The sequence below is a fragment of the Micromonospora marincola genome (assembly GCF_056150385.1).
This window is the reverse complement of sequence record NZ_JAXCFT010000019.1, coordinates 1-57671: the sequence shown is the minus strand read 5'-3', so window position 1 is coordinate 57671 and position 57671 is coordinate 1. Positions and strand designations below refer to the sequence as shown.

Sequence of the window (57671 nt, the reverse complement as noted above, 5' to 3'; positions counted from 1 at the left end):
GGAAGCGCGTGGCGGACCAGCGCCGCGGCCGGCAGGCGGACCAGCACCGGGCCGCGGGGCCGGCGCCACCGGCGGCCCCGGAAGCGGAGCCAGCGCTCGGCCGACCGGGCGCTCTCGTACGCGATGAGCGCGGTCTTCCCGCTGCCCGGCTCACCGACGAGCAGCACGTGCCCGGCGCCGCTGAACAGCCGCCCCGCGTCGACCGTCTCCTCGGGCCGGCCCAGCCGAGGCGCCGCCCGGCGGGACACGTACACCTCGGAGAGCGGGCGCACCTGCTCGCCGAAGCGGTGCGGGTGGACGATCCCGGCGTCGGTCTCCCGCTCCCACAGCGCCGTCAACGTCGACCACCAGCCCGGCCGGCGCAGGCGCCGGTGCACGGCCACGGCGGCGCCGGCAAGCGCCAGGCTGCTGCTCACCACGCTGGCGACCTTGGCCCAGAGGTCCAGGGTCATCGGCGCTCCGACGCCGGTCCGTCGGTGCCGTGCGCGGCCCCGCAGCCCTGGCAGTACGCCCCGGTCTGCCGCTCGCCGCAGTGCGACCAGGGCGCGACCCGGGGGGCCGGCGTGGGCGGGCGGCGCTCGTCGCCGTCCGCGCCCCACCGGGTGGTGGTGTGCACCGCCACCCGGGACGGCTCGGCCCGCCGCCAGTCGACGTCCACCTTGAGCCGCACCAGGCCGGCGGCGGCGTCCTGCACGTCCACGATCCGGGCGATCCGCCGTACGTCGGCGTCCTTGCCGGCGTCGTGCGCGAGCGCCACCGCCTGCCCGAGCCGCTCCTCGGCCTCGCCGACCCGGCCCGCTCGGGCCGCCGCGAGGCCACTGTGGAACGCCGCGGCGTAGTCCTGCTGCCCGGTGTAGAAGGCGACGCTCGGGTGGATCTCCGAGTTGCGCAGCGTGTCGTCGGTCCACTCCACCGTCAGCGGCACCTCCACCGTGGCCGTGTCGGTGCCGGTGTCGGTGCTGAGCCAGCCGATCCGCCGCCGGGTGCCGGCGGCGAGCGGGTCCACCTCCACGCCGAGGTGGTAGTCCCGGTGGTCGTGCGGGCTCCAGGCGCCGATCGGGTACGCGGTGGTCAGCTCGCCGGCCGGCGCACCACGCCCGGTGAGGTCGGCGATGGTCGGGTGCACCTGCTTGACGAACCGGACCCGGGCCAGCTCGGTGGTGCGGATCCGTAGCCGCGCGTTCGCCACCCGCCGGGCCATCGCCCGGGACAGGACCGCCCGGAACTCGTCGCCGAGGCCGGTGAGGTCCTCCACCGGGACCACCGGGTTCGCGCCCAACGCCTCGGCGATGCCGAGCAGTTCCGCCGCGTTCCAGTCGTGCACGCCGTCGGCCGAGCCGATCGCCCGGCAGTCGACGGTGAGGTGCCCCTCGCACTCGCCGACGGCGGCCCGCAGATCCTCCGGGCGTTCGGACTCGTTGCGCCCGTCGGTGAGCAGGATGGCGTGCCCGATCGCGTCCGGCCGGGTCGCCAGCAGTCGCCGGGCCAGCCGCAGCCAGGCGCCGATGGCGGTGCCGCCGTGCGGGGACAGGGACTGCAGCGCGTGGCGGGCGGCGGCCCGGCTGCGTTCGTCGGCGACCGCAAGCCGCTCCTCGCCGGGGAAGACCATGGTGGCGGCGCCGGTGCCGGCGACCACCGCGAAGGCGACCCCGTCGGGTAGCACGTCGATCGCGGCGACGCCCGCCTGTCGGGCGGCCCGCATCTTCGCCTGCGGCGCGCCCATCGACCCCGACGTGTCCAGCAGGATGACCTCGGCCAGCCCGTCGTGGCGTACGTCCCCGGCCGGTTCCGGGCCGCGCACGGTGGCGATCACGTCGAGCACCGCGCCGTCCGCCGGCAGATATTCCGCGTGGTGCGCGGTGACCGCGAGCGGTCGGCCGTCGGCGTGTTCCATGTGGAGCCTTCTTCCGTCTCAGGGCCGTCGGGCCGCGGTCACCACCACGTCACCGGCCGGTAGGCGTTGGCCAGGTCGACAAGCTCGATCCGGCCCTGCCGGTCGGCGGTGCGCCGGGCGCGGGATCGGCACCGGCGCTCGAAGGCGCGGCGCAGGCTGGTGTCGTCGAGCGGCTCCCCGAACAACCGGCGGCCGGCGTGCCGGGGTTCGGTCAGGTCGCAGCCGAGCGCGATCCGCAGGATGTCCGACTCGACGGTCTCGCGCTCGGCGAACGGCGGCAGCTTGTCCACGATCGTGGCCGCCTCCAGGGCGGTGGCCAGCCGGCGCCCGTCGTCCGGCGCGTCGCGCAGGATCCGCACCGCGCAGGCGACCGCGTCGGTGCAGGCGCGGGAGGACTCCGGCACGCTCAGCAGCGCGTCGGCGGCGCCCCGTCGGTCGTCCGTGGCGAGCCGGCACCGGGCCAGCCCGAAGGCCGCCGCCAGCACGCCCCGGTCGGTGTCCCACACGCCCCGGTAGTGGTCGGCGGCCTCGTCCGGGACGTCGGCGAGTTCGCAGGCGACCGCGTACGCCAGCCGGGTGGAGACCTCGCCGGGCAGCCAGCCGTACACCTGCTCGAACCAGCGCCGGGCGGTGTCGGTGTCCCGGCCGACCAGGGCGACCAGGCCGCGGTGCCACCACAGCGCCCAGTCGCGCCGGTCCTCCGGAACGTCGGCGAGCAACGCGCCCGCCTCGGCCACCCGGCCGGCGGTGAGATGGGCCCGCACCGCCCGGTAGACCACCTGCGCGGTCCGTTCGGGCGCGGTGGCCAGCAGCTCGATGAGTTCGTCGGGATCGGCGGGGCCGAGCGAGGCGAGGAAGCCGGCTGCCGGGTCGGCCCCGTCGACGAGCGGCGTCGGCAGGCCGAGAAGCACCTCCACCAGGTCCACCGCGTCGTCCGTGTGCAGGGCGAACGCGCAGGCCGACGGGCTGAACAGGGTGGACCGGCCGGGTCGGGGCTCGCCGTCGGCGGCCGAGGCGACCTGCCGGCGTACCCCCCGGACCTGTTCGCGCATCCGCGCGGCGGACCCGAACCGGTCGGCCGGGTCGGTCGCGGTGGCCCGGGCGAGCAGGCGCAGGAACGGGTCGAGCCGGGCCGGTGTGGGCAGTCGCCGCACGGCCGGGCCGGCGGGCACCCGGGACACGTCCACCGACCGGGTGACCAGGGTCAACGCGGCGAGGGTACGCCCGACGGCGTAGATGTCGGAGCGGACGCTCGGCCCGGCGGCGCCGAGCCGCTTGACCTCGGGGGCGGTGTATCCCTCGGTGCCCCAGGCCGGGCTCACCCGGTTGTCGATCCTCCGGGCGGCGCCGAAGTCGACCAGCTTGATCACGTCGGCGCCGACGCCGCCGACCCGCATGACGTTCTCCGGCTTGAGGTCGCAGTAGAGCCAGCCCTGGTCGTGCAGGTAGCCGAACGCGTCGAGGATCTGCACGCCGTAGTCGAGGGCCTGGGCCACGTCGAGCGCGGCGGGTCGCCCGCCCGGGCCCGCCGTGGCCCGCGACTCCTCCAGGGTGCCGCCGTTGACGAACTCCATCACCAGGTAACCGGTGTCGTGGTGCGCCTCCGGGCGCAGCGCGTGCGTGATGGTGACGATGCGCGGGTGGTTCAGCGCGATGAGCGCCTGTCGTTCCGCGACGAACGCCGCGACGGCCTCCCGGTCCTCCGGGTTGCGCTGTCCCTTGAGCACCCGCCAGGCGCCGTCCATGTCCTGGTCGCGGGCGAGGAAGACCCAGCCCACCCCGCCGTTGCCGAGGCACCCGGCGATCTCGTAGCGCGAGGCCCGCACGTCGCCGACGGCAAGCGGAGCGGTGAACGAGTAGCGGGTGCCGCAGTCCGGGCAGTGGCCGCTGAGCCGGGTCAGCCGGGTGCGGCAGGTGGTGCTGGCACAGATCCGGGCGTGTTCCGGCACGACCGGCTCGGCGAGCACGGCGGTCAGCGGGTCCCGGGGCCGGGCCGCCGGGAGCAGCGCCGCGACCTCCCAGGGCTGGGACGACACGGCCTGGGACGACACCTGGACCGGGCGGGGAGCGACGGGTGTCGGGACCGCGCCGGCGCCGGCGCACTCGTGCCCCCACAGCCGGCAGAACCCGTCCGCGTCCACCTCGCCGGGGCAGTGGCGTTCCGCGCATCCCTGTCGCGTCCCGGTCATCGGGCTCCTCCGTTCACGGCCTGCTGGTAGGCGCGGACCGCCCGGCTCGCGGCGGCCACGCCGAACGTCGCGGGGCGCAGCCCGGCCACCGCGTCCCGGTAGGACCGCTCCAGGTCGGGGTGTTCGGCCCGGCCCTCGTCGGCGGCCTTCTGCCGGTATGCCTCAAGCCGCCCGGTCAGCTCCCGGTGGCACCGCACGCGCAGGCTGCGCCGGACCGCGTCGACCCGCTCCAGGTCCCGGTCGAGGGCCGCGCCGAGGGCCTCGGCGTCGGTGTCGGGCCGGTGCCCCGGGTCGGCGGCGGCGAGCCGGTCGAGCAGCCCGTCGGCGGCGAGTGGGGCGAGTGGGTCGGCGACGTCGCCGAGCCCTTCGGCGGCGGCCTCCGCGGCCAGCCGGCGCAGCCGGTGCAGCGACGACCGGACCCGGCGGCCCCGCTCCGCCAGTCGGTGCGGGTCCGGCCCCGGCGCCTCCGGTGCCGGAGTCGCGACCAGCCTGCGGATCCGCTCGGCCTGGTCGGCGGCGTCCTGCACGATCCGGGCGACCCGCAACTGCTCGACCCGGACCTGGTCGCCGGTGGCGGCGGTGAACCGGACCGGGCAGGGCGCGGCGAGCAGCCGGGTCAGCGCCGCCTCGTCCGCCGGCTGCGCCGGGTCGAGCCCGGCCAGGTCCTCCTTGCGCCGGACGAGCGCCAGCGCCAGGCAGTGCAGCCGCAGCAGGTGCTCCTCGGCCGCCCGCGCGGCCGGCCGGGAGTCGGCCGGCGGAAACCGGCCGGCCACCGTGCGCTCCATCTCCTCAAGCAGGTCGCAGACGCGCCCGTGGGCGGCGTGGAAGGCGTGCAGCCGGTCCCGGACGGTCGGCATCGATCGGCCTCCTCAGTCCGTCGGGGCGGCGGCCGGGCGCGGCGGTGGCCAGGCGGTGACCGGCACGCCGGGCGAGGGCATCATCGGCGTCCGCCTGTCGGTGACCGGGTCCCGTCCCGCGTCCGGATGGTCGGCAAGCCAGTCGTCGTGTGCCCGCAGCCACTCCTGCCGGGTCTCGGGCAGGGCGAGGGCGTAGTTGACGAAAGCGGCCAGGTCCCCGTCGGTCAGCTTGAACGCGAAGGCGTGCGGCTCGTCGGTGAACCAGTTGCACTCGTCGCTCATGTTGTGGTCGCAGTATCGCTGTTCCCTGCGGGGCGGCTCGGTGACGAGCGTGGTGTCGGGGGCCATCTGGGCGAAGCCGCGCAGGATGTTCTCGTCGGTGCTGACCCCGTCGACCTGGCCCTGGCGGAGCATCACCAGGCAGTCGACGGAGTGCTCCGCCGCCACCGGCACCAGCCGCTCGCCGCCGGCCGTCCGGTAGCGGCGGATGGAGTCCAGCGAGGTGGTGTTTTGGGCGGCGCAGACCCGCCGCCCGCCCATCTCCTCCACGCCGGCGAACTCCGGCCCGTGGTCGCGGACCCGGACCAGCACCGTCTGCCCGGAGTCGAGGTAGTCGTTGGAGAAAATCACCTGATCGGCGCGCTCACAGGAGGCGGTGAGCGACGTGGCCACCAGGTCGATCTGGCCCTTGTCGAGCATCTGGAAGGCGCCCTGGCCGGGCGGCGCGACTGTGAACTCGACCCGGTCCCGGGGGTCGTCCTTCGGCCAGAGCGCCTTGACCACCCGCAGCAGCAGGTCGATGTTGAAGCCCTCGAACCGCTGGTTCGCCGAGTTCCAGTGGCTCATGGTCGCATCGGACGGGTCGACGCCGGCGACCAGTCGCTGCGGCTCCCGCTCGATGATCCGCCTCGGCCGGCTGGCGCTGGCCGGGAGGCTGCGCCGGACCGGGCAGCTCGGAATCGCCTCGCCGGAGGGCGCGAGGGTCTGCGCCCCGGGAGGGCGGGCCGCCGGCGCGGGGGTGGTCGCCGCCGGCGCGGCGCACCCGGCCAGAGTCGCCAGCAGCATGCCGGCGAGCAGCGCCCGGACCGCCACCGGACCTCCCTCGTGGGTCTTCACTGGTATTCCAGGTAACGCTGACGCAGGCCGGCGACCACACCGCCGCCGGCGAGCAGGGTGACCCAGGCGGCTGCGCCGCCGAGCGGGCGGGGCGCCGCGGGCAGCCGTTCCCGCGCGGTGTCCGCGCGGGCGCCGTCCGCGCGCAGCGCTTCCTCGAGGTTGCTCTTCGCCACTTCGAAGGACCGCCCGACCGCCCCGTCCCGCAGCACCGTGTCGACGGCGTCGCGGAACGCGTCGCGGGTCCTGCTCTGCCGGGCGGACCAGACGTCCGCCAGGGCCGCGCAGTCGATCGGCGCCGCCCGGCCCGAGGTGGGGGAGCAGAGGCCACGGGCCTCGAAGTCGGCCCGGTGCCCCGCCGGGTCGACACTGGCGCCGAGGCCCAGGTAGAGGTCGGCGCGCCCGGCGAGCAGGTCACCGAGGCGCTGCTGACTGGTGCTCTGCGCCGCGACGGCCGACTCCAGGTCGTCGAACCTGTCGTCGGCGGCCGGCCAGTGCCACCACGACGCGACGAGCATGGCCAGCACGGCCACGGCGGCGCCGGAGGCGATCAGCAGCCCGGCGTTCAACCGCCGCCGGGTCCGGCGACGCAACCAGAGCTGGGTGGCGACGAGCGCGCCGAGCAGCGCCAGCGGCATCACCACCGAGGCGGCCACCCAGGGCCGGGCGTCGGCGCGGGCGTGCAGCAGCCGGCGCGTGTCGTCGTCCCAGAGCCGCTGGGCCTCGGTGAGCAGTTCGGTGGACATGTAGTGGGATGCCTCGCGGGCGTACGCCGAGGCGAGCACCGCGCGGGCGGCGGCCGACCGTGCCGCCCCGACCGGGGCGGGACCGACGGCCGTCGCCGTCGCCGCCGGGCAGGCCGGTGACGTGTCCGGACCGGCGTCCCCGCCCGCGCTGGCGTCCCCCACCGCGGTGGCCAGGGCCGCGCAGACCACGCCCCGGTAGACGGTCAGCCGGGAGCTGATCGCGGCCAGCCGGTTCAGCCGGTCCGGCTCGTTGACGGCCTCGCCCATGGCGTCGGTGAGTTGCCGTTCGACGGTGTGCACGGCGGAGTCGTAGTCGGTGCGCAGCGCACTGCGCCGGGCCTCGTCCGGTGGCAGCAGGAAGACGGCGCTGGCGGCCACGTCGGCGTCGGCCAGCCCCTGGTAGATCTCGCGGGCGGTGGTGCTGGTGGCCATGGCGACACCGACGGCGTGTGCACCGAGATTTGTCGCCGGGGTGCTTGATCGCACGGCGACCACGGCGGTGACGAGCAGCGCCAGGCCCAGCCCGACGCCGTGCAGCACGATCAGCGCCGGGGTGCTCCGCAGCGTCTTCGTCGGCATGCTTCGCAGGGTAGGTCAACAATGCGCAGCGCCATGTCCGGTATCCGACCGGCCGGGCCTCAGGCCAGATGCACCGCCAGCTCGCGCTTCAGCACCTTGCCGCCCCCGCCGAGCGGGAAGGACGCCAGGAACTCGACCCGCCGGGGACACTTGTACGAGGCGAGGCGGTCCCTCGCCAGCGCGACCAGTTCGGCCGCCAGCTCCGGGCCGGCCGAGAAGCCGTCGCGGACCACGACCGCGGCGCACACCTCCTCGCCGAGCCGGTCGTCCGGCAACCCGACCACCGCGACCTGTCGGACCGCGGAGTGCCGGCTGAGGACCTCCTCGATCTCACGCGGGTAGACGTTGTGGCCGCCCCGCAGGATCACGTCCTTCTTCCGGTCGACGATCGTGAGATAGCCGTCCTCGTCGAACTGACCGAGGTCCCCGGTGCGCAGCCAGCCGTCGACGACGGTCCCCGCCGTCGCCTCCGGCAGGTTGAGATAGCCGGCCATGATGTTGTGTCCGCGCACCACGATCTCGCCCAACTCGCCGTCCGGCACGAAGGCGATGGAGTCGGCGCGGTCGGCGTCGGCCACCCGCACGTCGACGCCCCAGATCGGGCGGCCCACCGTGCCCGGCTTCGTCGGCCACCACTTCTGGTTGTAGGCGACGCAGGGAGACGCCTCGGTGAGCCCGTAGCCCTCGTACACCTCGCAGCCGAAGGCGGCACGGATGGCTTCGAGCGTGGCGACGTGCAGCGGCGCGCCCCCGCTGAACACGCGGTCGAGCCGATACCTGCCGGCGTCGCCCGGTCCGATGGCGGCAAGCATCGTGGTGAACATCGTCGGCACGCCCATGAACAGCGTGCACCCGTGCTTCTCGATCAGGTCCAGCGCCCGCGCCGCGTCGAACCGCCGCATCAGCACGACCGACGCACCGGCGAGCAGGCAGGTGCCCAGACCGCAGATGAGGCCGAACGAGTGGTAGAGCGGCAGGGCCCCGAGCAGGACGTCGTCCGCCGTCACGTCGAACGGGGACACCCGGGTGACCATGATGTTCATCGTCACGTTGAGGTGGGTGAGCATCGCGCCCTTGGGCCGCCCGGTGGTGCCCGACGTGTAGAGGATGATGGCGACGTCGTCCGGCCGGCGTGGCTCGTACGTGGTGAGCGGCGACGCCGCGCCCGCCAGCTCCACTTCGGTGAGCGTCGGCACCCGCGAGGCACCCGCCGCCTGCCCCGCCTCGGCGATCAGCGACTCCGCGCAGATCAGCAGCACCGAGCCGGAGTCGGTCAACGTGTACTCGACCTCCGCCGGCCGGGCCGACGTGGCCACGGGCACCACTGTCGCTCCGGCGGCCCAGATCGCGAAACACGCCACCGGCAGGTCCGGGGTGTTCTCCAGCATCACCGTGATCGCGTCGCCCGGGCGGACGCCCCGTGCCTTGAGCGTCCCGGCAGCCCGGAGCGCCCGCTGCCACAGGTCGGCGTAGGAGATCTCGTCGTCCTCGGTCACGAGCGCGGTGCGCCGGGGACCGCGGGCCGCGGATTCGGCGAGGATCGCGGCCACCGACATCATCAGCACGGCCGGGTGACCCGCACGCCCCGGGCGGCGGAACTCTCGGCCGCCGTCACTCCGTCGCCTCCGCCACCAGATGTCCCGCGTTGGCGCGGGGCAGGCCCAGCTCGTTCCAGATGTCGTCCAGGGCGTCGGCGAAGCGGAGGATCTCCGCCTCGTGGTGCGTGGCCGACGGCGTGGCCCGCAGGACGGCCTGCCCCGGCCGGACACTCGGCGCGTCGATCGGCTGCACGTAGATGCCGTGGCGGTGCAGCAGGATGCTGGAGGCCGTCCGGCAGTTGGCCTCGTCACCGACGAACACCGAGACGATGTGCGACATGGCCGACACGTAGGGAATGCGGCGCTCGTCCAGGAGCCGGTGCGTGATCGCGGCGTTGCGGTGCAGGATCTCCCGTTCCGTCTCCGACGTGGTCAGGTGACGCACCGCCGCCAGAGCGCCGGCAGCCATGGCCGGCGGCAGCGACGTGGTGAAGATGAAGTAGGGCGAGAACATGCGCACCGCCTCGATCAACGGTTCCGGGCCGGCGACATAGCCGCCGACCGTGCCGAACCCCTTGGCGAGCGTGCCCATGATGACGTCGAACTGATCCTGGATGCCCTCCTGCGCGGCGACCCCGGCGCCGCGCGGGCCGTACATGCCGACCGCGTGGACCTCGTCGAGGTAGGTCAGGGCGTGATGACGACGGGCGAGGTCGGCGATCTCGGCGAGCGGCGCGACGTCGCCGTCCATCGAGTAGATCGACTCCATCACGATCATCTTCGGCCGGTCCGGATCCACCGTGGCCAGGAGTTCGGCCAGGTGGTCGACGTCGTTGTGCCGGAAGATCCTCTTCTCGGCGCGGCTCTGCCGGATGCCGTCGATGATCGAGGCGTGGTTCTTCTCGTCCGAGAACACGACGGTGCCGGGAACGCGGCCGGCCAGGATCGCCAGGGCCCCGGTGTTGGCCGTGTAGCCGGTGCTGAACAGCAGCGCCCCGTCCTTGCGGTGCAGCGCGGCGAGTTCCGCCTCCAACTGGATGTGGTAGTGGTTCGTGCCGCTGATGTTGCGCGAGCCGCCGGAGCCCGCCCCGTTCTCGTCCACGGCGTCCTTCACCGCGGCGAGCACTGTCGGCGCCTGCCCCATGCCCAGGTAGTCGTTACTGCACCAGACGCTCACCTCGGCGCTGTCGGGAGGCAGCGTGGGCGCGTTGGCCCGCGGGAACCTGCCCGCGATCCTCGATATCTCAAGGAATTCGCGACGGCCGTGCGACAGCGCGTTCATCTCGGTGGAAATGAGCTCAAGGAGATGTGTCATGGAAATCGGGCTCCCTTACTCGGCCTCGGTGGGTAGGTATGACCAGGTGGCGACGACAGCCGCTACGTCGGACGATCACGCGCCGCGCATCTGGCGCAGGGCTTGCGCGTCCGCCTTGCCGAACTGCGTCGTCGCGAGGTCTGACACCAGTTCGATGACCGCCGGAACGTGCAGGGGAGACATCTTCTCGGCCACGAACTCGGCCAGTTCCTCGGACGTCAGGTCGCCGTGGGTGGCCCGCGGCTGCACGTACGCGCAGACGGAGTCGCGCAGGTCGGCGTCGCGGATCTTGAGGACGCTCGCCCGGGCGACGGCCGGGTGCAGCAACAGCACCCGCTCGATCTCCGCCGGGTAGATCTTGATGCCGCCGGTCTTGACGACGTGGTACAGGCGATCGACGAGGTACAGGTAGCCGGCGTCGTCGAAGTATCCGATGTCGCCGGTGTGGAACCAGCCGTCGCGCAGCGCCTTCTCCGTCCGCACCGGGTCGAGGAAGTACTCCGTCATCATCCCGGGGGTACGCACGCACACCTCACCGGGGACGTTCGCCTCCAGGTCCGCGCCCGTCTCCGGGTCGCGGATGACGACCTGGGCGGTGGGGATCGGGCGCCCGGCGCTGGCGAGGCGGGTCTTGTCCCGGTGGTCGGCGGGGGTCAGCGCGGAGATCCGGCGACTCTCCGTCGTTCCGTAGTACTGGACGAAGATGAGACCGAACCGCTCGACGGCCCGTTCGATGCGCGCCGGTGAGATCGGGGTGCCGCCGTACATGACGAGGCGGAGGCTCGAGGTGTCGACCTTGTCCAGGAGCGGGTGGTCGAGGATCTGGTAGAGATGCTGGGTGGCCCAGAACGTGCCCCCCACGCGCTCGCGCTCGATGGTTTCGAGCACCCGGCCCGCATCGAACTGCTCGTGCAGGAGCACGACCCCCTCGTGCGCCAGCACCGAGTCCACGGAGATGCCGGCGTTGCTGAGCGGAATCGTGACGAGGTAGCCCGATGGCCCCAGGTTCATGCTCTTCACCTGGTTCATCGCGCCGACGGTCTCGCGATGCCACGAGCCGTAGCTGCGGCAGATGCCCTTCGGCTTTCCGGTCGTGCCGCTGGTGTAGATGATCGTGGCGGTGTCGCCCTCGACGATCGGCCGGGGCTCCGGCAGGGCGTCGTCGTGCGCGTCGTCGGCGGACAGGTCGGCGTCGACCGGGGTGCCGTCGGTGCCGTAGGTGGCGAGCTTGAGCGGACCCTTGACGGCCTCCCGCAGCCTGCGTGCGACACCGAGACTCTCGACGTCCACGGCGAGCAGCGTGGCGCTCACCTCGTTCAGGATGTCGACCTGCTGGCTCTCGGCCAGCGACTCGGCCGCCGAGTTCGCGTTCACCGAGAGGATGTGGACCAGGCGCGCACCGAGAAGGTGGGCCGCGTAGCGGGTGTAGATGATGGTCGGGCTGTTCGACGCCGACAGGGCGGCGACCGTGTGGGTACGGTCGATGCCCAGCTCCTGCATCCGGCGGGTCGCGGCCACCGTCGCGCGCACGAACTCGCCGGCCGTGATGCTCTGGTCCCGCCACTTCAGGACGATCTCGTCAGGGCGGCCGGCCAGCGAGTCAAGGATCCGCATCACGTAGTTCGGGCATTCCGACTCGGCGGCGGTTCTGTCCATGAGTACCTTCCCTGTTCTTGTCGTCAGCGTCGCTCGTTCGGTGGTGGGCGCCAGGCATCCACGGAGGGCGAGGATGGAAATGGTCCGGTGCGTGCGCGGGTCACCCGCAGATGGTCAGCGTCACGTCGAAGACGGACAGGTTCACGTTGGTGTAGCCGCGCAGGCTGAACTTCCAGGACCCGGTCTTGCCGACCGTGTCGCCGGCGGTGCCGATCAGCGGAATGGTCTGCGCCTTCCCGGCGACCGCGTCCGCGATCGAGATCGGCACGGTGCCGAAGAACGTGCCGCCGCTTGGCAGCTGCACGGTCACCGCGAGCCACTCCCAGAGCGTGCCGTCGACGGGGTTGGTGTAGACCAACGCGGTGCCCTCGCCGGTGACGACCAGCTCGCCCGCCGCGTTGTAGACGTCGTCGTGGTAGACGACGCTGTCGCCGTCGGTGGTGCCCGGCGCGCGGCCGTCGTGCTTGGTCAGGTGCGACTGGTCGGTGAGGTCGGCGGTCACCGAACACCTGTTGGCATGTCCGGACGGGACCGCGGACGCCACGGAGCCGCCCAGGACGGCGGTGGTGGCGCCGCCGAGAGCGATCGCGGACAGCAGTGCGGTGAGCCGCTTCGGCCGTGGCTTGCGCATGAGCGTCAGTCTCCTTCGCATGGTGGCCGGCCTCCCGGGCATGCTGCCCACCGGTGCGGCCAGCCTCGGGGACGACGCTTGCCCCGGCCTTGCAGCCGCCTAAAGCGTGGCCAAGGCGGCTCGGACGCGCGACGGCCGGAGCCCGCACCGCCCCTGGCGGGGCACCTCAGGGTGCCCCGCCAGGGAGGACGTGCCCCGCGCCGCGGTCGTGGCGGTCAGCGGCAGAACGTCGCCGTCACGTCGAAGATGGACAGGTTCGGGCCGTCGTAGCCGACCAGGCTCCACTTCACGGCGCCGGTGTTGCCGACCGTGTCGCCGGCGGTGCCGATCACCGGGATGGTCTGCGGCTTCCCGGCGACCGCGTCCGCGATCGCGAACGTCGTGGTGCCGAAGTACGTGCCGCCGCTCGGCATCTGGATGGTGATGGCGAGAAACTCCCAGAGCGCGCCGCTCCGGGGGTTGGTGTAGACGAGCACGGTGCCCTCGCCGGTGAAGACGACGTCACCGGCCTTGTTGTAGACGTCGTCGTGGTAGACGACGCTGTCGCCGTCGGTGGTGCCCGGCGCGCGGCCGTCGTGCTTGGTCAACTGGGAACGGTCGGTGAGGCCGGAGGTCACCGAGCATCGCTTGCCGTGCCGGGCCGGGACCGCGGACGCCACGGAGCCGCCCAGGACGGCGGTGGTGGCGCCGCCGAGAACGATCGCGGACAGCAGTGCGGTGAGCCGCTTCGGCGATGGCTTGCGCATGAGCGTCAGTCTCCTTCGCAGGGTTGGCCGGCCCTGCGTGAGACGGAGCCGGCTCGGAGGCGGTACGACACCCGCCGTACCGATGCCGATCGTGTGTGGCGGCGCTTAAGCGCCGCTAACCCGGCCGGGCCCGGGTGCCGGAGCGCCGACGCGGCATAGGGGACTGGCGACTTAGGGGCGGACTAGGGGTGCTGGCCGGCGCCCGGGCGTCCCTACGGTGAGCGTGTCCTTACCCGAATGATGGAGGTCTGATGAGCGTCGCGGGAACCTGGCAGCTGATCATCGACAGCCCGATGGGCAAGCAGGAGGGCGAGGTCGTCCTGCACGTCGACGGCGATGACGTCACCGGCACCCTGACCAACAAGACGATGAGCCAGCAGTCCGAGATCTTCGACGGCCACGCCGACGGCGACACGGCCACCTGGAAGATGGAGATGGCGCTGGTCAAGGTCACGCTGACGTTCAACGTGACGGTGGAGGGCGACACCATGACCGGGAAGGTCACCGCCGGCCTCATCGGCGGTTTCAACCTTGAGGGCACGCGGGTCTGACGCCTGACGCGCCGCCTGCCACGCGGGTGGGCGGCGGTCAGACGTCGCGCCGACCGAAGACGACGAAGGCGGCGGCGAGCGCGGCGGACACCAACGCCGCCAGCAGGCCCAGACCGGCCCAGCCGTCGAGCGCGCCGGCGTCCGGCACCACCTTGGTCAACTGGGCGGCAGCAGTGGTCGGCCAGTAGCGGCCGAGCACGGACGACAGCGGCTCGGGCAGCGCCGGGACGAACGAGGGCACCAGCACCGTCAGGACCGCGACCGTGATCAGCCCGGCCGCTGTGCTGCGGGTCAGCACGCCGAGCGCGACGCCGAGCACCCCGACGGCGGCCATCACCAGCCCCGCCCCGATCACCGCGAGCAGCACCCCGGGCGCGCCGAGCGTCGTCGACGGGGCGCCCTGCGCGGCGATCACCGGTTGCCCCACCAGGAACGACACCAGGGCGACGATCTGGCCCAGGACCAGCGCGCCGGCGGTGAAGACGGCCACCTTCGCGGCGAGCAGGCGGCTCCGGCGCGGAACGGCCCCGAGGCTGGCCCGGATCGTGCCGCTCGCGTACTCACTGGTGATCGTCAGCACGCCCAGGATGCCGAGGACCAACTGGATCGACAGGTAGACGCGCAGGCTGGACGCGGCCGGGTCGAAGGACGCCCGGGTCTCCGCCGACGAGCGGGCGTAGTCGCGGCCGGCCGCGTAGCTGGTGAGCATCCCGAAGCCGGCGCCCATGCCCAGCGCCAGCAGCGCGCCGTAGGCCATCGAGCGCAGGCTGCGCACCTTCGTCCACTCACCGGCGAGGACTCCGGTCAGGCTCATCGCACTCCATCCTCGATCATGGCGGACGGCGGGGCGGCGTACTCCACGCTGTCCTGGGTGAGGTCGATGAACGCGTTCTCCAGGGAGGGCTGGACCGGGGTCAGCTCGGTCACCACCACCTGGTGCCGGGCGGCCAGGCGGCCGACCCCCAGGCCGTCCAGGCCGTGGACCCGGAGCGCGCCGTCCGGCTCGACGTCGACCGAGGCGCCTTCGCCGCGCAGCAGCTCGGCGAAGGTGTCCGCGCCCTCGGCCCGGACGAGCATCGAAGCGGGTACGCGGTCACGCAGGAGCGCGGTGGTCGGGGTGTCGGCGATCAGCCGCCCCCTGCCGATCACCACGAGGTGGTCGGCGATCAGCGCCATCTCGCTCATGAGATGGCTGGAGAGCAGCACCACCCGGCCTTCGTCGGCCAGCCGGCGCAGCAGCCCGCGAAGCCACACGATGCCCTCCGGGTCGAGCCCGTTGAGCGGCTCGTCGAGCATCACGCCGGCCGGGTCGCCGAGCAGGGCGGCGGCGATGCCGAGGCGCTGTTTCATGCCGAGCGACCAGCCGCCTGTCGGTCGGTGGGCCACCTCGGTCAGGCCGACCAGGTCGACCGTCTCGCGGACCCGGCGTACGCCGATCCCGTTGCTCTGGGCCAGCGCGAGCAGGTGGTGGAAGCCGTCCCGACGCGGGTTGACCGCCTGCGCGTCGAGCAGGGCGCCGAGCGTCGTCAGCGGGCGTGGCAGCTCGGCGTAGGCGCGGCCGTCGACGGTCGCGGTGCCGGAGGTGGGCCGGCCCAGCCCGAGGATCAGCCGCATGGTGGTGGTCTTGCCGGCGCCGTTGGGGCCGAGGAAGCCGGTGACCAGGCCGGGACCGACGCGGAAGGTGAGGTCCGAGATCGCGGTCGCGTGCCGGTAGCGCTTCGTCAGGTGCAGCACTTCGATCACGGAGCCATTCAACCGTGCCTCCTCGCGCGGGAACCAGCCCGGAATGTCGGTTCCGCCCCCTAAGAAAAGTCAGGGGTTCGTGGGCGTCGAACGTAGGGGGGTCGCCTCGCCGACCGTCGCGCCGAGGCTGGCGGCGAAGCCGGACAGCAACCAGTTCAGGCTGGCGGTGAAGGCGCCGTCCGCGGGCTCCTCGGCGAGCTGCGCCAGGTATGGCGCGCGGCCGGCGCGGGACAGGCCGTTCAGGTATGCGCCGGTCGAGTTGGCCCACTCGGACTCGGAGAGGCCGTCGCGTTGCCGCATGGAGTGGCCGGCCAGCTCAAGGCCCCCGAAGCCCATGGTGAACGCGTCGATGGCGATCAGGAGGGTGTGTGCCCGCTCGCGATCGAGGCCGAGCCCCGCGATGGCCGTCGTCGACTGGTCGGCGTGGCGCACCGCGTTGGGCCCCAGCGCCGGACGCTGCATGATCGCGGCGATCAGCCACGGGTGCCGGTGGCCGACCGCGCGGGTCTGCGCGGCGATGGCGTGCAGCGCCTCCAGCCAGTTCTCCGGGAGTTGGTCGAGGACCATCTCGCCGAGGATCTCGTCGACCATCAGCTCGATCAGGTCGTCCTTGCGGTCCATGAACGAATAGAGGCTCATCGGTCGGGCGTTGAGCTCGGCGGCGACCCGGCGGATCGTGATGGCGTCGAGCCCGTGCGCGTCGGCCAGGTCGATGGCGGTGCGCACGATCGTCTCCAGGGACAGCCGCCGCCGCGCGGGTCGCGGTGGGCGCGTCCAGACCGAGCCGCTTACCGGCGCGGCCTCGGCGCGGCGAGCGGTGGGCGGATCAGCGGGCTGTTGGTCAACCCCAGAATCGGACGGCTTCGGTGACATGACGTCAGCATACAGTCTATCGACTTCTGATACGGTGTATCGCATGGCGATGCGCCGTACCGGTTCCCGTGCCGGTCCGCTATCAATCGGAGTCGCAGATGACTGTTCCGGCACGATCCGACATTTCCGCGCCCGACGGCGCGGCCACCGATTCCGGCGACGGCAGCCGGATCACTCCTGAGCTGCTCAAGCTCGCCGGTGTGATCATGCTCGGCGCGATCATGGTGCAGCTTGACTCCACCATGGTGAACGTCGCGATCGACAGGCTGAGCCAGCGCTTCGACGCCACGGTCAGCACGATCCAGTGGGTGAGCACCGGCTACCTGCTGGCGATGGCCATCGTCATCCCGCTCACCGGCTGGGCGGTCGACCGGTTCGGCGCGCGGGCCACCTGGGCGTTCTCGCTCTCCTCGTTCCTCGTCGGCTCCGTGCTCTGCGGCGTCGCGTGGTCGGCCGAGAGCCTCATCGTCTTCCGGGTGATCCAGGGCCTCGGCGGCGGGATGATCCTCCCGTTGGCGCAGGCGATTCTCGCCGCCGCCGCCGGGCCGCAGCGGCTCGGCCGCATGATGAGCGCGATCGGTGTGCCGGCCATGCTCGGCCCGGTCCTCGGCCCGGTCCTCGGAGGCGTGCTCGTCGACCACCTCTCCTGGCGCTGGATCTTCTATGTGAACGTGCCGATCTGCCTGGCCGCGCTGGCGCTGTCCTGGCGGCTGATGCCGGCGGGCAGCACCGCCTCGGCCGAGCGCAAGGGGCTGGACAAGCTCGGGCTGCTGCTGCTCTCGCCGGGCTGCGCGGCGCTCGTCTACGGCCTGTCCGAGGCCGGCCAGCACGGCAGCTTCACCGCGCGGGCGGTCCTCGTCCCGCTGATCGCCGGCGTCGTGCTGCTCGCCGCCTTCGCCTGGCACTCCCTGTGGACCGCGGGGGAGCCGATCATCGACCTGCGGCTGCTCCGTTCGCGCAACTTCGCCGCCTCGTCGGGCGTGCTCCTGGTCTTCGGCATGGCCATGTTCGGGGCGATCTTCCTGCTGTCGCTGCTCTACCAGCAGGTGCACGGCGACAGCGCGGTCCGGGCCGGTCTGCTGCTGGCGCCGCAGGGTCTCGGTCTCGCCGTCGCGCTCCTGCTCGCCGGGCCGCTCACCGACAAGATCGGCCCGCGGTGGATCGCGGTGGCGGGGCTGGTGCTCGCCGCCGTGGGCACGATCCCGTTCGCCCTGGCCAAGGGGGAGGTCAACCAGTTGGTGCTGGGCGCCGCCCTGGTCGTACGTGGCGCCGGGCTGGGCGCGATCCTGGTGCCCTGCATGGCCGCCGCCTACAGCGGGCTGGCACACCACGCCTTCACCCGGGCGAGCAGCGCCCTGCGCATCTTCCAGCAGCTCGGCGGCTCCTTCGGCGTGGCCATCGTCGCCGTGATCCTCCAGCGGCGGGTCACCGACGCCTACACCGGCGCCGGTGGTCACCCGACGCTCGACCGGGTCGCCGGCGCGTACGGCTACACGTTCTGGTGGACGGTGGCCTTCACCGTGGCCGCCATCGTTCCGGCGCTGCTGCTGCCACGCATCCTGCGTACCGACGAGGAGGAGCCGGCCTCGCGGCCCGCGACGATGGCCTGAGAGCGTCTCCGGCGCCCAGCCAACCGGCTGGGCGCCGGGAGCGCGGCACGTCGAGCACATATTGATAATCTTGCATGTTGACTCGGGACCGGGTCGGCGCTACGGGAGGCATCAATGCATCGGCCGGCCGGGGATTTGATCGAGCGTGAGGATCAGTTGCGTACGCTGCGCGGGCTGTTGTCCGGCGCCATCGCGGGCAGCGGACGGACGGTCGTGCTCGGCGGCGCGTCCGGCAACGGCAAGAGCGTCCTGTTGGACCGGATGCGCCAGATGGCCGGCGAGGCGGGCGCCGACGTGGCGACCGCGATCGCGGCCCGCGTCGAGCAGTCGTTGCCGCTCGGTGTCGTCGGACAGCTCGCCGATGCCGCCGGCCTGCGCCGGAGTGACGCGCCGGAACCGAGCGTCGGCGGTCTGCTCGACGCGGCGATGTCGGGGGAATGGGAGCCCCCGGCGCCTGGCGCGTCGTGCCCGCAGGTCCCGGCGAGAATGTTGCACGGCCTGTGCATGGCGTTCCTGCGCCGCGCCGAGCAACGTCCGATCGTGCTGTGCGTCGACGACGTCCACCACGCCGACGCGCACTCCATGCAGTTCCTGTCCTACCTGAGCCGACGGGTCCGGGCCACGCGCCTGCTCGTGGTGCTGACCGAGCTTCCGCAACTGTCGCCCGTCCACCCGGCGCAGTACGTGGAACTGCTGCACGGCTCGATGCCGATCGCGCTGCCCCCGCTGACCCGGGTCGGCGTGGCTCGCCTGGCGCAGCGGTTGCCGGCGACGGTCGAGCCCGGCCTGGCCGGCCACCTGCACGCCTTCACCGGCGGAAACCCGCGCCTGGCCGCGGCCCTGGTCGAGGACATGACCCGGCGCGCCGAAGGGCCGTCCCCGGTCACCCGACCCGTCATCGGCGAGGCGTTCATCGAGGCCGTCCGGGCCTGCCTGTTCCGCAGCCAACCGCCAGCCCTGCCGATCGCCCACGCCCTCGCCGTCACCGGTGGCACGGCCCAGGCGCCGGTGCTGGCCCGACTGCTGGACCTCAGCGAGGAGATGGTCAACTGGGGGCTGCTGGCGCTGCGCCGGGCCGGCCTGCTGGCCGGCGCCACCTTCCGCGACCCCCGGGTGCGCATGGCCGTCCTGGCCGGCGTGCCCGCCCAGGAGCGGGTCGAGCTGCACCGCCGGCTCGCCGTCCTCGGGCACGCGACAGGCGAGTCACCAATCGTCGTGGCGCGGCACCTGCTCGGCGCGGACGGTGTCGAGGGCGCCTGGGTCGCGCCGACCCTGCGTGACGCCGCGAGCCAGGCGCTGGCCGAGGGGCGGGTGAAGGAGGCGGTCTCCTTCCTCGACTCGGCCGGCGCGTCGGAGCCCGACGCGCGGCGGCGGGCCGAGGCGACGCTCGCGCTGACCCGGGCCGAGTGGCAGTTCAACCCGGCCGACGCGGCCCGACGCCTGCCGGAGCTGCTCGCCGCGGTCCGCCACGGGCAACTGGTCCGGCGCCAGGCCGCCGCCCTGCTCCCGTACCTCCTCTGGCACGGCCTGATCGATGACGCCGTCGCGGTGGTCGGCGCGCTGACCTCGGCCGGGCCGCTCGACGACGAGACCGCGGTGAGCCTGGGCGCGCCGATGCTGCTGCTGACCTATCTGTTCCCCGGCCACGCGCAGCGACTCGACCGGCCGCGGCGGGAGCTCGCCGCACGCGGACTCCTGCCGGCGTCCGGCGGTCCGCTGCCCGCCGCTGCCGCGCTCACCGCGCTTGCCGCCCGTAGCACGCACGCCGAGGTGGTGGCCGCCACCGAGCAGGTCGTCCGGAACACCCGGCTGGACCACGAGGCGCTGGGACCGATCTCGGTCGTGATGCTCGCGAGCGTCCTGACCGACCGGTCCGGTGACCCGGGCGCGACAGACTATCCACTGCTGCATCCGGGCGCCGGGCGGCGTCCGCCGACGGCACAGGCTCTCCTGTCGGCCATGGCCGCCGAGGGCGCGCTGCGCCGCGGTGACCTGGCCGCCACGGTCGAGCACGCCGGCCGGGGTCTCGATCTGCTTCCCGCCGCCGGCTGGGGCATCGCCGTGGGTGGCCCGCTGTCCAACCTGGTCCTGGCGGCCACCGCGGGCGAGCGTGACGACGAGGCCACGGCACACCTGGCCGTGGCGGTGCCCGCGGCCATGTTCGACACCCCGTTCGGCCTGAAGTACCTGCATGCCCGGGGCCGTCACCACCTCCGTACCGGGTGCGTCCGCGCGGCCCTCGTCGACCTGCAGGCGTGCGGCCGGTTGACGACCGCCTGGGACATCGACCAGCCCGAGCTCGTGCCGTGGCGTACCGAGTTGGCCCGCGCGCAGCTCGCCCTCGGCCGGCCGGAGCGGTGCCGCGAACTCGCCCTGGAGCAGTTGGACAGGTTGCCGGAGCACAACGCCCGGGAGCGCGGCGCCGCGTTGTGGGCGCTCGCCACGGCGAGCGAACCGGCCGACCGCCTGCCGCTGCTGCGGCAGGCGGTCGCCCTGCTGCGGTCCGGCGCCGACGTGTCGACCGCCGGGCCTGCCGCCGGCCCGCACGGCGCGGGTGGCCCGGACGCGGCGCGTCCGCTGTGGCAGGCATCCGCGGGCGCGCCGAACCGGCGTGACGCCACGCCCCGGCCGCGCTGCGGTCCGGCGGCCGACGAGCAGCCGTCCGCGGCCGACGAGGCCAAGCCCGGGCCGGACGCCGCCGCCATGCTTGAAGGGCTCACCGAAGCCGAGCGCCGGGTGGCCACGCTTGCCGCCGACGGGCACACCAACCGGGCGATCGCCGCGCGGCTCTTCGTCACGGTCAGCACCGTGGAGCAGCACCTGACTCGCGTCTACCGCAAGCTCCGGGTGAACAGCCGCGGCGACCTGCTCCTCCGGCTCGGCCGCGAGGCGACCCGGGGGCGTCAGCGCGCCAAGCGTGGCCAGGTTAGCGCGGCTTAAGCGCCACCCCGGACGATCGACACCGGTACGGCAGGTGTCGTGCCGCCTCCGAGCCGGCGCGGTCGCGCGTTCCGGCGGCTCCGTCGGCGCGCCACGACCCGACCCGATCCCGACCCTCCGGAGGAGAAAACCATGGACGCTGCCGTCGTCATCGCCGGCGCCGGTCCGACCGGCCTGCTGCTCGCCGCCGAACTCGCGCAGGCCGGCGTGCCGGTGGTGGTGCTGGAGCGCGACCCGGAGCCCCGGCTGGCCGCGATGGGCATGGCCATCAACGCCGGCGTGGTGGACCTGCTCGCCGAGCGCGGCCTGATGGAGCGGATCGGCGCCGACGGCCTGCCCTGGCCGCGCGCGCACTTCGCCCAGCTCTGGCTGGATCCCGGCCGGCTGCCCGGTCGGCAGACGTACACCTACCTGCTGCCCCAGGCGAAGCTTGAGGAACACCTGCTCGCGCACGCTGAGAAGCTCGGCGTGGAGATCCGGCGCGGGGTGACGGTACGCGGCGTGCGGCAGGACGCCGACGGCGTGGCCGTGGACACCTCCGCCGGTGCGGTCACCGCCGCCTACCTGGTCGGGTGCGACGGCGCCGACAGCGTCGTCCGGGGCGCCGCCGGGATCACGTTCGAGGGCTCCGAGGTGGCGTTCGACGGCATCGCCGGCGACGTCGAGGTGCCAAACGGCCATCCGTTGTACCAGCAGTTGGGGGCCAACGAGTTCAACAGCGGGCTGTTCTCCGTGGCGCCAAGCGGCGTGGGCCTGCTGCGGGTGGCGACGGGTGAGTTCGGTCGCCGCCCTGCGGACCCGTCCGTGCCGCCGGACGCCGGTGAGCTGCGCGCCGCCGTGCGCCGGCTGATCGGGCAGGACATCGACGTCGGCACGCCGCGCTGGCTGGGCCGGTGGAACTGCGAGACCCGGCAGGCCGACAGGTACCGCGTCGGGCGTGTCCTCGTCGCCGGCGAGGCCGCCCACGTCCACTTCCCGCTCGGTGGCCAGGCGCTGAGCACCAACCTGGAGGACGCCGTCAACCTGGGCTGGAAGCTGGCCGCGGAGCTGGCCGGCTGGGCGCCGGACGGACTGCTCGACAGCTACCACGACGAGCGGCACCCGGCCGGGGCGCGGACCTGCCTGACCACGGCCGCGCAGCTGGCGCTGCTCTACCCGGCCGACCGGGTCGCGCCGCTACGGGCGGTGATGAACGAGCTGATCGAGTTCGACGTGGTGAACGAATACCTGGTGCGGACCGCCGGCGGCCTCAACGTGCGCCACCCCGCCACCGGCTGCGACCACCCGCTCGTCGGTCTCCGGGTGCCAGGCGTGCCGCTGCCGGCCGGGCGCGGCCTGGCCCTGCGGTTCGACCCGTCCGTCCGGCTCGACGTCGACGGCTGGGCCGACCGGGTCGACCTGGTCACCGCCGAGCCGTCCGCCGAGATCCCGGCGGTGGCGCTGCTGGCCCGCCCGGACGGCCGGATCGCCTGGGCCACCGACGGGGCCGACCCGGACGGGCTCGCCGCCGCGCTCGCCACCTGGTTCGGCGCGCCCGCCAGCTCCTGACCCACCACATCGCCAGAAGCGGGGCTCCGGCCGTCACGGCCGGAGCCCCGCTTACTCGCGGTACGGGACGGCCCTCAGCGGGCGGCGCGCAGCCGGGCCGCGCGGACCAGGATGCGCAGGGGCAGCGTGGGGCGTCCGCGCATGCGCTGGATGGACAGCGCCGTCCACGCCATGCTCTCAAGCGTGTGCTTCGGCGCGCCGTGCACGTCGTCGTGGGTGAGCACCCGGAAATCGCGGACGTTGTCCCGCAGCATCAGCAGGTCGTCGCGGGGGATTATCTCGTCACGGGTGCTGGCGACGGCGGCGACCGGGATGCGGAGCGCGGCCAGTTGATCCGCGCTGATCGCCCAGTCGCCCAACCGGTCGAGGGTGGTTCCGGTGAGGTGGCTCAGGGTGTCGGTGGTGACCCGGGGCAGCCGGGCCTGCCACGCCGGGTCGGTGAAGAACGCCCGGATCGGCGCGCCCGCGGTGACGATGCCCCGCAGCCGCTCGTCCCGCACGGCGCAGCGCAGCGCGAGATGGCCGCTGAAGCTGAGCGTGATCGCGTACGTCTGTCGTACGTCCGCCCGGTCGCCGACCGCGTCCAGGAGGCTGGACAGGAAGAGGTGGGCGTCGGCGTCGTAGGGCACGGTGTTGCCGCCGATGCCCGGGATGTCGGCGACCACGGCGGCCAGGCCGAGCCGGCGGAAGACGCCCAGGCGTGGCGCCCACTGCTCCTTCACGGTCAGGTGGCCGCCCATGATCACGACGAGTGGGCGTGGCCGGGTCGAGGACAGGCCGGACTGCCAGCACCGCACCGGGTGGCCCTGGTGCGTGAAGTCGAGCGGGTGCAGGTCCCGCCCGTCCCGCCACCGTTCGAAGGTGTCAGTCGCCCGCTCCGCCGCGCGGGCCCGGGCGGGCCGGTCGGGGTACGGGAAACGGGCCATGATGTGGTGTCGGCTCGCCGGCAGCCACTGGCCGCGCCGTTCGAGGGCCGCCGCCGCCTCCGACCACTGCGCCACCCACGAGCCCGGGCCGTCGCCGTCGTCCTCGATGGCGGCCAGCTTCTCGGTGAGCCGGTCGATGCCCTGACCGCGCGCATGGGCGACGATGTACCGCTTGAGCTCGTCCAGGTCATTCATGGTCGGCCGGAAACTCCTCAAGGGCCTGCTTGAGATCGGCCAGGATGTCGGCCGCCTCGGCGCCGTCGATGGCCCGGTGGTCGAAGGTCAGGGAGAGCCGCATGACCGGGGCGACGACGATCTCGCCGTGGCGTACCACCGGGCGGTCGACGCTGCGGCCCAGGCCGATGGTCAGGGTGGCGCCGCCGACCGAGTGGAAGCCGTCGACCGGGCGGTGCCCGAGCGAGGTCACCGCGAACGTGCCCATGCGCCCGGGGCGTTGCCGCAGCGGCCGGACGGCCAGCCGGTAGAGCAGGGCGCCGAGCGGCATCGGGACCCGGTGCAGCCGGCGGATGGCCGCGAACTCCGGCATGGTGTCGGGGTCGCCGTCGCGGAACCGTTCGACCTGCCGCTGGATGCCGGCGAGGCTGGTCCGTTCGAGATCCGGCAGCACGGCCGAGAGCACGACCCGGTGGCCCGACATCGTCTTGTCGAAGGTGAACTTGCCGCCGACCGTCTGGTAGCGGGCCATCCGCCGACCGCGGAGCGCGACGTTGGCGTCGGGGTGCGCGGCGAGCACCCGGGCCGCGGACCACAACACGTACGTGACGATGGAGTGTTTCGCCGTGCGCCGGTGGGCCAGCACCGCGCTCATGTCGATCTCGGTGTCCAGGAACACCGGTGCGATCTCGCGGATCTGGTCGAGGAAGTAGAGGGTGTGCCGGCGTGGCCGGGGCAGGCCGGTCATTGGTGCGCCGCCGGGACCACCAGCTCGTCGAGCAGGTGCGCGGCCAGCTCGGCCGGGGTCGGGCTGTCGTAGATGAGCGACGGGCTCAACGCCACCCCGGCCTCGTGGATCCGGGCGGTGAGCTCCATCGCCGTGATCGACGACAGCCCCATGTCGAGCAGGTTGTCGTCCGGGCCGATGGCCTCCACCTCGTCGAGCCCGAGCGCGCCGGCGACCTGCCCGCGGATGTAGTCGATCAGCAGTCCGAGCCGTTCCTCCGGGTCGGTGGCCGCGAGCCGGTCCGCGAGCGGAACCTCGTCCGCCCGGTCGGTGGGCGCGGCGTTGCCGGGCGGGACGGCGTCGGTGAGCACGACCGTGGCGGGCGCCGAAGCGGCCCAGCTCAGGCTGCCGGCGACGGCCCGGTCCGGGAGCGGGCGGGGCCCCGGCTGCACCGCGAGCCCCCGTTCGCCGCCGGCCACCCGGTCGAGGGCGGTGAGTTCGCAGTATCGGGTGGTGCCGGCGTCGTCCGGCGGGGCGAACAGGACGAACGCCGACAGCCCGAGCCCGCGGGTCAACTCGTCGAGGTGCCCGACCGCCGCGGCGCCGCCGGGCTCCGCGAGGTGCACCACGGCGTCGACCGGCTCATCGGCCAGCAGGTCGGCCACCGCCGACCGGTCGGCGAGGTCGCAGGCCACGACGCTCACCTTGGCCCCGAGCGCGGTCAGTTCGGCGCGGTCGTCGGCGTGCCCGGCGTTCACCAGGACCAGCTTCGGCGCGCCGTTGGCGGCGAGCCACCGGGCCGCGTGTCCGCCGAGTGCGGTGTCCGCCCCGGTCAGCAGCACGGTGCCGGCAGGCGTCCAACCGGCCCGCGCGGGGGAGGCGGCGGCCACGAGCCGCCGGACCGACAGCCCGGTGTGCCGCAACGCCACAGTCGGTTCGTCGACGGCGCCGGCGAGGACCGCGACAAGCTGCCGCCGCACCACGTCGTCGAGTTCGGCCGGCAGGTCGAGGAGGCGGTACCCGTGCTCCCGGGCCACCCACCAGGCGGTGGCGGCCTCGGCACGCGAACCACGGGCCAGCACCCACCGACCGCCGGGCCCCGAGATGTCGAACGGCTCGGCGGGTACGGCCGGGGCGACTGTCACCTCGGCGCCCGCGTCGCGCAGGACGTCGGCAAGCACCTCGTCGCGGACGATCCAGCCACCTGCCAACCCGCCGCCGACAGGCGGCGCCGGCGCCGGGCTCCAGACGTGGGTGTGCCGCCCGGCGATCCGCCGGCGCATGTCGCCGAGCGCCGGGAGCAGCGCCCGCAGGCCGGTGCGTTCGTCCTCGGTGAGGGAGAGCAACGCTTCGAGGCGGGCGGTGTCCGCGCGTTCGACGGCGGGCCAGAAGTCGTCGTGCGCCGACCCGGCACCCGACGGGCCGGCGGCGTCGAGCCAGAAGGGCCGGCGCTGGAACGCGTAGAACGGAAGCTCCACCGCGGCGGCCGGCTTCGGGCCGAGGACCGTCGCCCAGTCCACGGCGTGGCCGTCGGTGTGCGCCAGCGCGGCGGCGGCGAGCGCGGTGTGCGGTTCCGCCCGTTCGGCGTGCAGCAGCGGCCCGGCGGCGGCGCTCCGGCCGAGCGCCTCACGGACGAAGCCGAGCAGCACCGGGCCGGGGCCGAGTTCGAGGTACGCGGTGGCGCCGAGCTGGTCCAGGGTGGACAACGCCGCGCCGAACCGGACCGGTTCGCGGATCTGCCGGACCCAGTGGCCGGGATCCCGTAGCTGCTCGGCGGTGGCGACGTCGCCGGTGAGCCCGGTGACGACCGGGATCGCCGGCTCGGCGAACGTGAGGTCGGCGATGGCCGCGTGGAACTCGTCCAGGACCGGATCCATGTGGTGCGAGTGGAACGCGTGGCTGACCGTGAGGCGCTTGGTGCGCCGCCCGCGACGGGCGAACCTCTCCGCAAGCGCGGCGACCCGGTCGGCGTCGCCGGAGACGACGGTACGCATCGGGGCGTTGACCGCCGCGATCGAGACGCCGTCGGTGAGTTCGGCGAGCACCTCGTCCTCGGTCGCCTCGACCGCCGTCATGACGCCCCCCGGCGGCGCGGCCTGCATCAACCGGGCCCGGGCGGCGGTGAGGCGGGCCGCGTCGGCGAGGGTCATCACCCCGGCGGCGTGCGCGGCGGCGATCTCACCTACCGAGTGACCGGCCACCGCGTCCGGCCGGACGCCCCACGATTCGAGAAGCCGGAACAACGCCGTCTCCAACGCGAACAGCGCGGTCTGCGTGTAGAGCGTCTCGTCGAGCCGGGCGGCGTCGGCGAACATCACGGTCCGCAGCGGGCGGTCGAGGTGCGGGTCCAGGTGGTCCGCCGCCTCGTCCAGGGCGGCCCGGAAGACGGGATACGTGTCGTAGAGGACCCGTCCGGCACCGACCCGCTGGGCGCCCTGCCCGGTGAAGAGGAAGACAAGCCTGCCGCCGGTTCCGGTCACGCCGCGTACCACGTCGCGTGACTCGGTGCCGGCGGCGAGCGCGGCCAACCCACGGGCGAAGCGCTCCCGGTCGTCGGCGATCACCGCGGCCCGGTGCGGGAAGTGGGTCCGGGTCGTGGCCAGCGCGTGCGCGACCGCCGCCGGGCCGGCGGCGGGCAGACCGGCGCGCAGCCGGTCGGCCTGCGCTTCGAGGGCCGCGTCGGTGCGGCCGGACAGCAGCCACACGTACGGCCCGGCGGGCTCGTCGCCGGCCGACGGCTCGGCGGGCGGTGCCTGCTCGATGATCACATGGGCGTTGGTCCCGCTGATGCCGAACGACGACACCGCGGCCCGGCGGGCCCGGCCGGTGTCCGGCCACGGCTTCGACTCGGTGAGCAGGCGGACCGCGCCGCTGCTCCAGTCCACGTGCGGGCTGGGCGCGTTCACGTGCAACGAGCGCGGAAGCTCTCCGTACCGCATGGCCTGGATCATCTTGATGATCCCGGCCACCCCGGCGGCGGCCTGGGTGTGCCCGATGTTCGACTTGATCGAGCCCAGCCACAGCGGCCGGTCCCGGTCCTGGCGTTGCCCGTAGGTGGCCAGCAGGGCCTGGGCCTCGATCGGGTCACCGAGCACGGTGCCGGTGCCGTGTGCCTCCACCACGTCGATGTCGTCGACGGTGAGCAGGGCGTTGGCCAGGGCCTGGCGGATCAGGCGTTCCTGCGACGGGCCGTTCGGCGCGGTGATGCCGTTGCTCGCGCCGTCCTGGTTGGTGGCCGAACCGCGGATCACGGCGAGCACCCGGTGGCCGTTTGCCTGGGCGTCGCTGAGGCGTTCGAGGAGCACCAGGCCGCAGCCTTCGGACCAGCCGGTGCCGTCGGCGCCGTCGGCGAACGACTTGCACCGCCCGTCCGGGGCGACGCCGCGCTGCCGGCTGAACTCGATGAACACACCAGGCGTGTGCATCACGGTGACGCCGCCGGCGAGGGCCAGCTCGCATTCGCCGTTACGCAGCGCCTGCCCGGCGAGGTGGACGGCGACGAGCGACGACGAGCAGGCGGTGTCGACGGTGACGGCCGGTCCCTCCAGCCCGAACGTGTAGGCGAGCCGGCCGGAGGCGAGGCTGCTGGCGCTGCCGGTGCCGAGCAGGCCCTCCAGGTCGGGCGGAACGTCGTGCATGACCCGCACGCCGTAGTCGTCGTACATCACGCCGGTGTAGACGCCCACCGGCCGGCGGCGCAGATCCGCCGGCACGATGCCGGCGTGCTCGAAGGTCTCCCAGGCCGTCTCCATCAGGAGCCGGTGCTGCGGGTCCATCGCCCGCGCCTCGCGCGGGCCGATGCCGAAGAACGCCGGGTCGAAGTGGTGCGCGTCGTAGAGGAAACCGCCCTCCCGGGCGTACGTCTTGCCGGTGTGCTCCGGGTCCGGGTCGTAGAGGTCGGCGGTCGACCAGCCGCGTTCCTCCGGGAAGCCGGCGATCGCGTCGGACCCGCCGGCGACAAGTCGCCACAGGTCGTCCGGGGTCCGTACGCCACCGGGGTAGCGGCAGGCCATCCCGACGACCGCGATCGGCTCGCGGGCCGCGGCCTCCGTCCGGCGCAGCAGTTCCCGGGTTCGATGCAGGTCGGCGGTCACCCACTTGAGGTAGTCGACCAGCTTCTCCTCGTTGGTCATCGCAGCGTCCACGGCCCTTCTCTGTGGATCGGTGCCGTCACACGGCCGGTTCGGCGTCGAGTTCGCGGACCCGCGCGGCCAGCCCGGCCGGGGTGGGTGCGTCGAAGAGGTCGGCCAGCTTGAGCGGCACACCGATGTCGTCCTGGATCTGCTGGAGCAACTGGGCCCCGGCGAGGGAGTGGCCGCCGCTTGTGAAGAAGTTGGCGTCGGCGTCGACCTCGTCGTGGCCGAGGATGGCGCGCCAGTGCCCGATGAGCCGGGTCACAAGCGGGTCGGCGCCGTCCGGGGCCGGGTCGCCGAGGTCGGGGTGCGACGGCGCGGCGGCGCGTTCCCGGTGGGCGTGCCCGGCCAACTGCTCCAGCCGGGGATAGTCCACCTTCTCGTTGGCGTTGACCGGCAGCGCGTCGACGCGGTGGAACTCCTGCGGAATCGAGGCGTGCGGCAGCTCGGCCCGGGCGTGCTCCCACAGCGTCGCCGAGATGTCCGCGTCCCCGGTGGTCTCCACGAACGCGACCAGGCGGGCGTCGGCGCTGCGGTCGCCCACCGCGACCACCGCGACCGCCCGCACCTCCGGGTGGCTGAGCAGGGCCGCCTCGACCTCGCCGAGCTCGATGCGGTTGCCCCGCAGCTTGATCTGGCGGTCGGACCGGCCGAACAGCTCGATCGTGCCGTCGGACCGCCAGCGCCCGAGGTCGCCGGTGCGGTAGAAGCGGCCGTGCACCGGGTGCGTGCCGAACCGCTCGGCGTTGAGGTCGTCCCGCTCGTGGTAGCCGAGGGCGACGCCGTCGCCGGCGATCCAGACCTCACCGCGGACGCCGACGGGCAGTTGGCGGCCGTCGGCGGCGGCGACACCCAGATAGGTGTTCCAGATCGGGCCGCCGACGTCGAGCCGGTCACCCTCGATCCGGTCGACCCTCGCCCAGGTCGCCCACGTGGTGGTCTCGGTCGGCCCGTACGCGTGGTGCAGCTCGCAGCCGGTGTCCAGCAGCCGGCGGGCGATGTCCACCTGCACGATCTCCGCCCCGGTCACCACGCGCCGTCCGCTGAGCTGGTCGGCGACCTGGTCGAGCACGATCCGCCAGGTGGTCGGGGTGGCCTGGAGGATGTGCGGCTGGTGGCGTTCGATCGCCGCGCGCAGCGCCACGCCGTTGCTGCGGGCCTCGTCGGGGGCGACGGCGATCTGCCCGCCGCTGTAGAGCGGCACGTACATCTCCAGGTTGGCCATGTCGAAGGCGAACGTGGTGAGCCACAGCGTGACGTCGGACCGGGTCGCGTCCAGGATGTCCACATAGTGGGCAGCCGCGTTCGCGATGCTGCGGTGCCGGATCGAGACGCCCTTGGGGCGCCCGGTGGAGCCGGAGGTGTAGATCAGGTAGGCGCGCTCGTCCGGACCGGGTTCGTGCGGGACCGCGGGCAGCGGACCGTCCGGCGGCGCGTCCGTCGTGTGGACGTCGTGCAGCGCCAGGACGGTGACCGGGCGGTCCGGCGCCGCCTCGACCGGGTGGTCGGCGAGCACGACGCTCGCGCCGGAGTCCCGCAGCACGTGCTGCACCCGGTGGTCCGGGTGCTCCGGGTCGACGGGCAGATAGCCGGCCCCGCACAACCAGACGCCGAGCGCGTTGGCGATCAGGGTGGCGTCCCGGGCGGCGGCGATGGCGACGACGTCGCCGGGGCGGACGCCTGCCTCGTGCAGCCGCCGGGCCGCGCCGGCCGCGGCGAACCACAGCTGGCGGTAGGTGACCGAACCGGTCTCGTCGCGGATCGCGACGGCGGTGGGGGTGGCGAGCGCGTGGTGGCGAACGGCGGCGACGACCGTGTCGAACGGGATGTCGTGGGCGGATTCGTTCGCCGCCTCGATGACCGCGTGGTCGGTGGCGGACCAGACGGCCAGCTCACCGGTCGGGGTGTCGACGGTGTCGCCGAACATGGTCAGCAGGGCCTCGTAGCGGTGCAGCAGCGCCACCACGTCGTCCCGGTCCAGCACGTCGGTGGCGAAGCGGGCGACCAGGTCGATGCCGTCGTCCGCCGAGGCGACGAAGAACTCCAGGTCGTACTTGCTGAAGCCGTTGTCGATGACGAGCGGGCGGGCGTCCAGCCCACCGATGCGGAACCGGGCCTGCTGGAGCGGGAAGTAGTTGAACAGGTGCCGGGTGAGCCGCGGGCGCCTGTTGTCGGCGGTACGCGGCACCAGCCGGGCGATGTCCTCCTCCGGGACGACGGCGTTCATCAGCGCGCCGAAGTAGGTGTCCCGGACGCGGCGAACAAGCGTGCGGAAGCTCTCCCGCCTGTCGATCCGGGCGCGGATCGGCAGCACGTTCGTGTGGTGGCCGACCGCGCCGGCGGCCACCTTGCCGCGCACGTTCACCGGCGTGCCGACGGCGAGGTCCGGCCCGGACCCGTGCGCGGCCAGCAGCAACTGGAAGGCGGTGAGCAGGATGACCGCCTCGGGCGCGCGCACCTCCTTCGGCAGCCGCCGGACGATCTCCCTGGTCGACGCGCTGAGCCGGTGGGTGACCTGGTCGCCGCGCAGGCTCGGCTGGTCCGCGTCGGGCGCGCCGCACGCCAGGCCGAGCGCCGCCGGGTCGTATCCGGCCAGCTCGGTGCGCCAGAACTCGACGCTCTCGGCCGGCGGTTCCAGCTCGGTGAACGACGGCACCTCGGCGCGCAGCTCGGCCGGCAACGGCTCCGGCGTGCCGAGCGCGTCGTAGGCGCGGATCAGGTCGGCGAGGATGATAGAGCCGGAGATGATGTCGTAGACGAGATGGTGGAAGGCCAGGCAGACGATGTCGCCGTCGGCGTCCCTGCGCGTCCCGGCCCGCACCAGCGGCCGGCCGTCGAAGGTGAACGGGCGGACGACGAAGACCTGCGGGTCACCGTCCGGCAGCCGCTCCAGCGGCACGTCGAAGTCGCCGGGGGCGACGACCTCCTTCTCCAGCGTCGAGCCGACCGAGTGGTACACCGTGCGCAGCGTCTCGTAGCGGGCGAGGATCGCCCGCAGCGCGGCGGTCAGCCGGGCCTCGTCCAGCCTGCCCTCGACCTGGAACGCCAGGGTCAGGTTGTTCGGCGCGCTGTCCGGAACCAGGCGCTCCAACAGCCACAGGGCGGCTTCCTTCCGGCTGGCCTGGGTCCGTCCCGTCACCGCTGTCGCTGCGATATCCACCCTTGCCTCCCACCCCGGCCGGTGCCGCTGTCGGTCCGAACTGTAGGGACGCTCCCGGCACACCGGGTACCCCTTGACCCGCAGACCGGGGGTGGTCGAGTAGGGGATCGATAGGGGTGCGCGAGGCCGGAGAGGCACCCCGCGCTGACCTAGGCTCGGTCGGCATAGCACACCCGAACGCCCTGACTGGAGCGGAATATGGCGCGAGCTGATGGATGGCGGGTGCTTGCCGAGCCCGACCACGCCGAGCGGGTCATCCTGGCCGTCGACTTCGATGCCACCGGGCGGCCGGAGGCCAGGTTCGCCGATCTGGCGGAACGCCTGACTGTCGACTGCGCGTTCTGGGAGACCACCCCGCCCGGCCCCGACACCGAACGGACCGCGTCCGGGCCGGCGTACATCGAGCACTGGTGGACGGCGTTCCAACGCCGGCCCCGGCCGGTGGCGGCGGTGATGGGATTCTGCGGCGGCGCCGTCTACGCGGCGGCCCTGTCCGAGCGCGTCGCCGCCTGGCAGGGCAGCGAACCGCAGCTACTGCTCTTCGACCCCGAGATCGCGGTGCCGCAGACGCTCGTGTGGCAGTTCCACAAGGTCGTCGGGTACCTCGCCGGGGTGCTGCCGATGGAGGACATCCAGCGCGCCCAGGACGCCGCGCAGGACCTGCACGACCGCGAGTGCAGCATGTCGGAGATGTGCGAGACGCTGTGCCGGCTCACCCTGGAGATGGGTGACGTGGCGTTCGCGCAGGCCGGGCTCAGCAAACCGCTGCGCGACGAGCTGATGGGGACGTTCTGTTCGTTCCTGCGCTACCTCACCGCCGCCGCCGAGCTGGACCCGCTGCCCCGCTGGCGGACGGCGACCGCCTTCCAGTCGGTCACCGAGCTCAGCGGGCTGCACGCCGTGCGTACGTCAGGCATCGGCGGCCCCGGGCCGCTCGTGGGCCGGGAGATCACGGTCGACGACGAGCACGCGAAGCTCCTCGCCAACGACGAGGTGGCGGCCACGGTGTCCGGCCTGCTCGCCGGCGACGGGAGCACCCGGTGAGCCCGGCGTCCGCGGCGACGCGCACCGGCACGCCCTGGCTGCGGCGGTTCCATCCGTGCCAGGACAGCGAGGTCGAACTCTTCTGCTTCCCGCACGCGGGCGGCTCGGCGAGCGCCTACTTCCAGCTCTCGCAGATGGTGGCGCCCCGGGTGCAGGTCTCGGCCGTGCAGTACCCCGGCCGGCAGGACCGCCGCAACGAGCCCCGCATCGACAGCGTCGACGAGTTCGCCGACCGGATGTGCGCCGAACTGCTCGCCCAGCCGGCCCGCCCGTTCGCGATGTTCGGGCACAGCATGGGAGCGGTCATCGCGTACGAGACGGCACAGCGACTGGCCGCGGCCGGCCGGGTGCCGGTCTGGTTCTTCGCCTCCAGCCGTCGCGCCCCGTCCCGCCTGCGGCACACCGACGTGCACCGGCGTGACGACGCGGGCATCGTGGCCGAGCTGCGGTCCCTCGCCGACGGGGAGGTCGGCTGGCTCGCCGACGAGGAGCTGCTCGCGTCGTTCCTGCCGGCGATCCGCAGCGACTACCGGGCCATCGAGACCCATCCGTACCGGCCCGGGCCGCCCCTGCGGTGCCCGGTCACCGCGTTCATGGGCGACCGCGATCCCTACACGACGCCGGACGAGGCCCAGTCGTGGCGCGACCACTGCACCGGGCCGTTCGACCTGCACGTCTTCCCGGGCGGGCACTTCTACCTCGACAAGCACACGGCGCGGGTCGCCGCCCACGTCGGCCGGGTGCTGGGCACCGCGGCCGGGGTGGCGCCGCGCGGGGAGGCGTAGATGCGATACGAACTACTCGGATCGTTGCGGGTGATCGGCCCGGACGGTCCGCAGATGCTCACCGCCCGGAAGATCGAACTGCTGCTCGCCGTGCTGCTGGTCCGCGCGGACCACGTGGTCAGCACCAACCAGCTCATCGGCGAGGTGTGGGGGGAGCGGGCGCCGCACCGGGCGACCGCGGGCCTGCACGTCTACGTGTCGGAGCTGCGCAAGTTCCTGGCCCGGCAGCGGCCCGGCACCGAGACCATCGTCACCCGGTCACCTGGCTACCTGCTGCGGCAGGGCGACGACGAGTTCGACTTCCAGGACTTCCTCGCCCTGGTCGAGGCCGGCCGGGGCTACCACGCCGCCCACCGGTACGAGGAGGGGGCCGAGGTGCTCCAGCGCGCGCTCGCGCTCTGGCGTGGCCCCCTGCTCGGCGAGCCGAGCGACGGCGTCATCGTCGGGAGCTTCGCCGCCTGGCTGGCCGAGGTGCGGATGGAGTGCCTGGAGATCCTGGTCGACGCGCAGCTCGAACTGGGCCAGCACCGCCGGCTCATCGGCCGGCTGCGGCAGTTGGTCGCGGACAGTCCGCTGCACGAGGCGTTCCACCGTCAGCTCATGCTGGCGCTGTACCGGTCGGACCGCACCGCCGACGCGCTCCAGGCGTACCAGCAGGCGCGCGCGACGCTCAACCGGGAACTCGGCCTGGAGCCCTGCCGTGCGCTCCAGGAACTCCAGCACGCGATCCTGGTCGGCGACGAGCGGGTGCTCTCGGCGCGGGTGTAGGCGCCCGCCCCGGTTCACCGGCCCGTCCGGCCCGACTGGTCGTGCGCCTCGCCATCGTGCCGGCCCATCGTGCCGGCCCATCGTGCGCCGGCCCGCTAAAGCCGCGATAAAGCGACCGGGCCGCCGCCCCCTACGACGCGTCGTCGAGGCCGCTCTCGTCCCGGCCCAGCAGTTCGGCGGCAAGCGATGAGCGGCGCTTGACCTTCAGCTTGCGATAGATGCGGGTGAGGTGCTGCTCGACGGTGCTGACCGTGATGTACAGCCGCCCGGAGATCTGCTTGTTGGTGTAGCCGTGCGCGGCGAGCATCGCCACCCGCCGTTCGGCGTCGGTGAGTTCGTCGAGGCAGCGCCCCGCCGGGGTTTCCCGCGGCACCAGCACCGTGGGCTCGGCCGGCGCGGCCGGCTCCACCGTCTTCTCGACCGGCGCGGCCTCGGTCCGGCCGGAGCCGCCGCGCAGCAACTGCAGACCGATGGGTTCCGCGCCGCACTCCTCGGCCAGTTGCGCCGCCCGCCGGATGCGCAGCCGGCCGCGGGTGCCGTCGCCGGCGGCCCGCAACGCGTGCCCCTGGTCGGCGAGCGCGCACGCCAGCTCCAACCGGTCGCCCGCGCTCTCCAGCAGGTCGGCGGCCTCGGACAGCAGCGGACCACGCTGGTGGGCCGGCAGCGTGGCGGCCAGCAGCCGCATCGCGACACCACGGGTACGCGCGTGGTGCCGGGCCGCCTCGTCCTGCCGGCGATCGTCGAGCCGGTCCAACTGGGCGCGGACCAGTTCGGCCGCGGCCGTCCGAGCGCCCAGGTGAAGTTCGACGCGGGCCAGTTCGAGCCGCCACGGCACCAGGCCGTCGGTGTCCATGCCCCACCGGGTCATCAGGCTGCCGCACAGCCGCAGCTCGTTGGCGGCGGTGCGGGCCCGCCCGGTCGCCAGGTGGTGGCGGGCCGCCGCCTGCAGGTACGGCAGGCCGAACGGGGTGCGGAACATCGCCTCCGGCACCGGCTGGGCCAGGTGCTTCTCCGCGTCGTCGAGCCGGCCCGCGGTCGTGGCGGCGTTGACGAGCGTGGCCAGGGGCATGCCGACGGCGACGCCCCACCCGTGCGGCGACACGACGGTGAGCGCCGCGCTCGCGTGGTGCGCGGCGCCGGTCAGCGAACCCAACCGCAGCAGCGCCTCGGCCCGCAGCGCGTGGAAGACCGCCGTCCAGGTCGGCCGGTGCGCGAACGCGTCGTCGGTGGCCAGCTCGTCGAGCCACGCAAGGCTCTTTCCCGGGCAGCCCGCGTAGGTGAGCGCGGCCACCGCCGGGGCGAGCACGGCCGGGTCGACCGATGTCGGGCCGTAGCGGCGCAGCAGCAGATCGGCGGCCTGTGCGGCGTCCGCCGCCCGCCCGGGATCGAGCGCCGCGCCGAGCGCCCCGATCGCGTCGAGGCAGGGGTGTACCGCCGCCGACTCGGCCAGCCCGGGTTCGTCCGGCCGGGCCGGACCGTTCGGGTCGGGACGGGTCAGCGCGAGGAGCATCTCCGCGGTGCGGATGCGGGCCGGTGGCGCGGTGTCCGGCCGTCGCAGCCGCAGCGCCTCCGCGGCGTCCTCGGCGCGGCCCTGCCACAGCAGGTAAGGTACGGCGCTCGCGGCCTCCGAGGCCGGCGCGCCGCGGCGCAGGCGCAGCACGATCTCGTCGAGTTGCGGCGTCGCCGAGCGCGGATTGAGCTGCCAACGGGCGCGCAGCAGCATCATCCGCGCGGCGGCGCGCTGCCGTGAGTCGAGCGGCCCGTGCTGGGCCAACTGGAGGTAGCCGTTCGCCCGGTCGGCCCGCCCTCGCGACAGCTCGTGCTCGGCCGCCTCGTGCAGGGCGGAGACCGCCCAGGTCGCGCCGGCCCATCCGGCCGAGACGAGTTGCCCGGCCACCGCGTCGGGGGAGGCGCTGTGCGCGAACAGGGCGGTGGCCGCCCGGCGGTGCAGGTCCCGCCGTTCCTCGTCCGGAACGGCCGCGAGGATCCGCTCGCTGATCCGCCGATGGCGCAGGCGGTCGCCGTCGGCCAGGCCGGCGCTCTCCAGGATCCGGATGGCCCGGGTGACCGCCTCGGGGACGACGTCGAGCATCTGCCCGATGGTCTCCAGTGGCGCCGGCCGGCCGAGGACTGCGGCGGCGTGGGCCACGGCGCGGATCTGCGGCTCCTGACGGTAGAGGCAGGAGAGCACCGCCTGGTCGAAGGCGTGGCCGGCGAGCCCGGGCGTCGGGGTGTGATCGGCCAGCCAGTCGTCGACGAACGCGCGGGCGAGCAGGGGACTGCCGCCGGTGGTCCGGTACGCCTCGCCGGCGATCTCGTGCGCGGTCGCCGGATCGGTGTGCTCGGCGACCAGCTCGGCCAGTCCCTTCTCCGACAACGGATGCAGCGCGATCCGCGAGAGGTGGGGTGAGCTGAGCAGCTCGGCGCGGAACTCGGGGTGCGCGGGCACTGCCCGGGGTGACTCGGCAAGCACCAGCATGATCGGGGTGCGACGAATGCGTCGTGCCAGGTGCGTGAGGCAGAACAGCGACATCGCGTCGACCTCGTGCAGGCCGTCGATCACGATGCAGAGCGGCGCGACGCCGGCCAGGGCGACCAGCCCGGCGAAGATCGCGCCGAACAGCGCGGTCAGTGCCGGACCGTTCGCCGCGTGTGGGTCGAGCGGGTCGGTCCCGCCGCCGGGCAGTCGCGAGCTGACCGCGAGGATCATCCGGCGAATGCGGTCCGCGACCGCGGTCGGGACGGCGGCGTGCTCGAAGAGTTGTGCGATCGAACCGAACGGGGTGTCGCGCTCGGTGAACGAGCCGCCCGTGCTCAGCGTGCGTCCGCCGGCGGAGTGGACCTCTTCCGCGAACGCCTCCAGCAGGGCCGTCTTGCCGCTGCCGGCCCCACCCGTGACGAGCACCACCTGACCTCGTCCGGCGCGCGTGTCACGCCACGCGCCGGACACCGTACTCAACTGTTCCTGTCGCTCCACAAGTGGCATCGAGCGGGCTTCCCTCCCCCCGAGGGCGCAGGCCGTCTTCTCTGCGCAGGCATGGTCGATCACGTCCGGGCCATCGTTCGTTCGTGCGTGGCAACCTCCGGTGTGGACGCCGGGACGGCCCACGATCCACACGGTCGGAGTGGACCGGAGGCTCAGGCGGCCGATGCGGGGAACATGCCGAGTGTTCCAAGGTGCCGTCGCGCTGCGCAACGAAGGATCACCCCACTGTTTCCGGCCATCCCCCCGGGAGGATTCCCGTTGTGGCCGCTAGGGGTTGACCGACGGCGGTGCGATGGATATGGGGGTGCCCGTGACTAGTCCTTGTCGGTCACGTTCGTGGCGAGCAACCGGGCCGCCAGCTCGCCCCGCCCGCTCACCGACAACTTCCGGTAGATCCGGGTGAGCTGCTGCTCCACCGTGCTGGTGGTCAGGAAGAGGCGGCCCGCGATCTCACGGTTGGTGTGCCCCTGGGCGGTCAGGGTGGCCACCCTGACCTCGTCGGCGGTCAGCCCGCGTACCGCCTCCGGCACCGGCGCGGCCGTCCAGCCCGGCTCGCCGGGCGCCCCGCTGCCGGCGGAGTAGGGGTCGAGACTCCACTGCTCGACGACCCGGTCCGCCCGGCGTGTGGCGTGGCCGGCCCGCCTGTGGTCCTCGGTGAGCCGCAGGGCGCCGGCCAACTCGCTGAGCGCCCGCGCCAGCTCGATCCGGTCGTTCGACTCCTCCAGGGCCCGGATCGCGTCCTCGAGCGTGGCCGCGCGATCGGGCAGGCCGACACAGCCGGCGAGGGTACGCAGGGCGGCGCCGCGCTCGGCCGGATGCCCGGCGCCGAGCCGGTCGAGCTGCTCCCGGACCAGGTGTTCGGCCGCGCTCCGGCGGCCCAGCTTGAGCAGCGCGCGGGCCGCCTCGGTGCGCCACGGCACCAGCGCGGGCAGGTCGTAACCCCAGCGGCGCATGAGGTCGCCGCACCGCCGGAAGTCGCGCAGCGCGAACCGGTCCGCGCCGCCGGCCATCGCGTGGACGCCCCGGGCCCGGAGGTGGAACAGCCCGAAGACGCTGTCGAACATCACCGCCGGCACCGGCGTGCGCAGCCGAACGGCTGCCTCGTCGAGCTGTCCCAGGTCGGTGAGCGCCCGCACCGACACGGCGAGCGGAAGGCCGATGGCGACCCCCCAGGCCGGCGCGGAGAGCCCCTGCAACGCCTCGTCCGCGAGGTGGTACGCGGTCCGGGGGTCACTGCGGCGCAGCGCGATCTCGGCCCGGATCGCGGTGAGCAACGATGCCGACAACCGGTCGAGCGCGGGACCCCCGAGCAGTTCCCCGCACCAGGCGTCGGCCCGGTCCAGCCGATCGGCGAACACGAGCGCGGCAAGCGGCCAGATCAGCGTCCAGTGCACCGGTTCCCGGGCCCCGCGCGCCCGGAGCGCGTTTTCGGCCGCGTCGACGACGGCGTCGTCCCCGCCCCGGCGTACCGCGGCTTCCAGGCCGGCGATGCCGGTCAGGCGCGCGCGCAGCGTGGCCGCCTCGGCCCGGCGCAGCGGCGGGCGGTGCGGCCCGGCCCGCTGAGCCGCCGCCAGCTCCGGGAACAGCAGGTCGATCCAGAGGCCGGCCAGGCAGAGGTCGGCCGTGTCGCCGGGGTGGGTGCCGGCCGCGTGCTGCCACACCTCGCTCGCCTCGGTGACCCGGCCGTACCACAGCAGGTGGCGGATCGGCTCGACGGACCGGCCACAGTCGAGGCCGGCCGTGCGGACCGCGGCCGGGACGCCGGCCAGGTGCGGCAGCCCGGCGTCCGGGTCGAACCGTAGTTGGAGGTCGATGAGAGCGATCCGGATCCGGGCCCGCCGGGCCCCGTCGTCGCAGTGCCAACCGGCGTGCCGGAGGCAGCGCTGGGCGAGTTCGGGCTCCGAGTCGGACAGCTCGGTTGCCGCGTCGAGCAGGCTCTCGGCCATCCACGGCTCGCCGGCCGGGTCGGTGGCGAGCAGGTGGGGGGCGATGGCGGAGGCCGGCGCGCCGTCGCGGCGCAGGGCGGCGGCGACCCGGCCGTGCAGATCGGCCCGGACGCCGTCGGGCAGCCCGTCGAGCACCGCCCGCACCAGCGCGGGATCGCCGAGGTCGCCGTCGGTGACCAGGCCCGCCGTGGTCTCCGGCCGCAGCGCCGGCAGGGTCGACGCGGCGTCCGGACCGAGCACCCCGGCCAGGGAGCCGCGGGAGAGCCGGCCACCGGCGACGGCAAGCACGCGTACCGGGTCGAGCACGTCGGGTTCGCACCGGTGGAGGCAGGCGAGCACCGCGTCGCGGAACGCCGCGCCGACGACCAGCCGACTGGGCGTGTCCGACCGGCCGAAGGAGTCGTCAAGCAGGGCCCGCACCAGCAGCGGGTTACCGCCCGTGACGCGGTGGCACTCGGCGCCGAGCTGGCGCGCCAGCTCGGCGCCGCAACGGTCGGCGAGAACCTCCCCGACACCGGAGTCGGACAGCATGGCGAGGGCCACCCGGCGGACCCGGCCCGGAGTCAGCAACCCGGTGAGCGCCGGCGAACGCGGGCCGACGCGTTGCGCCTCGGTCGCCACCAGCCGGACCAGCGCCCGCCGCGGATCCCGCATCAGGTGGGACAGGCAGCGCAGGGACGCCGCGTCGGCATGGTGGACGTCGTCGACCACGACGACAAGCGGCACGCCGTCGGCGGGACGCGGGGGAGCCTGGTCGAGAAGGCGACAGATCTGCCGTACGGTCTCGTCCGTCTCGTCGTCGGTGGTCAGCTCGTACGCCGCGGCCAGCCGTTCGGCGATCTCCCGGCCGGTTCGGGCGGGCAGCGGCAGGTCGGGGCAGAGCTGCCGGAACACGTCGAAGGGCAGGACGCCGAGCCCGGGCGACGCCTCGGCGACCGCGATGCGCGCGCCGCGCCGGGTCACCCGCCGGGCGAACGCGTCCAGCAGCTGGGTCTTGCCGGAGGCGACCGGGCCGGTCACGAGCACCATGTCGGGACCGACATCATCGGAAAACATTCGCTCGAGCAGTGCGAGATGCTCGTCGCGTTCCACCAACCGCACCAGTCGGTCCCCTCACGTCACGCCCCGGGGTCTCGACGATCGGTCCAGGGAATGGTGAAACCCGGGCGACCACCAGAACGGCGACATCACGGTAATCCCCAGCCGACCCGGTCACAACCCGGACACGCGCGCACCGGGGTCGATCGTATGCGCGGCTGAAGGGCAGCTTTAGCGATACGTTGGCCGGAACGCCGACGCTGCGGTGGTGACAGGGACAGAACAACGCGGTGCGGCGGTCATGACCGCCGTCGAGGCGCCGACGCCGGCGAGCGTGCGGGACGCGGCCCGGCGGCTTGCCGCCCGCGTCATCGCCACCCCGGTGGTGCGGGACGACGAGCTGGACCGGCTCGCCGGCGCCCGGCTGTGGCTCAAGGCCGAGTGCCTGCAGACAAGCGGCTCGTTCAAGATGCGCGGGGCGCTGCTCGCGGTCGGGCGGCTCGCCGGCGCCGGCACCGCCGGGGTGCTGGCGCAGAGCACCGGCAACCATGCGATCGCGGTCGCCCGGGCGGCGCGGGAGGTCGGTGTGCCGGCGACTGTGGTGCTGCCGACCGACATCGCCCCCGGCAAGCTGCGCCGCATCCGCGCGGCGGGCGCCGAGGTGCTGCTGGCCGGCACCACGCTCGCCGAGCGCCTCGCGGTGCTGGCCGAGGTGCGGCGCACGCGCGGGCTGGACGTCGTCGACCCGTACGAGGATCCCGATGTCGTCGCGGGTCAGGGCAGCGCCACGGCCGAGATGCTGGCGCAGGTGCGCGCCGCGGGTGGTCGCCTGGACGCGGTGGTGCTGCCGGTCGGCGGTGGCAGCGCGGTCGCCGGAGGTTGTCTCGCCGCCGACGGCGAGGACGTGCGGGTGATAGCGGCCGAGCCGGCGGCGGTGCCGGCCCTGACCGAGGCGCTGCGGGCCGGCCGCCCGGTCACCGTCCGGTCGCGGCCGACGATCGCCGACGGCCTGCGGCCGGACCGCATCGGGGAGCTGCCCTTCGCTCTCGCCCGGGACCGGGTCGCGGACGTGGTCACCGTCGAGGAGGCGGAGATCGCGTCCGCACTGTGCGCGGTGCTGATGCATGCCCGGCTGCTTGTCGAGCCGGCGGCGGCCACCGCGCTGGCCGCCGCGCTGCGGCTGTCGTCCCGCCCCGGCGACCGGTGCCGGGACATCGGCGTGCTGCTCAGCGGCGGGAACGTCGACAGTGGCGTGGTCGCCGGTCTGCTTGCCGGTCACCAGGGTTGAGTCGAGGTGCCCGGCCGGGCCGGGCACCCCTGTCACTCCGCGGCTCTGGTCTGCATCGTCCAGCGGAAGATCGGCACCCCGGTCTCGGTGAACTCGTCCATCCGCTCGAAGTGCTCCCACGCGTTGTAGAACGGGACCTTCACCTTGTTCTCGGCCATGAGAACCTGCGGATTCCGTAGGTTGTCCGGCAGGTAGCCGGGACCGCCCTCCAGGCGGCATTCCTCGTAGCGGACATCGGTCATGATTCGACACCTCCATAGTGCCGCGCCGATTTCGTGGCGCTTCTCACGCTAAGGCGGCACGGAAATGACTGTCAACCCTCAGGGAAATCGTTTCGGCGCGTGGCGATCCACTTAAGCGTCGTATTAGTGACGGGAAAGAAGGATGCCGGACAATGGCTTTCGCGGGCTGCGCTCGCGGATATCGCGTCGGCTGCGGGCCGGCGGGTGCGGGTGGGCGGCCGGTGTCGTCGTCCGCCTCGAGTTGCTGCTGCGCCCGCGCGGCGGACGGTCCGGCCGGTTCGGCCCGATCAGCGGGAACCTGGCGGAACGGGACCTGCCCGAGCGGCCGTTGACGCCGGACGAGCACCGTGCCTGGCTGCGGCTGGCCGCCGCGTTGCAGGCCAACGACGAGGCCGGATGAGCCCGACCCCCGCCCGACCCCTTCAGACCCGTCGGCATAGGGGGAAGGTTAGGGGTGTCGAGCCTGTTCGACGCGATAATACGATCGGCTTCGGCCACTGGACCGACGATTGGTAATCGCAATGGACGATGTCGCCGCGGCAATTCCGCCCGCGTTCCCGATGCCTCGAACCTGCCCGGTCGATCCGCCCGCCGGCTATGCGAAAATTGCCGCCGAGCAGCCGATCTCGAAGGTGACGCTCCCGACCGGCAGGACCGCCTGGCTCATTCTGGGCCACGATTACCTGCGCCAGATCCTGGCCGATTCCCGGGTCAGCGTGAACCGCCTCGACCCGGCCTACCCGCACCTCGTCGAGATGGACGGGCAGGCGATGGGCGCCATCTCACTGGTCAGCAAGTCCCTGGTGGGGCTCGACCCGCCGGAGCACACCGTGCACCGGCGGATGCTGATCAACGAGTTCACCGTCAAGAAGCTCGCCGCGATGCGGCCCCGCATCCAGGCGATCGTCGACGAGTGCATCGACAACCTGCTCAAGCAGGAGCAGCCGGCCGACCTGGTGACCGCGCTGTCCCTGCCGGTGCCGTCGCTCGTCATCTGCGACCTGCTCGGCGTGCCCTACACCGACCACGGGTTCTTCCAGGACCGCACGCTCGTCGCGTTCAACCGCAAGTCCACCCAGATGGAGCGGATGCAGGCCGGCGCCGGCCTGTTGATGTACATGGACAAGCTGGTCACCGGGAAGGAGGCCGCGCCGAGCGACGAGGACCTGATCGGCCGGCTCATCACCAAGTACCGCGAGGCCGGCAACTACGACCACGCGCACCTGGTGGGGCTGTCGATGCTGCTGCTGATGGCGGGCTTCGAGACCACCGCCAACATGATCTCGCTGGGCACGCTCTCCTTCCTCCAGAACCCGGACCAGTTGGCGAAGCTCACCGACGACGGCACACTCGCCGTCCGCGCCGTGGACGAACTGCTGCGCTACCTGAGCATCGTGGACGTGTCCGGCGGCTCCCGGGTGGCGCTCGACGACATCGAGATCGGCGGCGTGACCATCCGCAAGGGCGACGGCGTCATCGCGCTGCTCAGCGGCGCGAACCGGGATCCCGGCCACTACGAGCGTCCGGACACCTTCGACATCGACCGGGGCGCCAAGTCACACGTCGCCTTCGGCTACGGCATCCACCAGTGCCTGGGCCAGAACCTCGCCCGCCTGGAACTGGAGATCGTCTACCGGACGCTCTTCGCGCGGGTGCCGACGCTGCGCCTCGCCGTGCCGGTGTCGGAGCTGCCGCTGAAGGACGAGGCAAGCATCTACGGGCTGGCCGAGATGCCGGTGTCCTGGTAGGACGGCGCAGACATGAGGATCACCGCGGATCGGGAGGCCTGTGTGGGCGCGGGGCAGTGTGTGCTCTCCGCCGACACGGTCTTCGACCAGGACGAGGACGACGGTCGGGTGCTGCTGCTCAGCGAGCGGCCCGACGACGACATCGCCGGGGTGGAGCAGGCGGTGCTGCTCTGCCCGTCGCAGGCGCTCACCCTCACCGACGACTGACCACACCCCCCGCGCGTGCCCCCGGCCTTCCGGCCGGGGGCACGCGGCCTTTCCCGGGGTACGCGATCAGGAAGAACGACGGCGGGCACGGAGGCGGTCACCGCCCCCGTGCCCGCCGTCGCCCGATCAGGCGCCGAGTTCCCCGTCCAGCATCGCGAAGAGCTCGTCGTCGCTGGCGACCGAGAGGTCCTCCGTCGCGTCCGGCTCGACCGTGGTGGGGGTGTGCCTGTCGCCCCACTTCCAGAGCAGGCCACGAAGCCGTTCCTCGATGCGCCGCTCGGCTCCCTCGCCCGGCTCCAGCGCCAGGATCCGCGCCTCCAGCCGGCCGATCTCGGCAAGCACCGCGGTCGCCGCCGCGTCCTCGTCGGCCGGGGCGACGGCGCCGTGCAGGAAACCCGCGAGCGCCTCCGGCGTCGGGTAGTCGAAGACCATCGTCACCGGCAACCGCAGCCCGACCGCCGCGTTCAGGCGGTTGCGCAGCTCCACGGCGGTGAGCGAGTCGAAGCCGAAGTCCTTGAACGCGCGCCCGGCGTCCACCTCGGCGGCGGAGGCGTGCCCGAGCACGGTGGCGACCTGGGCGCGGACCAGATCCAGCAGGATCGCCCGCCCCTCGTCCCGGGAGACCGAGGCGAGCTGCCGGGCCAGGGCCGAGGCGTCCACGGTGACCCCGGCGGCGCTGCGCCGGGTCGCGCCGCGGACCATGCCGCGCAGGATCGGCGGCGCCACCCCGGCCTCGACCTGGGCGCGCAGCGCCCGCGCGTCGACCCGGACCGGCGCCAGCACCGGCAGCGGGGACGGCCACGCGGCGGTGAACAGGTCGAGCCCGTCCGTCGTGCTCAGGGCGAGCATGCCGGTCCGCCCGAGGCGGGCCAGGTCGGCCCGGCCGAGGTGTCCGGTCATCCCGCTGGCCTCGGCCCACAGACCCCAGGCCAGCGCGAGCGCCGGCCGGCCCCGGCCGCGGCGGTGCACGGCCAGGGCGTCGAGCGCCGCGTTCGCCGCCGCGTAGTTGCCCTGACCGGGCCCGCCGAGCGTGCCGGCGGCCGAGGAGAACATGACGAACGCGTCGAGCGGCAGCCCGGCGGTCAGCTCGTGCAGGTGCCAGGCGGCGTCCACCTTGGGGCGCAGGACCCGGTCGAGCTGTTCCGGCGTGAGCGCGTCCACTGTGGCGTCGTCGAGCACCCCGGCCGCGTGGACGACAGCGGTCAGCGGATGCGCCTCGGGTATCCCGGCCAGCAGCGCGGCCAGCGCCTCGCGGTCGGCGAGGTCGCAGGCGGCGATCGTCACCCGGGCGCCGGCCGCAGTCAGCTCGTCACGCAGCGTCTCCGCGCCCTCCGCGGCCGGCCCGCGCCGACTGGTGAGCAGCAGGTGCCGGGCGCCGTGCTCGTCGATCAGCCGGCGGGCCACCAAGCCGCCGAGCACGCCGGTGCCGCCCGTGACCAGCACCGTGCCGTCCGGGTCGAGCGCGGACGGCACGGTGAGCACCACCTTGCCGGTGTGCCGGGCCTGGCTGAGGTAGCGGAACGCCTCGGGGGCGCGACGCACGTCCCAGGCGGTCACCGGCAGCGGTCGCAGCGTGCCGTCGTCGAACAGGACGGACAACTCGTCGAGCATCTCCTTGACCCGGTCGGCGCCGCCGTCCATCAGGTCGTACGCCTGGTAGGTGACGCCGGGGTGGTCGTCGGCGACGCGTTGCGGATCCCGGATGTCGGTCTTGCCCATCTCCAGGAACCGGCCGCCGCGCGGCAGCAGCCGCAACGACTCCTCCACGTACTCCTTCGCCAGCGAGTTGAGCACCACGTCCACGCCCTGGCCGCCGGTCGCGGCGAGGAACGCGTCGGCGAACTCCAGGGTCCGGGAGGAGGCGATGTGCGCGTCGTCCAGACCCAACGCCCGCAGGGTGTCCCACTTGCCCGGGCTGGCCGTGCCGTACACCTCGACACCCCAGTGCCGGGCGAGCTGGATCGTCGCCATGCCGACCCCGCCGGTCGCCGCGTGCAGCAGCAGCGTCTCGCCCGGCTGGATCTTCGCCAGGTCGACCAGGCCGTAGAAGGCGGTCAGGTAGACCACCGGGATGGTGGCGGCCTCGGCGAACGTGCAGTTCGGTGGCATCCGGGTGAGCAACCGATGGTCGGTGATGGCGATCGGGCCGATGCCGGAGACCAGGCCCATCACCCGGTCGCCGGGAGCGAACTCGTCAACCCCCGGGCCGGTCGCCAGCACCACGCCGGCGGCCTCGCCGCCGAGCGGCCGGCCGTCGTTGCGGACCAGGCCGAGACTGATCAGCACGTCGCGGAAGTTGAGCCCCCCGGCCCGTACGGCGAGGCGCACCTGGCCGGGCTCCAGCGGCTGGTCCGCCTCCGGCCACGCGCGGATCAGCAGGTTGTCCGGGGTGCCGCCGCCGGTGGAGTCCTCCTGCCAGTGCAGTCGCCACGCGGGGGCGTCCGGCAGCGGCAGGGTGGGCGCGGTGTCGGCGCGGGCCAGCCGGGCCACCTGCACGACGCCCTGCCGGACGGCGAGTTGCGGCTCGTCAAGCGTCAGCACGCCGGCCAGCGCGGCCGTCGAGGCGGGATCCCGGTCCAGGTCGACGAGGGTCAGCCGGCCCGGGTGCTCGGACTGCGCCGAGCGCAGCAGCCCCCACGCCGCGGCGGCGGCCGGGTCCATCCGGACGTCGTCACCAGGCACCGCACGTACCGCCCCGGTGGTCACCAGGACGAGTCGCGGCCGGTCCGCGGCCAGGTGCTCGCGGAGCAGGTCGAGGGCGGTCCGGACGGCGGCGCGGACGCGGTCCGGCAGGTCCTCGCCCGGGATCGGCAGCGCCGCGATCGTGACCTCGGGGTCGCCGCCCGCGGCCGGCGGCAGGTGGGCGGCCAGTCCGTACGGGTCGTCGCCGTGGACCACCGCGCGTGGCGGCGTCTCCGGGCCCGACCCGGTGGCCGGCGCGGCGGCCCAGTCCAGGTGGAACAGCCAGTCGTGGTGCGGCTCGCGGGTGGTGGCGAGCGCGGCGGCGGAGACAGGCCGGACCGCGAGCGCGCCGACCCGCGCCACCGGGCCGCCGGCCGGGTCGGCCAGGTCCAGCGTCACGCTGCCCGCGCCGGCCGGGCGCACCCGGACGCGCAACCCGGTCGCGCCGGAGGCCAGCAGCGCGGTGTCGGACCAGGAGAACGGCAGGAGCACCTCGTCGTCGCCGACCGGCGCCGCGCCGGTGAGCCCGGCTGCGTGCAGGGCGGCGTCGAGCAGCGCGGGATGCAGACCGAAACCTGCCGCGTCGGTGCCGTCCGGGAGCTGGGCCTCGGCGTACACCTCGTCGCCGAGGCGCCACGCGGCGCGCAGGCCACGGAAGAGCGGGCCGTAGCCGTACCCCTGCCGGTCGAGCCGTTCGTAGTGGCCGTCGAGCGGGATCGCGGTGGCGCCCGGCGGCGGCCAGGCGCCGGTGAGCGGTCCCGGGCCGGCGTCCGGCTCGTCGTCGGGCTCGGCCGGGGCCAGCAGACCGGCGGCGTGCAGCGTCCAGGGCCGGTCCGTCCCGTCCTCGTCGGAGCCCGGCCGGCTGTGCACGGTGACCGGGTGCCGGCCGGTGGCGTCCGCCGCCGCGACCGTGACCTGGAGGGCCAGCCCGCCGGTCACCGGCAGCACCAGCGGCGCCTGCAACGTCAGCTCCTCCACCCGGTCGCAGCCGACGCCGTCCCCGGCGTGCACGGCGAGGTCGACCAGGGCGGCGGCGGGCAGCAGGATCCGGCCGAAGACCGCGTGCTGGGCCAGCCACGGCTGGGCGTGCAGCGAGAGGCGTCCGGTGAGCACCGTCGCGTCCCCGTCAGCCAGCGGGACGGCGGCGCCGAGGAGCGGATGCGTGGTGGCGGTGAGGCCGGCCGAGGCGACGTCGCCGGCCCCGGACGGGGTCGGCAGCCAGAAGCGGTCGCGTTGGAAGGCGTAGGTCGGCAGGTCGACGCGCGGCCCGGACGGGATCCGCCAGTCGACGGGTACGCCGCCGACGTGGGCCCGGGCCAGCGAGGCGTGGAAGCGGACCAGGTCGCCCTCGTCGCGGCGCAGGGTGCCGACGGTGAATCCGGGCGCCGCGTCGGCCCGCTCGTCGAGCGTCTCCTGGATCGGCACGGTCAGGATCGGGTGCGGGCTGATCTCGACGAAGACCCGGTGCCCGCGCTCGTGCAGCAGCCGGGTGACGTCCGCCAGCCGGACCGTCCGGCGCAGGTTGCGGTACCAGTATTCGGCGTCCAGGAGGGCGGGCTCCGGCTCCTCGCCGTCCACCGTGGAGTAGAAGGCGATCTCCGCGGGTCGCGGGGTGATGCCGGCCAGGCTCGCCAGCAGCGTCTCCCGGACCGCCTCCACGTGCTCGCAGTGCGACGCGTAGTCCACCGGGACGGTGCGGGCGTCCACTCCGTCCGCCTGGGCGCCGGCGACGAGCGCGGCGACGGCCTCCGGCGTGCCGGCCACCACGGTGGCGGCCGGGCCGTTGACCGCGGCGATGGTGACCGCGCCCGCGGACTCCAGCCGCGCCTCGACCCGGTCGGCGGGCAACGGGACCGAGGCCATCGCGCCGGTGCCGGCAAGCACGCCGAGGGCCCGGCTGCGCAGCGCGACCACCCGGGCGGCATCCGGCAGGCTCAGCACGCCCGCGATGTGGGCGGCGGCGATCTCCCCCTGGGAGTGCCCGACGACGGCGTCCGGCCGCACCCCGTACGACTCCCAGAGCCGGGCGAGGGCGACCATCACCGCGAACAGCGCGGGCTGCACCACGTCCACCCGGTCCAGGGAGGCCGCGCCCGGCTCGTCGCGCAGCACCGGCAGCAGGTCCCAGTCGGTGTGCGGGCGCAGCGCCTCGGCGCACTCGGCGATCCGGTCGCGGAACTCGGCGCTGGCGTCGAGCAGCCCGCCCGCCATGCCCACCCACTGCGAGCCCTGGCCGGGGAAGACGAAGACCACCCGGCCCGGGTCCCCGGCGGCCACGCCTGTCACCACGCCCGCCGGCGCGTCGCCCGCGGCGAGCGCGTCAAGCGCGGCCGTCCGGTCGCCGGCGAGCACGACCGCCCGGTGGTCGAGCAGGGCCCGGGTGGTGGCCAGCGACGCGGCGATCCCGGCCGGGTCCAGGTCGGGCCGGTCGGCGACCAGGTCGCGCAGCCTCGCGGCCTGGGCCCGCAGGGCCGGCGCAGTACGCGCGGAGAGCAGCCACGGCGCGGCCCGGGACGTGGGTGCCGGCGTGGTGTCGTCGACCGTGGACCCCTCGGCCGCCGGGGCCTCCTCGACGATGACGTGGGCGTTGGTGCCGCTGATGCCGAACGACGACACACCGGCCCGGCGGACCCGCTCCCCGCGCGGCCACGACCGGGCCTCGGTCAGCAGCGCGACCTCCCCGGCCGTCCAGTCCACGTGCGGGCTCGGCGCGTCCACGTGCAGGCTGCGCGGGAGCATCCCGTGCCGCAGGGCCAGCACCATCTTGATGATCCCGGCGACGCCGGCCGCCGCCTGGGCGTGGCCGATGTTCGACTTGATCGAGCCGAGCCGCAGCGGCCGGTCGGCGGGCCGGTCCCGGCCGTACGTGGCGAGCAGCGCCTGCGCCTCGATCGGGTCGCCGAGGGTGGTGCCGGTGCCGTGCGCCTCCACCGCGTCCACGTCGCCCGGTTCGAGGCGGGCGGCGGCAAGCGCGTCGCGGATCACCCGCCGCTGCGACGGCCCGTTCGGGGCGGTGAGCTGACTGCTCGTGCCGTCCTGGTTGACCGCGCTGCCGGAGATGACGGCGAGCACCTGATGACCGTGGCGTTCGGCGTCCGACAGCCGCTCCAGCAGCAGCAGGCCGGCGCCCTCGCCCCAGCCGGTGCCGTCGGCGCCGGCCGCGAACGGCTTGCACCTGCCGTCCGGCGCCAGCCCCCGCTGCCGGCTGAACTCCACGAACAGCCGCGGGGTGGCCATCACCGTCACGCCGCCGGCAAGCGCGAGCGTGCACTCGCCCTGCCGCAGCGACTGCACCGCGAGGTGCACCGCGACGAGCGACGACGAGCAGGCGGTGTCCACGGTGACCGCCGGGCCCTCGAAGCCGAAGGTGTAGGCGATCCGGCCGGAGGCGATGCTGCCGGCGCTGCCGGTGCCGATGAAGCCCTCGAACTCCGGCGGCATCGGCTGGATCCGGGCGCCGTAGTCGTTGTACATCACGCCGGTGAAGACGCCGGTGCGGCTCTTGCGCAGCGTCACCGGGTCGATGCCACCCGCCTCGATCGCCTCCCACGTGGTTTCCAGCAGCAGTCGCTGCTGCGGGTCGATGGTGAGGGCCTCACGGGGGCTGATGCTGAAGAAGTCCGCGTCGAAGTCGGCGGCGTCGTGCAGGAAGCCGCCCTCGCGGGCGTACGTGGTGCCGGTGCGTTCCGGGTCCGGGTCGTAGATGCCGTCGGTGTCCCAGCCCCGGTCGTCGGGGAACGCCGAGATCGCGTCGGTCTCGTCGCTGAGCAGCCGCCACAGTTGCTCGGGGGTGCGCACCCCACCCGGGTAGCGGCAGCCCATCCCGACGATCGCGATGGGCTCGCGGGCCCGGTCGGCCAGCCGGCTCTGTTGCCGGCGTAGCTGTTCGTTCTCCTTCAGGGATGCCCGGAGGGCCGCAACGATCTGGTCGGTCGAGGTCGTCATCGCAGCTCCAGCGTCCAGCGGTCGAAGCGGGCTGCTCCAGGTTGCCGACCTGGGCTAACGGGCGGCTTGCCGGGCGCTAAAGCTGGTCGGCCGGGCGCCGCGAAACGGTCGCGGCGCCCGGCCGACGTGCTCAGGCCCGGCCCAGCTCCCGGTCGATGAAGTCGAAGATCTCATCGGCGTCGGCGGTCTCCAGCCGGTCGGCGACGGCCGTGGCCGACGCCGCCGAGTGCTCGTTCCAGCGGGCCAGGAGCGTCTGGAGGCGCAGCGTGATCCGGCTGCGGCCGGGATCGTCGGCGGCGATCGCGCCGAGCGCCCGCTCCAGTCGTTCCAGCTCCTCGGCGGCCGGGTCCCGAGCCTCGGCCGGGGCGAGCCGGTCGCGGACGTGCCGGGCGAGCGCGCCGGTGTTCGGATAGTCGAAGATCACTGTCGGTGGCAGCCGCAGCCCGGTCATCGTGTTGAGCGTGTTGCGCAGCTCCACCGCGGTCAGTGAGTCGAAGCCGAGATCCTGGAACGGCCGGTCGACGTCGACGGCGTCCGGCGAGGCGTGCCCGAGCACCGTGGCGATCTGGCCGCGGATCAGGTCCAGCAGCACCGTCTCCCGCTCCGCGTCGCCGAGGTCGGCCAACCGCCGGGCCAGGGCGGCGGCCCCGGCGGAGGTCCGGCGCGGCGGCACCCGCACCAGGCCGCGCAGGATGGCCGGCAGCACGCCGGCGCCGGCCTGGGCCCGCAACGCGACGGTCTCCAGCCGCACCGGCACGAGGGCCGGAGCCCCGTCGGCGAGCGCGGCGTCGAGCAGCCGCAGCGCTGTCGCGCCGGGCAGCGGGAGCAGGCCGTTGCGGGCCATCCGGGCCCGCTCGGCATGCTCAAGCGTCGCGGTCATCCCGCTCTCCTGCTCCCACAGGCCCCACGCCAGGCTGGTGGCGGGGCGGCCCTCCGCGCGCCGCCGCTCGGCGAGCGCGTCGAGGAACGCGTTCGCCGCCGCGTAGTTGGCCTGCCCCGGGCTGCCCACCGTGCCGGCGAACGAGGAGAACAGCACGAACGCGGCGAGGTCGTGGTCGCGGGTCAGCTCGTGCAGGTGCCAGGCCGCGTCGGCCTTCGGGCGCAGCACCGTGTCCAGCCGGTCGGGCGTGAGCGCGGTCAGGATGCCGTCGTCGAGGACGCCGGCCGTGTGCACGACCGCGGTCAGCGGATGCGCGGCCGGGATCGCGTCGATCAAAGCGGCGAGCGCGTCCCGGTCGGCGACGTCGCAGGCCACGATGCTCGGCTCGGCGCCGAGCGCGGCAAGCGACGCGGCCAGCTCGTCCGCGCCGTCGGCCGCCGGGCCACGCCGGCTTGCAAGCAGCAGCCGCCGGACCCCGTACGCGGTGACCAGGTGCCCGGCGACGTCCGCGGCGAGTGTGCCGGTGCCGCCGGTGATCAGCACGGTGCCGTCCGGGTCGAGGCGCGGCGGCGTCCGGTCCGGCGCCGGCTCGGCGGCGACCAGCCGTGGCGCCAGGACCGCCCCGTCGCGTACCGCGATCCGGGGTTCGTCGGCGGCGATCGCGGCGCCGAGCGCGCCCGGCAGCGCGGCCCGCGACGCGGCCGTGTCGTCCAGGTCGACTAGAAGGAACCGGCCCGGGTTCTCGGTCGCGGCGCTTGCCAGCAGGCCGGCCACGGCCGAGCCGGGCAGGTCGCGCGGCTGCTCACCGGCGGCCGTGGCGCCCCGGGTCAGCAGCGCCAGCCGGGTGTCGGCCAGCTCCGGCGCGGCCAGGAGTTCCCGGCACAGGTCGAGGACCCGTGCGGTGACCGCGTGCGCCCCGGCGACCGGGTCGGCGTCCGGCCCGGTCGACGCGACGTGCACGAGCAGGCCGGGCGCGGCCTCGCCGGCGGCGACGGCGGCCCGCAGGGACGCCAGGTCCGGGTGGGACGCCGCGGCGCCGAGCCCGAGCGGGTCCGGCCCGACAAGCGTGAAACCGGTGTCCGCCGGGGCGCCGGTCGCCGCCGTCCAGTCCAGCCGGTACAGGGCGCCGTCGCGGCCACCGGCGCGGCGTAGCTGCTCGACCGCGATCGGCCGGATGGCAAGCGACTCGATCGTGGTCACCGGGGTGCCGGCCGAGTCGGCCAGGTCCACCCGGACGGCGCCGGACCCGGCCGGGGAGACCCGTACGCGCAGCGTGTCCGCCCCGGGCACGGGCAGGTCCACGCCGGAGAAGACGAACGGCACCTGAGCCTGCTCCGGGGTGCCCGGGAGCAACGCGATCGCGTGCAGCGCGGCGTCCAGCAGCGCCGGGTGCAGGCCGAAGCCCTCCGGCGAGGTCCCCTCGGGCAGCGTCACCTCGGCGTGGACCGTGTCGCCCTGCCGCCAGGCCGCCCGGACGCCCTGGAACGCCGGACCGTAGGCCAGCCCGGCGGCGAGGAACCGCTCGTACAGCTGGTCGACGGCGACCTCGTCGGCCCCGGCGGGCGGCCAGGCCCCGCCGGGCGCCGGCGCCGGTTCCGGCGTCGTCGCGGGCGCGAGCACGCCGTCGGCGTGCCGGGTCCAGACGCCGTCGCCGCCCGCGCCGGCCGGCCGGGAGTCGATGGTCAGCGCCCGGCGTCCGTCCGGGTCGGCCGGCCCCGCGACCACGTGCAGCCGCACGCCCGCCGGGTCGTCGAGGACGAGCGGGGCCGCGAGGGTCAGCTCCTCCAGCCGGTCGCAGTCGGCGTGCCCGGCCACGTGCAGGGCGAGCTCGGCGAACGCGGCGCCGGGCAGCAGCACGTGGTCCAGCACGGCGTGGTCGGGGATCCAGTCGGCGGTGTCCGGCCCGAGCCGGCCGGTGAACAGCCAGCCCCCGTCGGGCAGCTCGGTGGCGGCGGCGAGCAGCGGATGGCCCGCCGGGCCCAGCCCGGCCGCGGTGACGTCGGCGGTCGCGGCGCCACGCAGCCAGTAGGGGCGGCGCTGGAACGGGTACGTCGGGAGCTGCACCCGCCGCGGGCGCAGCGGCGCGAGCACCGGCGACCAGTCCACCTCCACCCCGTGTACGGCCAGCCCGGCCGCGGAGATCAGCAGCCGGGTCCAGCCACCCTCGTCCCGCCGCAGCGTCCCGGTCACGGTGGCCTCGACACCTGCCTGCTCGGCGGTGTCCTGAAGCCCGGTGGTGAGCACCGGGTGCGGGCTGCACTCGACGAAGTGCCGGAAACCGGCGTCGAGCAGCGCCCCTGCGGCAGGCGCGAACCGGACCTGGTGGCGCAGGTTGGCGTACCAGTAGTCGGCGTCCAGGGTGGCGGTGTCGATCGGCTCGCCGGTGAGCGTCGAGTAGAAGGCCACCTGGGCGGTCCGGGGCTCGATCCCGGCCAGCACCTCCCGCAGCCGGTCCTGGATCGCCTCGACGTGGTGCGAGTGCGAGGCGTAGTCGACCGGGATCCGGCGCACGCGCACGCCGTCGGACTCCCCGTCGGCGAGCAGCTCGTCCAGGGCGGCGACGTCGCCGGAGACGACTGTGGCGGCCGGCCCGTTGACCGCGGCGACGCTGATCCGGCCGTCCCAGCGGGCGATGAGCTTCTCGGTAGCCTCGACGGGCAGCGGCACCGAGACCATGCCGCCCAGCCCGGCGATCGCGGCGAGTGCCTGGCTGCGCAGCGCCACGACCCGGCAGGCGTCGGTGAGGCTGAGGGCCCCGGCGACGTACGCGGCGGCGATCTCGCCCTGCGAGTGGCCGATGACGGCGTCCGGCCGGACTCCGAGGGCCTGCCACTGCCGGGCCAGTGACGTCATCACGGCGAACAGCGCGGGCTGCACCACGTCGGCGCGCTCCAGCGGGGGCGCGTCCGGCGCCCCGCGCAGCAACTCCAGCAGCGACCACCCGGTGAGCGGGTCGAGGACGGCGGCGCACGCCTCGATGTGCTGGGCGAAGACCGGCGCGGTGGCCAGCAGCTCGGCCGCCATGGCGGCCCACTGCGAGCCCTGCCCGGGGAAGACGAAGGCGATCGGGCCGGCCGGACCCTCGGCGGCGCCGCGTACCAGGTTCGCGGCGCCGCCCTCCGTGGGCAGCGCGGCCAGGCCGGCGAGCAGCTCGTCCCGGTCGGTGCCGACGACGACGGCGCGGTGCGGGTGCCGGGCCCGGCCGGTGGCGAGGGTCTGCGCCACGTCGGCCGGGCGCAGCGCGGTTCCGGCCCGCACGAAGGCGCCGAGCTGCCCGGCCTGGTCCACGAGCGCCTGCTCGGTGCGGGCGGAGAGCAGCCAGGCGACAGGCGCGGACGTCGGCGGCTCCGGCTCGTCGGCGGGCGCGTCGTCCGGCGCCTGCTCGATGATGACGTGGGCGTTGGTGCCGCTGATGCCGAACGAGGAGACCGCCGCCCGGCGGGGTCGCCCGTTCGGCTGCCACGGCTGCGGCTCGGTCAGCAGCGAGACGTTCCCGGTGCTCCAGTCGACGTGCGGGCTCGGGGTGTCGGCGTGCAGGGTCTTCGGCAGCTCGCCGTGCTGGAGCGCGAGGGCCAGCTTGATGACGCCGGCGATCCCGGCGGCGGCCTGGGTGTGCCCGATGTTCGACTTGATCGAGCCGAGCCAGAGGGGCCGGTCGTCGGGCCGGTCCTGGCCGTACGTGGCAAGCAGCGCCTGGGCCTCGATCGGGTCGCCGAGCTTGGTGCCGGTGCCGTGCGCCTCGACCGCGTCCACGTCGGCGGTGGTCAGCCGGGCGTTGGCGAGCGCCTGTTGGATCACCCGCTGCTGGGACGGCCCGTTCGGGGCGGTGAGGCCGTTGCTGGCGCCGTCCTGGTTCACTGCCGATCCGCGTACCACGGCGAGGATCGGGTGTCCGTGGCGCCGGGCGTCGGAGAGCCGCTCCACGAGCACCACGCCGGCGCCCTCGCCCCAGCCGGTGCCGTCCGCGTCCGCGGCGAAGGACTTGCACCTGCCGTCCGGGGCGAGACCGCGCTGCCGGCTGAACTCGGTGAAGATCGCCGGGCTGGCCATGATGGTGGTGCCGCCGGCGACCGCCATGTCGCACTCGCCGCTGCGGATCGCCTGGCAGGCCAGGTGCAGCGCGACGAGCGAGGACGAGCACGCGGTGTCGACCGTGACGGCCGGTCCCTCCCAGCCGAAGGTGTAGGCGATCCGGCCGGAGGCGATGCTCGTGGTGGTGCCGATCATCAGGTAGCCCTCGGCGCCGGAGGAGGCCGGCGACGTGCTGCCGTACGCCTGCGCGATCACTCCGGCGAAGACGCCTGTGTTGCTGCCGCGCAGGCTCGCCGGGTCGATCCCGGCCCGTTCCAGCGCCTCCCACGTCGTCTCCAGCAGCAGTCGCTGCTGCGGGTCGGTGGCGATGGCCTCGCGCGGGCTGATGCCGAAGAAGTCCGCGTCGAAGTCGGCCGCGTGCGGGACGAAGCCACCCTCGAGCGCGTACGTCTTGCCGGGCGCCCCCGGGTCCGGGTCGTAGATGTCGGCGGTGTTCCAGCCGGGGCGGTCCGGGAACCGGCCGATCGCGTCGACGCCGCCGGTCAGCACCTGCCATAGCTGTTCGGGGCTGTCCGCACCGCCGGGGAAGCGGCAGGCCATCCCGATGATGGCGACCGGCTCGTCGGCCGGCCGGGTGGTGGCCGTCCGGCGGGTGGTCTTCGCGCGCGTCCCGCCGAACTCGGTGCGCAGGAAGCCGCCGAGCGCCGCCGGTGTCGGGTAGTCGAAGACCGCGGTCGGCGACATCCGCAGCCCGGTGGCCGTGTTCAGCCGGTTGCGCAGCTCCACCCCGGTCAGCGAGTCGAAGCCGAGCTCGGAGAACGGCCGGTCCGGGTCGATGTCGTTGGCCGAGGCATGGCCGAGCACGGCCGCGATGTGGGTGCGGATCAGGTCGACGAGCAGCCGGTTCTGTTCCGCCTCGCCCAGTCCGGCCAGCCGGGCGCGCAGCGCGTCGCCGTCACCGGCGTCCGTGTTTGTGGCCCGCCGGGCCGGCCCGCGTACCAGCCCGCGCAGGATCGGCGGCACCGCGCCGGAGAGGGCGCGCAGGGCCCGGGCGTCCAGCCGGGCCGGCACCACCGTCGGGCGGGCTCCCTGGACCGCCGCGTCGAACAGGGCCAGCCCCTGCGCGGCGGTCAGCGCGGCGAGCGCGCCGGGGCGGCGGGGCGCTTCGCCGCCCATCCCCGCCGCGTCCTCCCACAGTCCCCAGGCGAGGGAGGTGGCGGGTAGTCCGTGGGTGTGGCGGTGGGTGGCGAGTGCGTCGAGGTAGGTGTTGGCGGCGGCGTAGTTGGCTTGTCCGGGGTTGCCGAGGGTGCCGGCGATGGAGGAGTAGGTGATGAAGGCGGTGAGGTCGTGGTCTCGGGTGAGGTGGTGGAGGTGCCAGGCGCTGTCGGCTTTGGGGGTGAGGACGGTGTCGAGTCGTTGGGTGGTGAGGTCGGTGAGGAGGCCGTCGTCGAGGACGCCTGCGGTGTGGATGATCGCGGTGGGTTGGTGGTCGCGGAGGAGGGTGGCCACCGCGTCGGGGTCCGCGAGGTCGCAGGTGGTGATGGTGACCTCAGCGCCGTGTGCGGTGAGTTCGGTGTGGAGGTCGGTGGCGCCGGGTGCGTGGGGGCCGCGGCGGCTGGTGAGGATGAGCCGGCGGATGCTGTGGGTGGTGACGAGGTGGCGGGCGAGGAGGCCGCCGAGGGCTCCGGTGCCGCCGGTGATGAGGATGGTGTCGTTCGGGGTGAGGGGGGTGGGGATGGTGAGGATGACTTTGCCTGTGTGTCGGGCTTGGCTGAGGTGGCGGAAGGCGGTGGGTGCGTCGCGGATGTCGAACGCGGTGACCGGCAGCGGCTTGAGCACTCCGGAGGCGAACAGCTCGCCCAACTCGCGCAGCATCTCGGCGACCAGGTCGGGCCCGGCGTCGACCATGTCGAACGCCTGATACTCCACGCCCGGGTGGGCGTCCGCGACCACCTGCGGGTCACGGATGTCGGTCTTGCCCATCTCCAGGAACCGTCCACCGTGGGGCAGCAGCCGCAGCGAGGCGTCCACGAACTCCCGCGCCAGGCAGTCGAGCACCACGTCCATGCCCGCGCCGCCGGTCGCGTCCAGGAACTGCCGCTCGAAGTCGAGCGTCCGGCTGTTGCCGATCCGGTCGTCGCCGACGCCCTGGCCGCGCAGCGTCGGCCACTTCGGCGTGCTGGCGGTCGCGTAGATGTCCGCGCCGAGGTGCCGGGCTAGTTGCACGGCGGCGGTGCCGACGCCGCCTGTCGCCGCGTGGATCAGGATCCGCTCGCCGGGCCGCAGCACCGTCAACCGGGTGAGCGCGTAACACGCGGTCAGGAACACGATCGGTGCGGCGGCGGCCTCCGCGAACGTCCAGCCCGGCGGCACCGGGGCGACCAGCCGCTGGTCGGTCACCGCGGTCGGTCCCATCGCGCCGGTGAACAGG

General features: G+C 74.1%; 33 protein-coding genes and 1 pseudogene (1 of these 34 running past the window's edge). 11 read left to right on the top strand and 23 right to left on the bottom strand.

From position 1 onward, the window contains the following. From SM450_RS26765 to SM450_RS26715, 11 genes are all read right to left on the bottom strand, one after another. Positions 1 to 452, bottom strand: partial view of an NACHT domain-containing protein gene (locus SM450_RS26765; protein ID WP_474622545.1) — the start only. The gene continues 1270 nt to the left of window position 1, outside the view; only the first 452 of its 1722 coding nucleotides appear in the window; the start codon lies at positions 450 to 452; the stop codon falls past the left edge of the window. After that, positions 449 to 1894: a VWA domain-containing protein gene (locus tag SM450_RS26760; RefSeq protein ID WP_474622544.1), complete on the bottom strand. Its 1446-nt coding sequence runs from the start codon at positions 1892 to 1894 to the stop codon at positions 449 to 451. Before SM450_RS26760 ends, SM450_RS26765 begins: the two co-directional genes overlap by 4 nt. Positions 1895 to 1932: 38 nt before the next feature. Then, complete coding sequence (locus SM450_RS26755; protein WP_474622543.1) at positions 1933 to 4083, bottom strand: serine/threonine-protein kinase; 2151 nt, start codon at positions 4081 to 4083, stop codon at positions 1933 to 1935. Next, positions 4080 to 4940: a hypothetical protein gene (locus tag SM450_RS26750; RefSeq protein WP_474622542.1), complete on the bottom strand. Its 861-nt coding sequence runs from the start codon at positions 4938 to 4940 to the stop codon at positions 4080 to 4082. Before SM450_RS26750 ends, SM450_RS26755 begins: the two co-directional genes overlap by 4 nt. Before the next feature lie 12 nt (positions 4941 to 4952). Next, entirely contained in the window at positions 4953 to 6032 is a 1080-nt protein-coding gene (locus tag SM450_RS26745; protein ID WP_474622541.1) for a transporter substrate-binding domain-containing protein, read from the bottom strand. A 20-nt stretch (positions 6033 to 6052) separates the two neighbouring features. Beyond that, positions 6053 to 7378, bottom strand: a complete 1326-nt coding sequence (locus SM450_RS26740; protein WP_474622540.1) for a hypothetical protein — start codon at positions 7376 to 7378, stop codon at positions 6053 to 6055. Between the two features lie 59 nt (positions 7379 to 7437). Then, positions 7438 to 8937: a long-chain-fatty-acid--CoA ligase gene (locus SM450_RS26735; protein WP_474622581.1), complete on the bottom strand. Its 1500-nt coding sequence runs from the start codon at positions 8935 to 8937 to the stop codon at positions 7438 to 7440. A gap of 52 nt (positions 8938 to 8989) precedes the next feature. Continuing rightward, positions 8990 to 10231 (bottom strand): 5-aminolevulinate synthase, encoded by a 1242-nt coding sequence (gene hemA, locus SM450_RS26730; RefSeq protein WP_474622539.1) that lies wholly within the window; start codon positions 10229 to 10231, stop codon positions 8990 to 8992. A gap of 75 nt (positions 10232 to 10306) precedes the next feature. Beyond that, a complete protein-coding gene (locus tag SM450_RS26725) occupies positions 10307 to 11887 on the bottom strand; it encodes a class I adenylate-forming enzyme family protein (protein ID WP_474622538.1) in 1581 nt (526 codons plus the stop codon). Positions 11888 to 11987: 100 nt separating this feature from the next. Continuing rightward, positions 11988 to 12518, bottom strand: a complete 531-nt coding sequence (locus SM450_RS26720; protein WP_474622537.1) for an allene oxide cyclase barrel-like domain-containing protein — start codon at positions 12516 to 12518, stop codon at positions 11988 to 11990. Positions 12519 to 12733: 215 nt separating this feature from the next. Next, on the bottom strand, positions 12734 to 13264 hold the full coding sequence (locus SM450_RS26715) for an allene oxide cyclase barrel-like domain-containing protein (protein WP_474622536.1): 531 nt from the start codon (positions 13262 to 13264) through the stop codon (positions 12734 to 12736). Between the two features lie 251 nt (positions 13265 to 13515). Here SM450_RS26715 and SM450_RS26710 point away from each other — a divergent pair, with 251 nt between their 5' ends. Further along, entirely contained in the window at positions 13516 to 13815 is a 300-nt protein-coding gene (locus SM450_RS26710; protein ID WP_474622535.1) for a hypothetical protein, read from the top strand. Positions 13816 to 13852: 37 nt separating this feature from the next. On the opposite strand, the gene SM450_RS26705 is transcribed toward SM450_RS26710, so the two are convergent. The 3 genes from SM450_RS26705 to SM450_RS26695 form a co-directional block, all read right to left on the bottom strand. Continuing rightward, positions 13853 to 14629 carry an ABC transporter permease gene (locus SM450_RS26705; RefSeq protein WP_474622534.1) on the bottom strand — a complete coding sequence of 259 codons (777 nt, stop codon included), beginning with the start codon at positions 14627 to 14629 and terminating at the stop codon, positions 13853 to 13855. Further along, positions 14626 to 15558 carry an ATP-binding cassette domain-containing protein gene (locus SM450_RS26700; protein WP_474622580.1) on the bottom strand — a complete coding sequence of 311 codons (933 nt, stop codon included), beginning with the start codon at positions 15556 to 15558 and terminating at the stop codon, positions 14626 to 14628. Before SM450_RS26700 ends, SM450_RS26705 begins: the two co-directional genes overlap by 4 nt. A 69-nt stretch (positions 15559 to 15627) precedes the next feature. Beyond that, complete coding sequence (locus SM450_RS26695) at positions 15628 to 16284, bottom strand: TetR/AcrR family transcriptional regulator (protein ID WP_474622533.1); 657 nt, start codon at positions 16282 to 16284, stop codon at positions 15628 to 15630. A 245-nt stretch (positions 16285 to 16529) separates the two neighbouring features. Between SM450_RS26695 and SM450_RS26690 the strand changes: the two genes are divergently transcribed. The 3 genes from SM450_RS26690 (at position 16530) to SM450_RS26680 (ending at position 22529) form a co-directional block, all read left to right on the top strand. After that, entirely contained in the window at positions 16530 to 18041 is a 1512-nt protein-coding gene (locus SM450_RS26690) for an MDR family MFS transporter (protein WP_474622532.1), read from the top strand. 114 nt (positions 18042 to 18155) lie between these two features. Beyond that, complete coding sequence (locus SM450_RS26685) at positions 18156 to 20981, top strand: AAA family ATPase (RefSeq protein ID WP_474622531.1); 2826 nt, start codon at positions 18156 to 18158, stop codon at positions 20979 to 20981. 132 nt (positions 20982 to 21113) lie between these two features. After that, complete coding sequence (locus tag SM450_RS26680) at positions 21114 to 22529, top strand: FAD-dependent monooxygenase (protein ID WP_474622530.1); 1416 nt, start codon at positions 21114 to 21116, stop codon at positions 22527 to 22529. A gap of 74 nt (positions 22530 to 22603) precedes the next feature. Here SM450_RS26680 and SM450_RS26675 read toward each other — a convergent pair whose 3' ends face one another. The 4 genes and pseudogenes from SM450_RS26675 to SM450_RS26660 form a co-directional block, all read right to left on the bottom strand. After that, complete coding sequence (locus tag SM450_RS26675; RefSeq protein ID WP_474622529.1) at positions 22604 to 23650, bottom strand: alpha/beta fold hydrolase; 1047 nt, start codon at positions 23648 to 23650, stop codon at positions 22604 to 22606. Further along, positions 23643 to 24377, bottom strand: coding sequence for a 2-oxo acid dehydrogenase subunit E2 (locus SM450_RS26670; protein WP_474622528.1), 735 nt, complete (start codon positions 24375 to 24377; stop codon positions 23643 to 23645). The genes SM450_RS26675 and SM450_RS26670 overlap by 8 nt, the downstream gene beginning before the upstream one ends. After that, positions 24374 to 28489 (bottom strand): annotated as a pseudogene (locus tag SM450_RS26665) (type I polyketide synthase); the annotation flags it as partial. The gene SM450_RS26670 and the pseudogene SM450_RS26665, both read right to left, overlap by 4 nt. A gap of 37 nt (positions 28490 to 28526) precedes the next feature. Then, entirely contained in the window at positions 28527 to 31628 is a 3102-nt protein-coding gene (locus tag SM450_RS26660) for a non-ribosomal peptide synthetase (protein ID WP_474622527.1), read from the bottom strand. Positions 31629 to 31847: 219 nt separating this feature from the next. On the opposite strand from SM450_RS26660, the gene SM450_RS26655 reads away from it, so the two are divergent. The 3 genes from SM450_RS26655 to SM450_RS26645 are packed head-to-tail and all read left to right on the top strand — an operon-like array spanning position 31848 to position 34246. Further along, entirely contained in the window at positions 31848 to 32693 is an 846-nt protein-coding gene (locus SM450_RS26655; protein WP_474622526.1) for a hypothetical protein, read from the top strand. Next, the gene (locus SM450_RS26650; RefSeq protein ID WP_474622525.1) at positions 32690 to 33478 is read left to right on the top strand and encodes a thioesterase II family protein; all 789 of its coding nucleotides are present in this window, start codon (positions 32690 to 32692) and stop codon (positions 33476 to 33478) included. Before SM450_RS26655 ends, SM450_RS26650 begins: the two co-directional genes overlap by 4 nt. Continuing rightward, positions 33479 to 34246 (top strand): AfsR/SARP family transcriptional regulator, encoded by a 768-nt coding sequence (locus SM450_RS26645; RefSeq protein ID WP_281583471.1) that lies wholly within the window; start codon positions 33479 to 33481, stop codon positions 34244 to 34246. 130 nt (positions 34247 to 34376) lie between these two features. Here SM450_RS26645 and SM450_RS26640 read toward each other — a convergent pair whose 3' ends face one another. Then, positions 34377 to 37232, bottom strand: coding sequence for a helix-turn-helix transcriptional regulator (locus SM450_RS26640; protein WP_474622524.1), 2856 nt, complete (start codon positions 37230 to 37232; stop codon positions 34377 to 34379). 314 nt (positions 37233 to 37546) lie between these two features. Beyond that, positions 37547 to 40270, bottom strand: coding sequence for an AAA family ATPase (locus SM450_RS26635; protein WP_474622579.1), 2724 nt, complete (start codon positions 40268 to 40270; stop codon positions 37547 to 37549). A gap of 247 nt (positions 40271 to 40517) precedes the next feature. On the opposite strand from SM450_RS26635, the gene SM450_RS26630 reads away from it, so the two are divergent. Next, on the top strand, positions 40518 to 41504 hold the full coding sequence (locus SM450_RS26630; RefSeq protein WP_474622523.1) for a threonine ammonia-lyase: 987 nt from the start codon (positions 40518 to 40520) through the stop codon (positions 41502 to 41504). A 32-nt stretch (positions 41505 to 41536) separates the two neighbouring features. Here SM450_RS26630 and SM450_RS26625 read toward each other — a convergent pair whose 3' ends face one another. Continuing rightward, positions 41537 to 41746 carry a DUF5988 family protein gene (locus SM450_RS26625; RefSeq protein WP_474622522.1) on the bottom strand — a complete coding sequence of 70 codons (210 nt, stop codon included), beginning with the start codon at positions 41744 to 41746 and terminating at the stop codon, positions 41537 to 41539. Positions 41747 to 41888: 142 nt separating this feature from the next. Between SM450_RS26625 and SM450_RS26620 the strand changes: the two genes are divergently transcribed. The 3 genes from SM450_RS26620 (at position 41889) to SM450_RS26610 (ending at position 43701) form a co-directional block, all read left to right on the top strand. Further along, positions 41889 to 42146 carry a hypothetical protein gene (locus tag SM450_RS26620; RefSeq protein ID WP_474622521.1) on the top strand — a complete coding sequence of 86 codons (258 nt, stop codon included), beginning with the start codon at positions 41889 to 41891 and terminating at the stop codon, positions 42144 to 42146. A 121-nt stretch (positions 42147 to 42267) separates the two neighbouring features. After that, positions 42268 to 43494: a cytochrome P450 gene (locus SM450_RS26615; RefSeq protein ID WP_474622520.1), complete on the top strand. Its 1227-nt coding sequence runs from the start codon at positions 42268 to 42270 to the stop codon at positions 43492 to 43494. Between the two features lie 12 nt (positions 43495 to 43506). After that, entirely contained in the window at positions 43507 to 43701 is a 195-nt protein-coding gene (locus SM450_RS26610; protein WP_281583464.1) for a ferredoxin, read from the top strand. A 126-nt stretch (positions 43702 to 43827) separates the two neighbouring features. Here SM450_RS26610 and SM450_RS26605 read toward each other — a convergent pair whose 3' ends face one another. Together SM450_RS26605 and SM450_RS26600 are read right to left on the bottom strand one after the other, a co-directional pair. Further along, complete coding sequence (locus SM450_RS26605) at positions 43828 to 50328, bottom strand: SDR family NAD(P)-dependent oxidoreductase (protein WP_474622519.1); 6501 nt, start codon at positions 50326 to 50328, stop codon at positions 43828 to 43830. A gap of 130 nt (positions 50329 to 50458) precedes the next feature. Continuing rightward, positions 50459 to 57640 carry an SDR family NAD(P)-dependent oxidoreductase gene (locus SM450_RS26600; RefSeq protein WP_474622518.1) on the bottom strand — a complete coding sequence of 2394 codons (7182 nt, stop codon included), beginning with the start codon at positions 57638 to 57640 and terminating at the stop codon, positions 50459 to 50461. Positions 57641 to 57671: the final 31 nt, after the last annotated feature.

What these genes read in the sequence shown, in the direction of transcription:
- SM450_RS26625 (WP_474622522.1), bottom strand. Translation starts at nt 41,746, where the DNA reads ATGACCGATGTCCGCTACGAGGAATGCCGCCTGGAGGGCGGTCCCGGC.
- SM450_RS26690 (WP_474622532.1), top strand. Translation starts at nt 16,530, where the DNA reads ATGACTGTTCCGGCACGATCCGACATTTCCGCGCCCGACGGCGCGGCC.
- SM450_RS26680 (WP_474622530.1), top strand. Translation starts at nt 21,114, where the DNA reads ATGGACGCTGCCGTCGTCATCGCCGGCGCCGGTCCGACCGGCCTGCTG.
- SM450_RS26710 (WP_474622535.1), top strand. Translation starts at nt 13,516, where the DNA reads ATGAGCGTCGCGGGAACCTGGCAGCTGATCATCGACAGCCCGATGGGC.
- SM450_RS26615 (WP_474622520.1), top strand. Translation starts at nt 42,268, where the DNA reads ATGGACGATGTCGCCGCGGCAATTCCGCCCGCGTTCCCGATGCCTCGA.
- SM450_RS26610 (WP_281583464.1), top strand. Translation starts at nt 43,507, where the DNA reads ATGAGGATCACCGCGGATCGGGAGGCCTGTGTGGGCGCGGGGCAGTGT.
- hemA (WP_474622539.1), bottom strand. Translation starts at nt 10,231, where the DNA reads ATGACACATCTCCTTGAGCTCATTTCCACCGAGATGAACGCGCTGTCG.
- SM450_RS26750 (WP_474622542.1), bottom strand. Translation starts at nt 4,940, where the DNA reads ATGCCGACCGTCCGGGACCGGCTGCACGCCTTCCACGCCGCCCACGGG.
- SM450_RS26605 (WP_474622519.1), bottom strand. Translation starts at nt 50,328, where the DNA reads ATGACGACCTCGACCGACCAGATCGTTGCGGCCCTCCGGGCATCCCTG.
- SM450_RS26630 (WP_474622523.1), top strand. Translation starts at nt 40,518, where the DNA reads ATGACCGCCGTCGAGGCGCCGACGCCGGCGAGCGTGCGGGACGCGGCC.
- SM450_RS26705 (WP_474622534.1), bottom strand. Translation starts at nt 14,629, where the DNA reads ATGAGCCTGACCGGAGTCCTCGCCGGTGAGTGGACGAAGGTGCGCAGC.
- SM450_RS26740 (WP_474622540.1), bottom strand. Translation starts at nt 7,378, where the DNA reads ATGCCGACGAAGACGCTGCGGAGCACCCCGGCGCTGATCGTGCTGCAC.
- SM450_RS26685 (WP_474622531.1), top strand. Translation starts at nt 18,156, where the DNA reads ATGCATCGGCCGGCCGGGGATTTGATCGAGCGTGAGGATCAGTTGCGT.
- SM450_RS26715 (WP_474622536.1), bottom strand. Translation starts at nt 13,264, where the DNA reads ATGCGCAAGCCATCGCCGAAGCGGCTCACCGCACTGCTGTCCGCGATC.
- SM450_RS26670 (WP_474622528.1), bottom strand. Translation starts at nt 24,377, where the DNA reads ATGACCGGCCTGCCCCGGCCACGCCGGCACACCCTCTACTTCCTCGAC.
- SM450_RS26675 (WP_474622529.1), bottom strand. Translation starts at nt 23,650, where the DNA reads ATGAATGACCTGGACGAGCTCAAGCGGTACATCGTCGCCCATGCGCGC.
- SM450_RS26720 (WP_474622537.1), bottom strand. Translation starts at nt 12,518, where the DNA reads ATGCGCAAGCCACGGCCGAAGCGGCTCACCGCACTGCTGTCCGCGATC.
- SM450_RS26640 (WP_474622524.1), bottom strand. Translation starts at nt 37,232, where the DNA reads ATGCCACTTGTGGAGCGACAGGAACAGTTGAGTACGGTGTCCGGCGCG.
- SM450_RS26725 (WP_474622538.1), bottom strand. Translation starts at nt 11,887, where the DNA reads ATGGACAGAACCGCCGCCGAGTCGGAATGCCCGAACTACGTGATGCGG.
- SM450_RS26760 (WP_474622544.1), bottom strand. Translation starts at nt 1,894, where the DNA reads ATGGAACACGCCGACGGCCGACCGCTCGCGGTCACCGCGCACCACGCG.
- SM450_RS26755 (WP_474622543.1), bottom strand. Translation starts at nt 4,083, where the DNA reads ATGACCGGGACGCGACAGGGATGCGCGGAACGCCACTGCCCCGGCGAG.
- SM450_RS26645 (WP_281583471.1), top strand. Translation starts at nt 33,479, where the DNA reads ATGCGATACGAACTACTCGGATCGTTGCGGGTGATCGGCCCGGACGGT.
- SM450_RS26620 (WP_474622521.1), top strand. Translation starts at nt 41,889, where the DNA reads ATGCCGGACAATGGCTTTCGCGGGCTGCGCTCGCGGATATCGCGTCGG.
- SM450_RS26735 (WP_474622581.1), bottom strand. Translation starts at nt 8,937, where the DNA reads ATGATGTCGGTGGCCGCGATCCTCGCCGAATCCGCGGCCCGCGGTCCC.
- SM450_RS26655 (WP_474622526.1), top strand. Translation starts at nt 31,848, where the DNA reads ATGGCGCGAGCTGATGGATGGCGGGTGCTTGCCGAGCCCGACCACGCC.